This is a genomic window from Bradyrhizobium sp. NBAIM03 (assembly GCF_020194055.1).
GTDB classification, from domain to species: domain Bacteria; phylum Pseudomonadota; class Alphaproteobacteria; order Rhizobiales; family Xanthobacteraceae; genus Bradyrhizobium; species Bradyrhizobium yuanmingense.
Window position 1 is genome coordinate 1 of the sequence record NZ_JADYVS010000037.1, and the last position, 56,418, is coordinate 56,418.

The following is a 56,418-nucleotide window of genomic DNA, read 5'->3' on the forward strand; positions in this document are numbered from 1 at the left end:
CCCCTGCGCCGCCGGCTCCGCCAGCACCACCTGCACCGCCTGCTCCTCCCGCCCCGCCTAGTTGAGCCATTGCCTGCCTCCTTATGAAAACAAGTCGGTATGAGGTTAGTCAGCCTGTCGTCGGTAGTCCTGCCACTTCGAGGCAGCGAGCCCAGTGCCTGCCTGTTTCGAGATTCGCATTGGGGAGGCGCCCGATGTATCGATCTAGGGTCAAATGCGGCTCGAGCTCGCGCATCTTGCCCAAGGCTTCGCGGGCCTCCGCGACCCGTCCTTGCGAAACGAGTGCGATAGCGAGGACCCGCCACGTAGACGGATGCATGCGATTGAGAATGAGAGATGAGCGCGCGAGCTCTTCCGCCTCGTCGTATCGATGCGCCGATAGAAGCGCCGTGGCGCCCAGGGACTCGAAATAATACCGCTGCGGATCGAGCGGGGAGAGTTTCAGAGCGCGCCGCGTTGCGTCCACGGCTGCCTCGCCGTCGCCTTTGAAGGCGTCGACGGTGCCCCGGTAGAGCCAGCCCAACGCGTGGCTGGGGTTGGCATCGACGGCCTGCTCGCACCGCTTTCGGGCAGCGTCCAGGTCCTTCAACATGTGACAATAGACGAAGCCTTCGGTCGCAAGCGCAAGCGCGTCGGACGGGTCACGGTCGAGCGCCGCGCGAGTGGCGCTCAAGGCCTCGGCGGCCTCGCGTTTGCGGTCCTCGGACCAGCCGCGCGTCATGCGCAGGATGTACCAGTTGGCGAGCCAGGCGCGCGGGGCAGCTATTCGGCCGTGGCGATTGATCAGTTCCTCCAGCACCGTCCGGGTCTGGAGAAACTCCTCCCTGCTCGACCGGTGCATCAGGCGGATGCTGCCAAGCAGCAGCGAGTAGCTTTCTAGCGTCGGTAACGGCTGGGTCAGGATATGCTCGACCTCGGCATCGAAGACCGACAGATGCACTGCAGCGGCGATGCGGTGAGCCAGTTCGCTCTCCGGCTGCAGCAGATCGCCGATATTGCCGCTCAGGCGGTCGGTCCAGACGACTTGATTGGTTCGCGCCGCGGACAGCTCCGCCGTCACCAGAATCCGGTCCGCATCGACCACATAGCTGCCGCTGAGAATGTAGGTGGCACCGAGATGCGCCGATACTTCCGCCACATCGCTGACCCTGCCGCGAAATATGTTGGTCGACAGACGCGAGATCACCTTGAGGTTCGCCGATCTGGAGAGGCACCAGATCACGCTGTCCGCGATCAGGTTACCAACGTCGAGATGCTCCTCCGCGTCCTTGCGCGCGTCGAAGGGGATGACGGCGATCGTCGGCTCCATGGGAGTTCCATAGTCTCGCCGAGCTGCGAGGCTTGGGTGTGGACTGGCCGGACCAACGCGGTAGGCGCGAACCGGCTTGTCAAAGTGCTTGAGGATACAGTCGCCCAAATCTTCGCACAGCGCATCCACTCCGTGCGTCAGCTCGTCGCGCGCCGCAGCGCTGCCAATCGTCTCCCCCGGACTGGCCAGGCTGGCAAGAGCTGTCGCCAGTTGCTCATGCGCGGCCTCGCTGGCGATGGTTTCACCGGGACCGGCAAGAGTTGCGAGCCGGGCTGCGAGGTTGATGCCGGTGCCATAGATGTCAGTGCCGTCACTCCAGGCGGTGGAGGAGTTGATCCCCGCACGAAGCTGGAAGTGTTGATCTTCAGGCCGCCCGGTGTTCTGAACGGCGATACTCCGGTGCATTTCGGCGGCGGCATTGACGGCATCACGCACGGATTCGAAGCGGGCCATGAGCCCGTCTCCGAGGCTCTTCACGAGGCCGCCGCGATAACGCGGCAGAATTTGGCCGGTGGCAAGTTGGACGAAGTCGGTCCATCGACGCACCGCGGACGCCTCATGCTCCCGCATCAGACGCACGGACTCGACGAGGTCGACCAAGAGGACCACGGTGTCCTGCTGCACGAGGCCCATTGCTCGTCTCTCCGAAGCCCGGCCTCCGCTGACCGGGCTCTCAGGTGAATGGCCCTTAAGGCCGGTACTGCTTCACTACCTTGATGTTGACCGGACCTTGCCCGGCAGTTGCGAACTCAGCGCACGCACGTCCTCATCGAGCGCACGTCAATCCATACTGCGCAGCTGGCCGCTCGGTTATGAACCAGATCACGATTTGCGAAACGCCCGGGTGGGTCGCAATCGCGACAACTCAAAATGAAAACGCAAACTTCTTCTCGTCATGCGCGAAGTCACGTTCACTCACCGCTAATGCGGGCAGGTCTCGACCTCGACCGTGACGTGGCTGAGGCCCTTCAGCCCGGCGAGCCGCCGCTTGTAGACGGCCGGCTGCTTCGGCTTGTCCGACACCACCGAGAGCAGCACGGCACAATGGCCGGGGCCGACCTGCCAGAGATGCAGGTCGGTGACGCGATCCTCACCGACCTCCATGCGGGCGCGGATCACCCGCTCCAGCTTCTCGTCGGCGCGCACGTCGAGCAGCACCGCACCCGATGATTTGATCAGGCCGAATGCCCAGCTCGCGATCACGGCGCTGCCGATCAGACCCACCGCCGGGTCGGCCCAGACCCAGCCGGAATACATGGCAAGGCCGAGCGCTGCGATCGCCAGCACCGAGGTTGCGGCATCGGTCATGACATGGACATAGGCCGCGCGGAGGTTGTTGTCGTGCTGATGGTGGTGATGATCGCGCTCGTGGTCATGCTCGGCGTGGTCATCATGCGCATGGCCATGGCCGTGGTGATGATCGTGGCTGTCGCGCAGCAGCCACACGCTGGCGAGATTGACGCCCAAGCCGAGAGCAGCCACGGCCATGGCCTCGCCGTAGACGATCGGCACCGGATTGACCAAGCGCAGCACGCTCTCATAGGCGATCTCGACCGCGATCAGGCCGAGGATGATCGCGCTGGCGAAGGCGGCAAGATCGCCGAACTTGCCGGTGCCGAAGGTGAAATGCGCATTCCCCAGATGCCGCCGCGCGAAGCGATAGGCGAAGGCGGCAATGCCGAGCGCCGCCGCATGGGTGCCCATGTGCCAGCCGTCGGCGAGCAGCGCCATCGAACCGAACAGCGAGCCGGCGACGATCTCGCCGACCATCATGACCAGCGTCAGCACGACCACGAACCAGGTGCGGCGCTCGTTGTCGTCGTGCTTCTCGCCCAGGAAGGCGTGGTCATGGGTCCATTGTTCGATGGAATGGGAATGCATCGAATTCTCCAGAAGATTCAGCTCTGTTGGCCTCCAATATAGACGGCAGGCACCAATTTTCTAAGGACCAATCGTCCCGCGGATTGACAGTGCTTCTTAGTTTCGCTGTAATCTGCGCCATGGGGATTTGAGCGATCTCCCCACGAGGCGACAGGCCCAAGCATCGCGTCCCGTTTGGTTCTCGAGGACGCATCATGTCTACATTCACGACCATCTCATCCGACAAAATGGCACGGCTGATCGGCACGGCGAATGCGCCGGTTCTGATCGATGTGCGCACCGAGCAGGATTTCGCCGCCGACCGGCGGCTGATTCCCGGCTCCATCAAGCTCGGCCACGACAACGTGGCGGACTGGGGCGGCGCCTTCGCCGGCCGCCGCGCCGTAGTCTCCTGCCTCCGCGGCGAGAAGCTCGCGCAAGGCACCGCGGCCTGGTTACGCCAGCTCGGCGCGCAGGCCGAAACGCTGGAGGGCGGCTTCGAGGGCTGGAAGGCGGCCAAGCTGCCGCTGGTCGACGCCCGCAAGCTGCCGCCGCGCGATGCCAAGGGTCGCACCGTCTGGGTGACGCGGGCGCGGCCGAAGGTCGACCGCATCGCCTGCCCGTGGCTGATCCGCCGCTTCGTCGATCCGGGCGCAGTGTTCCTCTATGTCGCGCCGTCCGAGGTGGTCGCCGTCGGCGAGCGGTTCGGCGCAGCGCCCTTCGACATCGAGAACGTGTTCTGGAGCCACCGCGGCGAGCTCTGCACCTTCGACGTGATGATCGAGGAGTTCGGCATCGCGACTCCGCCCCTGCTGCGTCTCGCGACGCTGGTGCGGGGCGCCGACACCGCGCGACCCGACCTCGCGCCGGAGGCGCCCGGCCTGCTCGCGGCCTCGCTCGGGCTGTCGCGCATGTATGACGACGACCTCGAGCAGCTCGAGGCCGGCATGCTGCTCTATGATGCCTTCTACCGCTGGTGCCGCGACGCCACCACCGAGACTCACAACTGGCCGACCAACAAGGTGAAGGCGTAATGGACGTTCGCGCCGATCAAGCGGGAGCTGGTGCCGGTCACGGCATCAGCTTCAACGAAGCTTTTCGCGTCTGGCTCCGTGTCGCCTGCCTGAGCTTTGGCGGCCCCGCGGGCCAGATCGCGGTGATGCACCGCATCCTGGTCGAGGAGAAGAAGTGGATCTCCGAAGGCCGTTTCCTGCACGCACTGAACTATTGCATGCTGCTGCCGGGACCTGAGGCGCAGCAGCTCGCGACCTATGTCGGCTGGCTGATGCATCGCACCGCCGGCGGGCTGATGGCGGGCGGGCTGTTCATCCTGCCCGGCATCATCGCCATCATGGGCCTCAGCTACATCTATGCCGCCTTCGGCAATGTCAGCTTCGTCGAGGCGCTGTTCTTCGGGCTCAAGGCGGCCGTGCTCGCCATCGTCGTCGAGGCGGTAGTGCGCGTCGGCAAGCGCGCGCTGAAGAACCGCATCATGATCGCGCTCGCGGCCGCGGCCTTCGTCGCGATCTTCTTCTTCGCGGTCCCCTTCCCGATCATCATCATCGCCGCCGGCCTCATCGGTTATGCCGGCGCCCGAAGCGGCCGTCCGGAATTCGCGCCGGCCGGTCACGGCCATGGCGGCGGCGCCGCGATCGACAGCATGCTCGGCGAGGCCGTACCGGATCACGTCCGCCCCGACACGGCGCGCGCGATCCGCGTCGGTGCATTGTGGCTGGCGCTTTGGCTGGTGCCGGTGATAGCGCTGCTGATCGCCTTCGGCCAGGCCAACGTATTCAGCCAGATCGCGCTGTTCTTCTCGAAGATGGCGCTGGTCACGTTCGGCGGCGCCTATGCGGTGCTGGCCTATGTCGCCCAGCAGGCGGTCGAGCATTATCATTGGCTCAAGCCGCATGAGATGCTCGACGGTCTCGGCATGGCCGAGACCACGCCGGGCCCGCTGATCATGGTGCTGCAATTCGTGGGCTTCATGGCGGCCTATCGCGACCCTAGCGGCCTGTCGCCGATGCTCGCGGCCACGCTCGGCGGCCTGCTCGCGACCTGGGTCACCTTCACGCCCTGCTTCCTCTGGATCTTCGTCGGCGCGCCCTACATCGAGCGGCTGCGCGGCAACGCGGGCCTCGCCGGCGCGCTCAGCGCGATCACCGCCGCCGTGGTCGGCGTGATACTCAACCTGTCGATTTGGTTCGCGCTGCACATCCTGTTCCGCGAGACCGTGCCGGTGCATGCGTTTCCGCTGAACTTCGACATGCCGGTGCTGAGGAGCGTCGACGTGCCGGCGCTGGTGCTGGCGATCGCGGCGGCCACCGCGATCTTCCGGTTCAAGCTCGGCATGCTGACGGTGCTGGCGGGCAGCTGCGCGGCGGGCGTGGCGTTGCGGATGGCCGGGGTGATCTGATGCCAGGGACGTGACTAATCGTGAGTCCAGGATGAGTTGGAACGCCGCGGCCGAACGCCACCTAGGCAGGGGGCGTTTGGAGAAACAGCGATGCGTTTCCTTCTGGTTTTCAGTTTTCTGATCACCTTGGTCGGCGCTGCCGACGCCGCACAGGCGCGTCATCCACACCGGCGGCACGCGATTGTCCATTCCGGTCAGGGTATGGTCCCGTCCGGTCCAGCTTCGGGCTTCGCCTACGCGCCGCCGCCGGAAACCTCAGCTTATCCTGGCGCCACTGAACCTTATTTCGGCGCTTCTCAAGGTTATGCGCCCGGCGAAAAGGAGCGGTTTCTTCGCAGTTTGTTCAGTCCGTAGGGCCCGTGCCACCCCTAGGCCTTGCGCTGTCGCGGCGAGGGCGTGGGAAAGCTGCTGAGTTGAATCCCGCAGCCTTCCCTTATTCACGTCAATAAGCGCCGACCTTTGTTAGCGTCGGGTTGGATCGTTTGTGCCGCCCGGACGGATGGTCTGAGGACCGCCCTGGCCGGAACCCGCGCCACTGCCGCCGCCGGCGCCTACGCTGGATCCCGTCGAACTGCCGGTACCTGCATCGCCCGCTCCCGTTCCACCCGCCGCGCCGCTCGTTCCGCCGCTGGTTCCTCCGGCCCCGGCGCTAGCGCCCGCACCCGCGCCGCCCGCTCCACCTGCGCCGGCCCCGCCTCCGGCACCTCCGCCCGCCTGCGCATGGGCGAACCCGATCGAGGCGCCGGCAAGCAACGCACACATGGCTACTGAGAAGATTGTCTTTCGCATGGTTCAAACTCCGATTGACGATGACATGCCAATCGAAGCCGCGCGCAAACGTTCCCGATGATATTCGTCGGAGGCTTTCAACATCGCTAGGAACGATGTTGCGCAACGTTCAATTGATTCCAGTCCCGCGGCCACTCGACGTACCCTTCCGCGTAGCGCGCACGACTCATCACATGGCAGATCCTGGCCGCTGGCTATCGCATCATCATCCGCGCGATCGCTTCCCCGATCACCACCGTCGTGAAGTGCGTGTTGGCGCGGCAATCGGACGGCATGATCGAGGCGTCGGCGACGCGAAGGCCGCTGATCCCTTTCACGGTACCATCGGGGTTGACCACGCCATCGGGGTCGTTCCCGCCGCTCATGCGGCAGCTGCCGGCGGCATGCTGGATGTCGCCGGTCTCGCGGCGCAGCACCGAGTCGAGCTCGTGATCGGGCAGGCTGGCGGCCTGCGGCAGCGTCAAATCCGTGTCAGCGAGCCTGATCCAGTCGGCGATGCCTGACAGCGCCGGCTGCGACGTGATGACCGCGAGGCGTTTCACCGCATCGATCATGCGCAGCATGTCGCGCGGATCGGCCAGCATGTTCTCCTCGACGACCGGATCGATTGCAGGATCGGTCGAGGCCAGCTTGAGCGTCCCGCGCGAATAGGCGTTGAACAGCCCCGCGCCGATCGCTCCGGGGTTCCCGATGCCGCGATGATTGAAGGCGATCAGGATCATGTCGCGCTTGCCGCCATTGGCGAGGCCGGAGGAATAGGTCACGCAGCAATTGGTGTGGCGCGTATCCGGATCGGTGGGACGAAGCTCGTCCCGGAGCTGGATCGTGGCGCGAAACAGCGGATGGTCGAAGAAATGGCGGCCGACCGGCAGATCGCGCGTGACAGCAATCCCCATTGCCTTCAACTCCTCGGCCGGCCCGATGCCCGAGCGCAGCAGGATCGCCGGACTGTGGATGGCGCCGGCGCACAGCACGATCTGGCGGGCGCTGATCTCCTGGGTGCCCTGCCCCTCGACATGAACGCGGACACCGGTCGCCCGTCCGTCGCTGATCAGCACGCGATCGACCAGCGCATGCCCGCGGATCTCCAGGTTGGCGCGCCCGCGTGCGGGCTCGAGATAGCCCTCATTGGTGGTGATGCGGCGCAAGTCGCGGCTGTTGATGGGGTAGCACGCAACGCCCTCGCCGTCCGGACCATTGACGTCGGCGCACCAGGGATAGCCGCTCGCAAGTGCCGCATCGCGCAAGCCGCGGTCGATCGGACCCCACTTTTGCAAAGGCGCGCGGTAGACCGGCAGTGGCCCGCCGCGGCCGTGGCCCTCGACATCGCCGAATTCCAGATCGTCCTCGATCACCGAAAACAGCGGCATCACCTCTTTCGCCGACCAGCCGGTGCAGCCATTGGCCGCCCATTCGTCGAACGCATCGGCAACGCCGCGGATCGCGATCTGGCCGTTCATCATCGACGAGCCGCCGAGCCCCTTGCCGCGCCAGTAGAAGCGCGGCTCCTGCCCAGCGACGCGGCGCGTCAGAAGATCGGGCCATTGCCATTTCTCCTGGTACTCGCGCTTGTGGATGATCGGGATCGGATTCGGCGTCCGCACCTCCCAGGGCGCCTCGTCGGCGCGCCAGTCGAGCCCCGCCTCGAGCAGCAGGACGCGCCGTGCGGGATCTTCGGAGAGCCTTGCGGCCACGGCGGCGCCGGCGGAGCCGCCGCCGACAACAATGACATCGTACATCGCGCTACTTCTCAACGTTCCAGAACACCGGGATGGCGGACGGTATCAGACCGCGCAAAGTCGCGCGATAGGCGGCCGGCTGCGCGAACTGGCCCCACGGGATTCCGGGCGCCTGATCGTACATGACGGCCTGGATCTCGCCCGCGATCTTCTTCCGGTCCGCCTCGGCCGGCGCCTTGGCGAAGGCTTCCATCAGAGGGGTGATACGCGCATCGCATTGCCAGCCGGTGAAGTCGGCACAGTTGAAGGCAACCATGACATTGGTCAGCGGCGAGCCGAGGTCGAAGCCGCCGGCGTGGACGCCATAGACGCTCCAGCCCTCCTTCTTGGCGCGGCGCGCCAGCACGCTCGCCCAGTCCATCACCTGCAGATCGACGTTGAAACCTGCAGCCTTCAGCCGCTCGGCGAGCACCTGCGCCGAAACGCGCGGGGCTTCGAGGTCGTTGGCCTGCATCACGACGACGGGCTCGCCGGCATATTTGGTCGCCTTCAGCGCAGCCTTCGCCGCTTCGATCGAGGGCTTTGCGGCGGCTTCCGTGCCGGCCTTGCTCTCGTATGTGGTGCCGCAGGTGAAGTAGGTCGCGCAAGGGGTGGCGTATTTGGCGTCGAGCCCGAGCGCATCCAGCACTTCGCGCTGGTCGACCAGCTTCCACAGCACGCGGCGGATCTCCGGATCATCGAACGGCTTCGAGGCCGCGTTGAGACGGTAGGCGCCGGCGAACATGTTGCCGCCGGTGAAGTTGACGAGCTTGACGCGCGTGTTCTTCTCCAGCTGCGGCAGCAGATCGAACGGCGCGTACTGCATGAAATCGATTTCGCCGGCCTGCAGCGCAGAGGCGGCAGTCGCACCATCGGGAATGACGCGGACCTCGAGCGTGTCGACATTGACGCGCTTGCCGCCGGCCAGGAAGTCCGCGGGCTCGGGACGCGGCACATAGTCGCCGAACTTCTTCAGGATCATGCGGTCGCCGGTGCGGTGGTCGGCCTTGCTGTAGACGAACGGGCCGGAGCCGACGATCTCGGTGGTGCGCTGGTCGCCGGGCGTCCTCGCGATGCGTTCGGGCATCATGAAAGCGACCGGGCTGACGGGATTGCCGAGCGCGTCGATGACGAGGCCGGACGGCTCCTTCAGCGTCAGCACGAAGGTTTTCGCATCGACCGGCTCGAGCGAAGCCGTGATCGCGAAAATGCGGCGGCCGAGTGCGCTGCGGGTGCCCCAGCGACGCAGCGAGGCCACGCAATCGGCTGCCGTGACGGGCTGGCCGTCGTGCCATTTCAGGCCGTCGCGCAGCGTGAACGTATAGGTCAAGCCATCGGGCGAGACTTTCCAGTCCTGCACCATTTGCGGCTTGATGTCGCCCTTGGCATCCTTCGCAAACAGCGTGTCGAACACCATGTAGCCGAACGTGCGCGAAATATAGGCCGTGGAGAAATGCGGATCGAGCGTGACGATCTCCGCCTCGAGCACCGCGACGAGATTGCCCGCCGCATGCGCGGGCGCCGCCACCAGCGCAAGGCCGAACAGCGCGGGAATGAAAGTCTTCAGTTTGAGCATTGGGGTGTTTTTGCCTTTTGACCAGCCGTTTGCGTTCAGCAGGAAAAAAGCAATGTTCGTGCCCACACGTATGCGCTCATAGCTAGCTGCCACGCGTTTGCAGGATGCACATACTTAGAGTTGGAGAGCGAGGCTGGCGCAGCTCGTCATTGCGAGCGCAGCGAAGCAACCCAGAGTCTTTCCGCGGTGGGATTCTGGATTGCTTCGCTGCGCTCGCAATGACGGTGGAGCAGAGAGCACAACACGCGCTGTCGCCGCCCGGCTTGACCGGGCGACCCAGTATTCCAGAGACAGCTGATGGATACGGAGAAGCCGCGGCGTACTGGATGCCCCGCCCCCGTGCGCAATTGCGCACTAGGCGGGGCATGACAGCGTCGTTGCGGCGACAGTTGGGGCCAGTGCCCTACCCGATCACTCGACCGAACTTGTTCGACTTCGGGAAACCCTTCGGCGGCAGGCGGCCGGCGTCGGCGCGCGTGCCCTGCCACTCCGCCAGCTCCTTCATGGTCGCGGAGAATTCGCGTCCTGCGGAATCCTTCCAGGTCAGGCCCGCCTTGGCGTCGAATACCGCAACGTCGGACAGGCCGCCGTCCTTGTATTTCTGCAGGCGCACGCCGCGGCCGCGGGCCATCTCCGGCACCTGGTCGAGCGGGAAGACCAGCATCTTGCGGTTCTCGCCGATGACGGCGACGGTGTCGCCCGTCACCTCGGTGATCGCGCGGGCCTCGTTCGGCATGTCCACGTTGAGGACCTGCTTGCCCTTCTTGGTGGTGCCAACGCAATCGTCCTCGTTGACCACAAAACCCTGGCCCTCGTGGCTGGCGACCAGGAATTTGCGGCCGCCCTTGTTGACGAACAGCGCGACGGGCGCGGCCTCCTGCTCGAGGTCGATGAACAATCGGATCGGCTCGCCATGGCCGCGGCCGCCCGGCAGCTTGGCGACGTCGAGCGAGTAGAACTTGCCGTTGGTGGCGAACAGCAGGAGCTTCGAGGTCGTCTCGGCGAAGAAGGCGAAGCCGAGCTTGTCGTCCTGCTTGAAGGCAAGGCCCGAGAGATCCTCGACATGCCCCTTCATGGTGCGGATCCAGCCCTTGTCGGAGACGACCACCGTCACCGGCTCGCGCTCGACGAAGGCCTCCTCGATCGCGGCGAGATCGTGCTCGGGCGCATCCGCGAAGGTGGTGCGACGCTTGCCGAGCGGTGTCTTCGGTCCGAACATGTCGCGGACCTTGCCAACCTGCTCGCCGACCTTCTTCCACTGCTCGGCTTCCGAGGCGAGCACCGCGTTGATGCCCTTGAGCTCGGCGCGGAGGTTCTTGTCCTCGGTGCGGATCTCCATCTCCTCGAGCTTGCGCAAGGAGCGCAGGCGCATGTTGAGGATGGCTTCCGCCTGCACCTCGGTGAGCTTGAACGCCTTCATCAGCTCAGGCTTCGGCTCGTCCTCGGTGCGGATGATCCTGATCACCTTGTCGATGTTCAGGTATGCGATCAGGAAGCCGCCGAGCACTTCCAGCCGGTGCTCGATCTGCGCCTTGCGGTAGTTGCTGCGGCGGATCAGCACGTCGCGCAGATGGTCGAGCCATTCGCGCAAGCACTCCGCGAGCCCCACGACCTTGGGGATGCGCCCCTTGATCAGGACGTTGAGGTTCAGCGGAATCTTGTTTTCGAGCTCGGTGAGGCGGAACAGCGATTCCATCATCAGCGCCGGATCGACGTTCTTCGACTTCGGCTCGATCACGATGCGGACGTCTTCGGCCGATTCGTCCCTGATGTCGCCGACCAGCGGCAGCTTCTTCTGGTCCAGCAGCTCGGCGACCTTCTCGATCAGACGCGACTTCTGCACCAGGAACGGAATCTCTGTGACGACGACGGCCCAGGTGCCGCGTGCGCCCTCCTCCTGCGTCCACCGCGCTCGGACGCGGAACGAGCCGCGGCCGGTGGTGTAGGCTTCCGCAATCGCCTGCTTGGAATCGACGATGATGCCGCCGGTCGGGAAATCTGGGCCCTTGACCCACTTGAGCAGTGCCTTCGACTTTGCGTCGGGCTTCTCGATCAGGTGCAGCGCGGCATCGCACAGCTCGGCGGCGTTGTGCGGCGGGATCGAGGTCGCCATGCCGACCGCGATGCCCTGCGCGCCGTTGGCGAGCAGGTTCGGGAAGCCGCCCGGCAGCACGATGGGCTCTTTCGACTGGCCGTCGTAGTTGGCGCGGAATTCGACCCCGTCCTCGTCGATGCCCTCGAGCAGAAGCCGCGCGACGTCGGTCATGCGCGCTTCGGTGTAGCGGTAGGCGGCGGGGTTATCGCCGTCGATATTGCCGAAATTGCCCTGACCGTCGACCAGCGGATATCGCGAGGAGAAATCCTGCGCGAGGCGGACCATGGCGTCGTAGATCGCCTGGTCGCCGTGCGGATGGAACGAGCCCATCACGTCGCCGACGATCTTGGCCGACTTCTTGAAGGCCGTGCCGGGGTCGAGCCTGAGCAGGCGCATGCCGTAGAGGATGCGCCGGTGCACCGGCTTCAGGCCGTCGCGCGCGTCCGGCAGCGCACGGTGCATGATGGTGGAGAGGGCATAAGCGAGATAGCGCTCTTCCAGCGCCTCACGCAGCGGCACCTCGTGGATTTCAGCCGGTTCTTCCGGCGGAACGATTCGTTTTCCCATGCCGCCCGGTTAAACCGTGGAAGCGAATCGGGCAAGGATCGAATGGTTCCCTGTGGGCGACGTACTAACCTGCCCAGCCGGCTGTGACGGTCTGGGTTGGGGCTGGACCAGGTGTTTGCGCAGGCGCCGGCGCATTGGTCAGGCAACGGCGGGCGGCCTCGATCTCGGCGTCGGTCGCGCCCCGCGACCGCGCCCATGTCTCTGCAGCGGCAGCGGAATATTTCGCCACATAGTACCGCACCACCGTGCACGAGGCCCGGCGAAACGCCCCGGGCTGCGGCTCGCCAGCCATGGCGTCGGGAGCGAACGCAAGCAGCGTCGCGGACAAGGCGAATCCCCTGATCAACATTTGGGCTGTCCCCCGATGTGGAACCTCAAGCCGCAAGTCCGCGCGGGCCGATTTCGTTCCAGGGAACTGCATGCTGCTGGGCAAGGCTGGGCAGCTATTACGTCATGGCGCCGGGATCGCCGCCCTCGCCTGCTGCCGCATCAGGGCGTTGATGAAGCCGGCTCGCGCATCGGAATGGCCTTGGCCACGCGGCTCCAGCACGTGGCGGAGCAGGAACAGGCCGGTGAGCCGAAAACCGTCCTGGAGATCCTGCTCGGTGAGATCGCCCGCCGTTTCGCCCTGGCGCAGGAACGGCGGCAGCCGCAACAGCCGGTCGCGCCACGGCTCGCCCGCGCTACGCGATACCGCGCCGCCTGATTTCGGCGAGACATAGATCAGGTCCGTGGTCTCGCCGGTCACCGCGCAATTGTCCAGCGCCAGGCCGAAACCCAGCTCGGCGAGCATCGCCAGCTCGAAATGGATCAGGTGCACGGCCGCGCTGCCGATGTCGTCGAAATCGTCGAGCGAATGCTCGAGCAGCGCAAAGATGTCCTCATGCGGATCGCGCTCCGGCAGCAGCCGCGCGACGGAGGCGAGATGGGTGACGCCATAGACGCCGTGGGACGATGCCAGCAGCGTTGCCGCGCGCAGCTTCAATCCCTCGATTGCGTAGGTGCCCAGATGCTCGTCGAGCCGCGCCCGCCACACCGCACTGACGCTGTTCCCCGGCTGCAGCAGCGGCCGCATCCGCGAGCCGGCGCCACCGCGGACGAGGCCGAGATGCCGGCCATGCGCGCGCGTCAACAGCTCGACAATGGCGCTGGACTCGCCATGCCGCCGCACCCCCAGCACGATGCCTTCGTCGGACCATTCCATAGGGGAAGTGTAGCGGATTCCGGCGTTCAATCGTAGGGCGGATTAGCCGAAGGCGTAACCCGCCAATCGCCCGTGCACGTCAAAGGTGGATTACGCTTCGCTAATCCACCCTACGGCGCCTCACGCGTTGAACCAGTCCCGCGCGTCGCCGCTGAAGGAGAAATACAGGCCCATCGTCGTCAGCGCGCAGGAGACGATCTCGATGGCGCTGTCGAGCTCCAGGCCCTTCTCGCCGATGATCTGGCCGAGCGAGATCACCGACAACACGAGGGCCGCCGCCAGCACCCAGCGTGGCCAGTTCTTGCGATGATGCGCGGCCAGCCGGACGAAATAGAGCAGCAGGAGGATCATGCCGCCGGCGAGCAGCGTCCCGGTCATGATCATCTGCTCGGTCACCGCGGCATTGGGCGTGCGGTCCTGCACGGCGATCGAGACGGCGTCCAGCATCAACGATGCATAGAGCAGCGCTTCGAAGCGCTGGACGTTGGTGGGTAGGCTCATCGAATGCCGATCTTTTCTTGGTTATTCTTTTGGGAAGTCCAGGCCCATCTCGCGATAGCGATCGGGATCGTCGCCCCAGTTCTCGCGCACCTTGACGAACAGGAACAGGTGCACCGGCACGTCCAGAATCTGCATCAGCTCTTTCCGCGAGTCGGCGCCGATCGACTTGATGGTGGCGCCGCCCTTGCCGAGCACGATCTTGCGCTGGCTTTCGCGCTCGACGTAGATCGTCTGCTCGATCCGCACAGACTTGTCCTTGCGCTCCTCCCACTTGTCGGTCTCGACCGTGGACTGGTAGGGCAATTCCTGGTGCAGCTTCTGATAGATCTTCTCGCGGGTGATCTCGGCCGCCAGCTGCCGCATCGGCGCGTCCGACATCTGGTCCTCGGGGTAGAGGAACGGACCCGGCGGCACCATGTCCGCGAGCGTCTTGCGGATGTCGTCGACGCCATCGCCCGAGATCGCCGAAATCATGAACGTCCGCACGAAAGTCATGCGCTCGTTGGCCGCCTGCGCCAGCGCCAACAGCTTCTCGCGTTGGACCAGGTCGACCTTGTTGATGACGAGGATCTTGTCGTGATTGACGCTGGCGGCCTTGGCGAGGATCGCCTCCGCCTCCTCGTCGATGCCCGTTTTGGCATCGAGCAGCACGCAGACCAGATCGGCATCATGCGCCCCGCTCCAGGCGGTCGAGACCATGGCGCGGTCGAGCCGGCGCTTGGGCGAGAAGATGCCGGGCGTGTCGACAAGGATAATTTGCGCGTTGTTCTCGATGACGATACCGCGGATCAGCGCGCGCGTGGTTTGCACCTTGCGCGAGACGATCGTGACCTTGGCGCCTACCAGCGCGTTGACCAGCGTCGACTTGCCGACATTCGGCGCGCCGATCAGCGCGACGAAACCGCAGCGCGTCGCGCCGGGTGCCCCGCCGCTTGCTTCAACCGTCATTGCTGCCGCCGACGCCTTCGCGTTCGATCATCACTGAGGCTGCCACTTTCTCTGCCGCGCGCTTGCTGCCGCCGATACCCTCGGCCGGGGCCAGGCCCGGCAGATCGACGGCGACACGGAACTGCGGATCGTGATGCGGGCCAGTGCGCTCGACCTCGCGATAGACAGGCGTCGGCAGTCCCTTGCCTTGCGCCCATTCCTGCAGCACGGTCTTGGGATCGCGCAAGGGCCGGCGCGGCTTGTGCATCCGCTCGGTCCAGTTGCGCTTGACGAATTCGGCTGCCGCCGCATGGCCGCCGTCGAGGTAGATGGCGCCGATCACGGCCTCGCAGATGTCGCCGAGGATGGATTTGCGCAGGCGGGCATCGGCACTGGAGCCGACCGAGCCCAGCTTGATGTCGTCGACGAGACCGAGCGACTTGGCGACGTCCGCGCAGCTCTCCTTGCGCACGAGCTCGGCAAGCCGCTTGGACAGCTCGCCCTCATCGGCGTTCGGGAAGGCGTGATAGAGCATGTCGGAGACGACGAGCCCGAGCACGTGGTCGCCGAGGAATTCCAGCCGCTGATAGCTGTCGCCTCGCTTGCGCCCGGACTTCAGGGCCGAGACATGCGTGATCGCCTGCATCAGCATATTTGGATCGGCGAAGCTGTGGCCGATCCGCGCCTCGAGCGCCGCGTTGGCATTCGTGCCCTTGGCCTTGCTGCTCCGCGGCCGTTTCTTCTTGGCAGGCGCCTTCGCCGCAGCATCGCCCTCGGGAGCGGCTTGCACCTCGGTCGGTTGGATCGCGATGTCCTTGGCTTCGTCTTTCATCGGACGATTTTGAAGAACCGATTCCAGCGCACCGCCCACGGCCAGCGCCAGAGCATCCAGGCGTGCTCGCCTTCAGCGATGGAGAAGAAGATCATCTGGGCGCGGCCGATCAAGTGCTCCTGCGGGACGTAGCCGACCTGGCCGAGAAAGCGGCTATCGGTGGAGTTGTCGCGGTTGTCACCCATCATGAAGAAGTGGCCGGCCGGGACGGTGTAGACGTTGGTGTTGTCCATGTAGCCGTTGTCGGCGCAGTCCAGCGTCTCATAGGACACGCCGTTCGGCAGCGTCTCCTTCCAGCGCTTCACCCGGGAGATGCCGCCGCCTTCCGAGCCGCAAGGGTCCTCGCCGACATATTCGCTCATGCGCTGCCGCTCGACGGGCGTATCGTTGATGTAGAGCAGCCCGTCCCGCATCTGGACACGGTCGCCGGGAAGGCCGATCACGCGCTTGATGTAGTCGGTGGAATCGTCCTTCGGCAGACGAAACACGACGATGTCGCCACGAGCGGGGTCCGAGCCCCAGATCCGTCCCGAGAACAGCGGCGGCGAGAATGGAATCGAGTAATGGCTGTAGCCGTAGGAATATTTCGAGACGAACAGATAGTCGCCGACCAGCAGCGTCGCCTTCATCGAGCCGGACGGGATGTTGAAGGGCTGAAACAGGAAGGTGCGGATCACGAGCGCGATCAGGAGAGCATGAATGACGACTCGGATCGTTTCGCCGACGCCGCTCTCAGTTTTCGTTCCCGAAGTCACGCTCATTGCTCTCTCAATTCCGGCCGGCGATCATAGAGCGCCCTCCTCCCGCGAACGGCCCACCGGTTCGCGGCGCAAGGAGATTGTCCTGATTCTGATAGTGAGGGCCAATTCCGGCGTAAAGCCGAATTCGCCCAGGCTGATTTGCGTTCGCGGACTTTTAGACGGTTGTCGGAGGCCACGCAATCAAGGATCGCATCAAAACTGATTAAGATATTGATTTATAAAGAAAATCACAAAACGCCCGAGCCGCGATCAAGGTTTCGGCAGCGGGACGGCGGAAATGACGACAAAAGCCTGCGCCAGCGGCCAGTCGTCGGTGATCGAAAGGTCGATCCGCGCCTCGAACCCCTCCGGTGTCAGGGCCTGGAGCCGGGCCAGCGCGCCGCCGGTCAGCTGCATGGTCGGCCGCCCGCCCGGCAGGTTGACCACCCCCATGTCGCGCCACCAGACGCCGCGCCTGATGCCGGTGCCGAGTGCCTTGGAGCAGGCCTCCTTGGCGGCGAAGCGCTTGGCGTAGGTCGCCACCACCATCTTCTCGTTCTTGGCGCGCCGTTCCGCCTTGGCACGCTCGGCCGCGGTGAAGATGCGGTCGAGAAAACGCTCGCCGTGGCGCTCGATCACCTTGGCGACGCGGGTGATGTCGATCAGGTCGGAGCCGATGCCGATGATCATGCCCGGCTCCGGCCACGATCCATCGCCGCGCGCATGCTGCGCACGGTCTCGGCCATCCCCACGAACAGCGCCTCGCCGATCATGTAATAGCCGATGTTCAGCTCCATGATTTCGGGCAAGCTCGCGATCTTCTCCGCCGTCGCATAGTCCAGCCCGTGGCCGGCGTGAACCTCGAGTCCCGCGTCCTTCGCCAGCTTCACCCCGGCCACGATCCGCTGCCATTCAGCCTCGGCCTTGTCGGTGTGGCCATCGACGACGGCATCGCACCAGGCACCGGTGTGGATCTCGATCACAGGGGCGCGCAGCCGTGCCGCCATCTCGATCTGGGCGGGATCGGCCGCAATGAACAGCGAGACGCGGATGCCGGCCTCGCTCAGCCGCGCGATATAGGGCGCGAGCGCGCTGCGCTGGCCGACCACGTCCAACCCGCCTTCGGTCGTTACCTCCTGGCGCCGCTCCGGCACCAGGCACACCGCGTGCGGCTTGGTGGCGAGCGAGATCCGCATCATGTCGTCCGTCGCGGCCATCTCGAAATTGAGCGGCTTGGAGATCTCCGCCTTCAGGCGCGCCATGTCCTCGTCGCGGATGTGCCGGCGGTCCTCGCGCAAATGTGCGGTGATGCCGTCGGCGCCGGCCTCGATCGCGAGCAGCGCGGCGCGCACCGGATCGGGATGGCGGCCGCCGCGCGCGTTACGCACGGTTGCGACGTGATCGATATTGACGCCGAGGCGGAGCGGAGGTGCGGGCATTTCAGAACTCGCGAAATCAGAGGGAACGGCGCATGCGAGATGCGCCTATCCATTAACACGTTCGACTTTGGCGACGACCGCCTTCGCGCGCAGCTGGGCCAGGATCGCGCTGAGGTGCTTCAAGTCGTAGACTTCGAGATCGATCGTCGTCTCCGTGAAATCGGGCGAGCGGCGCTGCATGCTGATATTGTCAATGTTGCCGTCGTGCTCGGCGATCACGGTCGCGATCTGCGCCAGCGCGCCGGGCTCATTGACGTTCTCGACCTTGATGCGGGCCGGGAAGCGCTGCGGCGCGGAATCCTCGATGTCCCAGCGGACGTCGAGCCAGCGCTCCGGCTCCTCCTCGAAATCCTTCAGGGCCGGCGCCTGGATCGGATAGATCGTGATGCCCTCGCCCGGCGTGACGATGCCGACAATGCGATCGCCGGGGACGGCGCCGCCGTTCGGCGCGAACTTCACCGGAAGGTCGGAATTGATGCCGCGGATCGGGATCGCGACCGGGCTGCGCGACTGTTCGGAGACCCCCTTCTCCTTGAGCTTGGCGGCAAGGCCCTTCTTGACGCCGTAGCGCGCGATGCGCTCCTCCTTGTAATCCGGGTACATCGCACGCGCGACATGGGAGGCCTTGATCTCGCCGCGCCCGACCGCCGCCATGACGTCCTCGATCGATGTGCGCGCGAGCCGCGGCAGCGCGCCCTTGAGCTTGTCGTCGGCGTATTCAATCTTGGCGCGCTCGAACAGGCGCTCGACGATGCGCCGGCCGAGCCCGACATATTGGTCGCGCACCGCGGTGCGCGTGGCGCGGCGGATCGCGGCACGCGCCTTGCCGGTGACGGCGAGCGTTTCCCAGGCCGAGGGCGGCGCGGACTGCGCCTCCGAGGTCAGCACCTCGACCTCGTCGCCGTTCTGAAGCTCCGAGGACAGCGGCGCGAATTTGCCGTTGATCTTGCAGCCCACCGCGCTGTTGCCGACGTCGGTATGCACCGCATAGGCGAAGTCGATCACGTTGGCATGGCGCGGCAGCGCGATCAGCTTGCCCTTCGGGGTGAAGCAGAACACCTGGTCGTGGAACAGCTCGAGCTTGGTGTGCTCGAGGAATTCCTCCGGGTTCGCGCTTTCCGAGAGGATGCCGATGGTGTGGCGCAGCCAGGCGAACGCGTTGGACTCGCGCTTGAGGAATTCGGTCGGCGAACCCACGCCCTCCTTGTAGAAAACGTGCGCGGCGATGCCGCGCTCGGCGATCTGGTCCATCGCCTCGGTGCGGATCTGCAGCTCGACGCGCTGGTTGCCGGGGCCGATCACCGTGGTGTGGATCGAGCGGTAGTCGTTCTGCTTCGGCGTCGAGATATAGTCCTTGAAACGTCCGGGCACGACCGGCCAGGTGGTGTGGACGATCCCGAGCGCGCGATAGCAGGCCTCGACGTCGCTGACGACGAGGCGGAAGCCGAAGATGTCGGACAATTGCTCGAAGCCGACCGACTTGCGCTCCATCTTGGTCCAGATCGAGAACGGCTTCTTGCGCCGGCCATAGACCCGCGCCCCCAAGCCCCGGTGGCGCAGATTGTTGGAGAGCTGGTCCTCGATCTCGCCGATCAGGTTGCGGTTGCGCTCAGCCAGCGCGTCGAGCCGCTGCATCACCACCGAATAGGCTTCGGGATCGAGGGTGCGGAAGGACAGATCCTCCAGCTCCTCGCGCATTTCCTGCATGCCCATGCGCCCCGCCAGCGGCGCATAGATGTCGAGCGTCTCCTCGGCGATGCGCCGGCGCGATTCCGTCGGCACGAAGTCCAGCGTGCGCATGTTGTGCAGACGGTCGGCGAGCTTGACCAAAAGCACGCGGACATCGTCGGCAATGGCCAGCAACAATTTGCGCAGATTCTCGGCCTGCTTAGCCTCCCGCGACACCAGCTCCAGCCGCTTCAGCTTGGTCAGGCCATCGACTAGCGCGCCGATCTCCGAGCCGAAGATCTGATCGATCTCGGCCCGCGTTGCCTCGGTGTCCTCGATCGTGTCGTGCAGCAGCGCGGCCACGATGGTGGCGTCGTCGAGCTTGAGGTCGGTGAGAATCGCAGCCACCTCGAGCGGATGCGAGAAATACGGATCGCCCGAGGCGCGGGTCTGCGAGCCGTGGGCCTTCATGGCGTAGACGTAGGCACGGTTCAGCAGGTCTTCGTTGGTGTTGGGATTGTAGGACCTGACGCGCTCGACGAGGTCATATTGACGCATCATCCGGGCGCGAGGCCGGGCGGGGCGCGCGACCGGCGCAGTCGGGGCCACGGCAACCGATTCGGTTGCGGCCTGCATCTGCGTGGATCTGCGGCGCCGATATACCATGCCGTCCTGCCTTCAAACGGGCTTGAGCCGGCCCGCTGCATACATCCTAACTCCGATCGCGCTCGTGTCCGATCAATTCAGTGACAGGGCCAAGCACCGACCGCAGCGCTATGGTAACCACGAAAAGGTCAACAAAAGCAAAGGCCCGAACGATCGTTCGGGCCTTTGATATGATCACAAGAAGAAGATGATCGCGATGGGGAATTACTCGTCTTCCTCGGGCTGCTCCTCGGGAGGCGCGAGGCCTTCCAGGCCCTTCAGCAGCTCCTCCTCGGTCATGCGCTCCACGGCGACCTCGGTGTCGTCGGCATCGACGCTTGCCCCCGCGGAACCGATCAGCGGCACTGTATCCGGCTCGGGCTCGTCCACCTCGACGAACTTCTGCAACGAGTGGACCAGCTCCTCGCGGAGGTCCTCCGGCGAGATCGTCGTCTCGGCAATTTCACGCAAAGACACAACAGGGTTCTTGTCGTTATCGCGGTCAACCGTTAGTTGTGAACCGGATGAAATCATGCGGGCACGGTGGGCGGCCAGCAGGACCAAGTCAAACCGGTTGTCGACCTTGTCGATACAATCTTCTACGGTGACGCGAGCCATGGACTGTCGCTCCGTTGTGGGTGGGACGAAATATGTGGATGATTGGGGCTAGTTATAGGGGCCGGGACGGTTTCGCAAGACCATTTTGTGATTTGGCCTCGCCAAACCGCTCTGCTACCCCACATTGGGGCTGGGACGGGTGGTTTTCCGGGCTGCCGTTGGGGGCGGCCCCGGGGTGTATGCAAGTCCGCCATAACTATACCTTGATTGCCCCGACTTCTCCGGATTTGCGGTTTCGACGGGTTTCTGCGGCACTCTAGAACTGCGCGGCCTGTTGTCGCCGCGCCAACAAAAAACGATCAATCACGAACGCTACGCGAGCAAACTGAATGTCACCTTCTCCTACCAACAAGATCGCGCTCTTCATCGACGGGGCCAATCTCTACGCGACGGCGAAAACCCTCGGCTTCGACATCGACTACAAGCGCCTGCTGAAGGAGTTTCAGAGCCGCGGGACGTTATTGCGGGCGTTCTATTACACCGCCATCATCGAAGACCAGGAATACTCCTCGATCCGCCCGCTGATCGACTGGCTGGACTACAACGGCTACACGGTCGTCACCAAGGCGACCAAGGAATTCATCGACGCCTCCGGGCGCCGCAAGGTGAAGGGCAACATGGACATCGAGCTCGCCGTCGACGCCATGGAGCTCGCCGAGCACATCGACCAGATGGTGCTGTTCTCGGGTGACGGCGACTTCCGCTCCCTGGTCGAGGCCGTCCAGCGCCGCGGCGTGCGGGTCACGGTGGTCTCCACCATCGCCAGCCAGCCGCCGATGATCGCCGACGAGCTGCGCCGCCAGGCCGACGTCTTCACCGACCTCGTCGAGCTGCAATCCAAGCTCGGCCGCGATCCGTCCGAGCGCCCCGCCCCGCGTGACCGCGGCGAGCGTGGTGAACGCCACCACGCCCCGCAATTCCTCCAGCGCGCGACCACGACGGCGCCGAGGGGCGATGACGACTTCGAGGAGTGAGGCGGCCCGGTCAAGCCGCCAGCCTCTCACAATCGTTCCCGACCGTGACTGCCCGCTCTGCCCGCGCCTGGTCGCCTTCCGCGAGGCGAACCGCGCGCGCGAGCCCTCGTGGCACAATGCGCCGGTTGCGCCCTTCGGCGACATCAAGGCCCGCCTCCTGATCGTGGGCCTCGCCCCGGGAATGCAGGGCGCCAACCGCACGGGGCGGCCGTTCACGGGCGATTATGCCGGCGACCTGCTCTATGCCACGCTGATCGAATACGGCTTTGCGAGGGGCACCTATCAGGCGCGTCCCGACGACGGCCTGAAACTCGTCGACTGCCGGATCGCCAATGCCGTGCATTGCGTGCCGCCGCAGAACAAGCCGCTGCCGATCGAGATCAACACCTGCCGCCAGTTTCTCGTGGCCAATCTGGCGACGATGCCGAAGCTGCGCGCGATCGTCGCGCTCGGGCGAATTGCGCACGACAGCGTGCTCAAGCCGCTGAATTTGAAGGCCTCGCAAGCCCCCTTCGGCCACGGCGCGGTGCATCAGGCCGGCGCGTTCAGGCTCTACGACAGCTATCACTGCTCCCGCTACAACACGAACACCGGCGTGCTGACGCCAGACATGTTCAGATCCGTGTTCGCGAAGGTGAAGGCGGATCTCGATTAGCTAGAGCATGATCCGGAAAAGTGCGTAGCGGTTTTCCGAAAAGATCATGCTCAAACAATAAGCTAAAGCGCGATGACGATTCATCCTAATCGCATCGCGCCTTATTGACGGGATTTGCCTTGAGCCAGGCCAGCACGTCGCCGGCGTTCCGGTCGGGCGGAAACACCGGATAGAACACGTGCGTGATCCTGGCGTCGTCGATAACAAGCGCGAGGCGCTTGATCAGCGTCAGGCCCGCGACCTCCATGGTCGGCAAGTTCAAGGCGCGCGTCAGCGCCAGCTTCTCGTCCGAAAGCACCGGGAACGGCAGATGCAGGCGCGACGCCATCTCGATCTGATAGTCGTTGCTCTGGGTCGAGAGGCCGAACACGTGCGCGGCGCCGGCGGCCTTCAGCTCGGCGTAGAGATCGCGAAAGGCGCAGGTCTGGGGCGTGCAGCCGCGCGCTCCGGGGATCATGTCCCAATCGTCGACCAGCGCGATCTTGCCGGGCTCGCCGGTGCGGGGATAGGCGAACACCACGGTGCGGCCGCGCAAAGCCGACAGGGTGACCGATGTGTCGTCGGTCGCGAGCAGGCCAATCGGCGGCAACGTCATGCCTTCGAGATGCGCGGCGGCGCCATCGTCGGAAGGCGCGGGAATCTGGCTCCAGTCGACCTCGAGCAGGTTCCGTTGATTCATCTCGTCATCCCCTCGCCCGCAGCAGCCGGCCCTTCTCCCGGCTCCAGTCGCGCTTCTTCTCGGACTCGCGCTTGTCGTGCAGCTTCTTGCCCTTCGCAACCGCCAGCTGCAGCTTGGCCCGGCCGCGCTCGTTGAAGTAAAGCTTGAGCGGGATCAGCGTCATGCCCTCGCGGTCGACCGCGCCGATCAGCTTGTTGATCTGGCGGCGGTGGAGCAGCAGCTTTCGCGGCCGCTTGGGCTCGTGGTTGAAGCGGTTGCCTTGCAGGTATTCGGGAATGGTGGCGTTGATCAGCCAGATCTCGCCGTTCTTCGAATCGGCATATGATTCCGCGATCGTGCTCTTGCCGTTGCGGATCGACTTGACCTCGGTGCCGGTCAGCGCAATGCCCGCCTCGATCGTGTCCTCGATGGCGTAGTTGAAACGCGCCTTGCGATTTTCCGCCATCACCTTGATCGGACGTTCGTTCTTATCGGCCATGACGGGCAAACCTGATCGAGATGCGCTCGGATTCTAACAGTTCGGATGAAGTGGACGCGTCACTTCTTGAGGAGATCGCGGATCTCCGTCAGCAGCTCGACCTCGGCCGACGGCTTTGGCGGAGCAGCGGGTGCCGCCTCCTCCTTGCGCTTCAGCGTATTCATGGCGCGGATTACCAGGAACAGCACGAAGGCGACGATGATGAAGTTGATCGTCAGCGTCAGGAAGCTGCCGTAAGCAAGGACGGCGCCTTGCTTTTTGGCATCCGCCAAGTTGGTTGCGGTGACCGCCTTCGACAAGGGGATGAAGTAGTTCGAGAAGTCGAGGCCACCGGTGACCGCGCCGATGATCGGCATGATGACGTCACCGACCAGCGAGGTGACGATGCCGCCGAAGGCCGCGCCGATGATGACGCCGACCGCGAGATCGACGACGTTGCCCTTCATGGCGAACTCGCGGAACTCCTTGAGCATCCGCGCGCCCTTTTCCTCCACGCTCATGAAAGGCTCCCCCGAACGGCTAATGCGTCAGTTGACCAGACCTGCGTGAACCATCGCGCTGCGCACGGCAACCCGCGTCGGCTCGGACACCGGAACCATCGGCAGCCGCAGCGTCTCGTCCAGCTTGCCGAGCAGCGACATCGCGTACTTGATCGGCGCCGGATTGCTCTCGATGAAGAGGTTGTTGTGCAGCGGCATCAGCTTGTCGTGGATCGCGAGCGCCGCCTTGGTGTCGCCCTTCTGCCAGGCGGCGTGGAACTCCGAGCACAGGCGCGGCGCGACGTTCGAGGTCACCGAGATGCAGCCATGGCCGCCATGGGCCATGTAGCCGATGATGGTGGCGTCCTCGCCCGAGAGCTGGTTGAAGTCCTCGCCCATCGCCGCGCGCTGCTGCGACACGCGGACCATGCTGGCGGTGGCGTCCTTGACCCCGGCGATGTTCTTCAGCTCCCACAGCCGCTTCATGGTGTCGACCGACATGTCGATCACCGAGCGCGGTGGGATGTTGTAGATGATGATCGGAATGCCGATCGCATCGTTGATCGCCTTGAAGTGCTGGTACATGCCTTCTTGCGTCGGCTTGTTGTAATAGGGCGTGACGATCAACACGGCGTCCGCGCCCGCCTTTTCGGCGTGCTGGGAGAGCTCGATCGCCTCCTTGGTCGAGTTGGAGCCGGCGCCGGCGATGACGGGCACGCGGCCCTTGGCTTCAGCGATGCACCATTCCACGACCTTCTTGTGCTCGTCATGACTGAGCGTCGGGCTCTCGCCGGTGGTGCCGACCGGAACGAGGCCGTTGGTGCCCTCGGAAATCTGCCAATTGACCAGGGAGCGAAACGCCGCCTCGTCGAGCGAGCCGTTCTTGAACGGGGTGACCAAGGCGGTGAACGACCCTCGGAATTTCGTCTTGGCTGCCATGGACTTCCTCCGTACGCGGCGATCTCTTGAGCAAGCCCCCTTCATATCGGGTCTATCCGGCCGGTAAAAGACCCGGGGTCGGTGCCAGGCTGGGTTTAGGCCGCGATTTTGCCGCGGTGCTGGTGCAAATCGGCCCGAGGTAAGCGGCTGTTGGTATTTTCTCCGCATATTCAAGCAAATTCAGCTAGGTCTTGAGCCACTTCACTGATTCGGGGCGACGAAACGCCGTGACCTCCTTTGCATCTGCCGCGTGGCGATCCCTGAGTATGGCATTGTGCCTGATGGCCGGGCTGTCGATGGACTGCGCCGCGTTCGCCAAGTCCAACGAGACGGCCGCGGAGACCAAGGATCCCGCCAAGCCAGCAGCCAAGGACGCCTCGAATGGCCCGGCCAAAGGATCGACCAAGGAAACGGCGAAGGATACAGCCAAGGGAACCGGCAAGGACGCCGCGAAGGCCGCAAAGGGTACGCTCGGCACCCCCGCCAAGGACGCCGCGAAGAAGCCGGATGCCGGCAAGAACGCCAGCAAGGAACCGGCGAAGGACAAGCCCAAAGACAAATCCAAGCCTGCGGCCACCGCTCCTGCTGCCACGACCCCTGCAGCTGCACCTAAGGCAGCGCCGACTGCGAGCGGCTCGCCGCCCAAGGCAGCCCCCGCCCCGGCCGTGACTGCCACCGTCAAACCGACTGCGCCGGCCCCGGCCAGACCGGCCGCAGCTCCCATACTGGCGCCTGCAACGCGCCAGCATGCAGCGCCGCGCAAGCCGGTCATCCCGGCCGCCGTGGCTGCGACGTCGTCGACGTCGCAGGCTGACAAGGACACCCTGGAGAGCGTCATCGAGCTCGTGCGCAAGCGCAAGGCCGGCGACGCCACCAATGCCGCGGCCGGCATCTCCGATCCGGTCGCGCGAAAGCTCGCCGAATGGATCATCCTGCGCAGCGAGGACAACGGCGCTACCGTGGAACGCTATCGCGCCTTCCTCTCAGCCAATCCGAGCTGGCCATCGCAGACCTTCCTGCGCCGGCGCCTCGAGGCCGCGATGTGGGACGACAGGCGCGACGAGTCGGTCGCGTGGTCGTGGTTCGAGAACGAATCGCCGATCTCCGCCAAGGGACGCTTCACGCTGGCCAGGGCGATGCTGGCGCGCGGCGACCGCGCCAATGCCGAGCGGCTGGTGCGCGACGCCTGGCGCGCCGATCCGATGTCGGAGGACACCGAGAACAACGCGCTCGACCAGTTCGGCGCCCTGCTCACGCCAGGCGACCAGAAAGCGCGGATGGACAACCTGCTCTACGGCAGCGAGAACGAGGCGGCGCTACGCGCCGCCAAGCGTCTCGGCGCCGGCTATGTCGCACTCGCCAAGGCCCGCATCGCCGCGGTCAAGAAAGCGCCGAACGCGCGGGCGCTGCTCGATGCCGTGCCGCGCGAGTTGCACGGCGATCCCGGCTTCATCTTCAGCAAGATCCAGCTGCTGCGCCGCGAGGAGAAGTTCACTGAAGCCGCCCAGCTGATGCTGTCCGCGCCGAAGGATCCGGGTCGCCTCCACAATCTCGATGAATGGTGGATCGAGCGGCGCCTCCTGGCCCGCAAGATGATCGACACCGAGGAATTCCGCAGCGCCTATCTGATCGCGCGCGACGCCGCCCTGCCCTCGCGCGACATCTACAAGACCGAGCAGGAGTTTACCGCCGGCTGGATCGCGCTGCGATTCCTCAACGATCCCGCGACCGCCGCCCAGCATTTCGCCCGCATCGGGGTCGGCAGCGTCAATCCCACCGCGCTGGCGCGTGCCGGCTATTGGCAGGGCCGCGCTGCCGAGGCGATGGGTCGCCAGCAGGAGGCACGCAATGCCTATGCGCGGGCGGCCGAGCAATCGACCAGCTATTACGGCCAGCTCGCGCGCGCAAAGCTCGGCCTGCCGCAGATCGAGCTCAACAGCCAGCCGCGCGGTCGCGGCGCCGAGCGGCTCGAGATCGTGCGCGCCGCGCAACTGCTCTACGAGCTGGACGAGCGCGAGTTCGCGATACCGCTGCTCGCCGACATGGGCGAGAACGGCGATCCCGAGGCGCTCGCGGGCCTCGGCGAGCTCACCCAGCGCTACAGCGACGCGCGCGGCATGCTGCTGCTCGGCAAGGCCGCGCTCAACCGCGGCCTCCCGTTCGACTTCTACGCCTACCCCGTCAACGGCATCCCTCAGTTCACGCCGATCGGCCCCGAGGTCGAACGCAGCATCATCTATGCGATTGCGCGGCAGGAGAGCGCGTTCAACCCGTCGGTGGTCTCGCCGGCGCAGGCCTACGGGCTGATGCAGGTGACGCCGGATGCCGCCCGCTACGTCTGCAAGCGCCACGGCGCAACCTACGACCTGGGGCGGCTGAAGAACGACTCCGTCTACAACGCCACGCTCGGCTCGGCCGAGCTCGGCGGACTGCTCGAGGATTATCGCGGCTCCTACATCATGACGTTCGCCGCCTACAATGCCGGCCGCGGCAGCGTGAAGAAGTGGGTCGAGCGTTACGGCGATCCGCGCGACCCCAAGGTCGACGCGGTCGACTGGGTCGAGCTGATTCCGTTCTCCGAGACGCGCAACTATGTGCAGCGGATCATGGAAAACCTTCAAGTCTACCGCGCCCGTTTCGGCGGCGGCACCCGCTTGCAGATCGAAGCCGATCTGCGCCGCGGCGCCGTCAGCGTGCAGTAACGGGCGTCGATGGCCCGTTAGAATCAGAGCCTGGTTGCTGGGCAGGGCTCGGCAGGATTCGTCGACGGCACCAGCGACCTGACGATAGAATTGCGCCAAGCGTTCCCACGCACCGGTTAGCTTATGCCTCACAAGGCTGGGAACGTGTCACGCTGCGCGTGGTCGGTGCGTTCCTGTTCGCAGCCGTGATCTCGTCGGGCCTCGCGACCGGCGGCTCCCCCCTTCGGCAAGAACCGCCATCCTGCCCAGCCACAGGTAACCGGCATCCAGAATCGCTATTGCCTGCAAGAACGGCGTTGGGAGAATCCTGGCAACTGCCAGTTGTCCAATTACAGCCAGTGCATGGCGACCGCGTCGGGCACAATCGATGCCTGCGGTCTCAACCCGACCTATGCCTTCAAGGAGTGGAAGGGCCTGAGATGGTAGTTTGATAGCACTTTGCCGACATTCCAGCTTGCGAGCCAACAAGGTCCGCACGTTAGGCGAAGCGCTACGCTCCAAAGAAAAACCCCGGCAGTTTCCTGCCGGGGTTCATGGATCAACCTAGGGTCGATCTTAGAAGTTGCGCTGAGCGCGCAGGAGCATCTGCAGGTTGCCCTGATCCTTCAGCTCGTAGGTCGCTGCGGGCTTGGCAACAGCCAGGTTGGCCGTGTTGGCGCCCGTGACAACGCCAGAGTGCTTCTGGTCGAGCCAGACGTAGCTCACGTCAGCCGTGAAGGCGAGACCCTTGACCGGAGTCCAGACCAAGTTGCCGCCGATAACCGCAAGGTTGAAGTCGGGGTTACAGGTCGAGCCAGCGGCGGGGGCCAGAGCAGCAGCGAAGTTGGCGCAGATCAGAGCCTTGCTTTGATCGCCGTAGCGGAGCGAAGCATAAGCACCGTAGATGCCCGACGCCCAGTTCGGGGACCAGTTGTGGGTATAACCACCGCGGAAGCCCCAGGTCTTGACGGTCTCGATACCGAGACCGGAACCGAACACGCCATCAGCGATACCGGCGAAGCCGATGCTCTGATAAGCGATGCCGCTGCCGCCGTAGATGAAGATGGTCTGCGGGAACAGGCTCTGGAAGTTGTACCGCGAAGCACCGTCGGTGTAGACCGCCTGCAAGTTGATCGAGTCACCCGCACCAGTCGGGATGTTCTTGATCGACAAGGCACCTTGCACCGCCCAGCCCCACTTGTCCGACGGATGACCCGTGAGCTCCGTCGTACCGTAATAAGCCGAGTGGAGTTCGTGCGCCGCCGCCGAGATCTGGAACAGACCCCAAGCCTGATCGACACGGACCTGACCGACGATGTCGGGCATGCGCGTGCCACCCCAATCGTTGACACCGTAGATGCCCTGGATGAAGGCAGCGCCCGCAGCTGCAGTCGTGGCGAAGCCACCCACTGCACCCGCAACGCCGGTCACGCTCGCGTTCCAAAGGTTCGACTGGCCGCCAGCAGCGGTCGTCATATCCTGCAACGCGACCGAACCCGTGATGCCCTGGCCGAAATCAGCCGTGTAGGCGACCTGGTTCACACCGGTGACGTTGTTGCTGCCGCCCGGAAGGAAGTCGGGACCGCCAGCCGGATAGCTCTGCCACGGTGCGTCGAAGATCGAAACGGTGCGGCCGAAGGTGAAACCAGCGAACTGGATGAACGCATGGTAGAGGCCGAGCGAAGCCGAACCGACCGAGAAGGCAGACGGGGCGCTGCCGGTCACCGAGGTGGCATCCCAGCTGAAAACCGTATCGGCGTAGGTGCGAACCACGCCATACTCGGTTGCCGTACGGGTATCGATGGTGAAGTCCAAACGAGCGCGGGTCTGGTAGTAGTTGTCCAGACGGTTGTTGGCGCCGCCGGGAGCACCCTGGCCAATGCCGTAGTCGCTGTTCGTGTTAAACAGCATGTCGGCACGCAGATAGCCGCCGAACTTGATGCAGGTGTCGGTGCCCGGGATGTAGTAGAATCCAGCACCGTACAGGGAGCAGATCTTCACGTACTCGACCGCCTTGGCCTTCACGGGGAGATCGGCTGCCTGAGCTCCGCCCACGGCGATCAGACCCGCCGCTGAGCCGAGCAAAAGGCTCTTAACCAACTTCATGTTAAACCTCCAAGTTGCTCTTCAGGGAAGGTCACTGACCGGACGGCCAATTCCCCAACCCCCTCTAAATCACCGCTTTCGGCGCCTTCGCGTCTTCGGACACACCCGCATGAACGCGAGGGACTTAAGCGAATGACCTAAACGGGACGACCTCGGGATGCCCCCCTCCGTCGCTCAGTCACAATTACCGAACGTCCTTGCACACACAACAAGAGAACGCTCCGAAACGGGCCGGTGCAGCGTGTTTTCCAACGGGTGTTGCACAAATAACACGCAGATGTGATCAAACCGCTCTCGTAACACATTGTTTACATTGATGTTTTCGAAGCGGTTCCAAATGCCATCAAAGTTCCGCACATGAGGCGCCGCGCGCGAGAGCTCGGCTTGAGCCAGCTTTGGGGCGCTCGAATCGTGGAATCAGAAGGAGACTCAATGGGCAGGCATCGACCGCCTCCCCGCCGCGCAATCTGACGCAGGCAGCCTGCAAATACCTCCGCCGTCCGGGGTTCGCCATCACTCTCTATATGGAAGTCACGCCGGCGGGATAATCGGGCCGGACACCTCGGCGAGCGAGGACGCAGAGATGCTAGTCCTTCTTTGCACCTTTGAATTTCCTCGAAAATTCAGCGCCACGCCCTGATCCGAGCGCAAACCCGTCTCGTTTCGCAAATCGCTGGGAATATTCGAGCGAAAACACGCGCTTCCAAATTGACCAGCCCGAGCAAATAGATGCATAAGGCTCGCACCGGAGAGGTGGCCGAGTGGCTGAAGGCAACGCTTTGCTAAAGCGTCATACGGTCTCAAGCTGTATCGAGGGTTCGAATCCCTCCCTCTCCGCCACCCCAGAATCCCGGAAGCAGAATCAAGGTCGCTGCGCGCGTCCAGCGGAAGGCGATGGGCGACGCCGGTACGAAAGTTCCGCACAAGGATGAGGGCGGCGAGCCCGCGCGATTCGCGCGCTCCTTATATATGTGAGCCCCCACCTAAATGCCGGATCGCCAGACCCGCCAATGCGAGGGCGCTATCAGCACGGCCTCATCGGCCCAAACATTGAACCAGATGCCGCCCTTACGCCGGCATGGAAAGGACCATGGCACAATACCTGTTTTGTGCAGACGCCCGAGTTCCAGGTCGCACTCGTCGGGAGCGATCTGAATCGGCAGCCATCGTCCATTCGTAGCCTGGTTGCTCATGACGTCGGATTCTAGGCGACGCCATGAAGAGGAAACTTGCTCCAGCGCAAGCGCGTCCGCCCGTGCGAATGAGCGCAGGCGGCGCGGCCGTTGTTCTCGCCGGCAAAGGTGACTAGAGTTTTTGCACCATTTCGCCCGAGCACAGACCCCCCTACGTCGGGTCGAGAACCCATCGCATGTCGCAACAAGGCCGCAACAAGGGAGCCTCGGCCCCCTCCTCACTCCATCCGTCAGCTATTCTGGACCAGGCCATTGCGGCGCACCGTTCGGGCAATCTGTCGGAAGCGGAACGGGCCTACACGACCATTCTGAAGGGAAGCAGAACGCATGCCGTCGCGCTCCATATGCTGGGGCTGTTGCACGCCCAGCGCGGCCATTTTGCGGACGCCGAGCCTTTGCTGAAGAAGGCTGCACGCGTCGACCCCGGCAATCCCGACGTTCTTTTCAACTATGCCAACGTGCTGCGCGCGCTGGACAAGCCGGACGATGCGCTCGTCTGGCTTGCGAAAGTAATCGCCCTGGCTCCAAACTTCGCGGACGCGCGTCTCAATCGCGGAGCGATCCTCATTGCACGGCAGCAGCTTCGCGACGCCATAGCCGAGTTTGATCGCGCCATTGCGATCGCACCGTCGAGCGCCGCGTTCGCCAACCGAGGCAGCGCGTTGCAGCAGCTTGGTCGACTCGAGGAAGCGCGTGACAGCTACGCCCGCGCCATCGAGCTTGCACCGGCCGACCCACAGAACCATTTCGCGTTGTCTGAGGTTCTTGGCCAGCTGGGGCGAGACGACGAAGCGATCGTGGCTCTGGAACGAACGGTCGCACTTGATAAGACGTTCCCGTTTGCGCTGAGCAACCTCGTTGCTTGCAAGCGGAAGCGCGCCGACTGGAGCAGCTTCGAACGTGAACAGGCCACCATAGAAGACGCTGCCGAGGCAGGCGTGCCGGTCGACCCCTTCACCTTCTTTCATGTCTCCTCATCGCCTGCACGCCAATTGACCTGCGCGAAGGCCTATGTCGCCAAGGTGACCCCCGACGGGGGTGCCGCCAGGCCCGGAACGCCGAGACCGGCGTCCCGGCTCCGGGTCGCGTACATGTCGGCCGATTTTCGCAGTCATGCCACCGCGTATTTGATGGCCGGAATCTTCGAGGCGCACGACCGCGAGCGCTTCGACGTCACCGCCATCTCCTACGGGCCCGACGACGACAGCCAGATGCGCAACCGCCTGAGGGCCGCATTCGAACGTTTTGAAGATGTCAGCGATCTTGCCGACGAGGACGTCGTCAAGCTGATCGGCCAGCTCGAGATCGAGGTTCTCGTCGATCTCGGCGGCTTCACCGCCGGTGCACGGCCGAAAATCATTGCGCGCCGGCCGGCTCCTATCCAGGTCAGCTATCTCGGCTTTCCCGGCACGATGGGCGCCCCCTATTTCGACTATCTCATGGCCGACCGGATCGTCATCCCCGAAGCAGAGCAGCCTTATTACGCCGAGAAGGTGATCTATCTTCCCAATAGCTACCAGGCGACCGACGCGAAGCGACCGCTCCCGTCAAATCCACCGAGCCGGAGCCAGCTCGGACTGGCGGACGATGCGCTCGTCTACTGCGCGTTCAACAGAAGCCCCAAGATCACGCCCCCGTTGTTCGGCGTCTGGATGCGGCTGCTCGACAAGACCCCCGGAAGCGTCCTTTGGCTGCTAGATGGTGACCCGGTCGCCACCGAGAATCTGAAGCGCGAAGCCGTTGCGCGGGGGATTGTCGCTGAGAGAATCGTGTTCGCTCCGCGCGTCCCTGCTGACGAGCATTTGGCGCGCCACCAGGTCGCCGATCTGTTCCTGGACACATTGCCCTACAACGCCCACACCGGGGCCAGCGACGCCCTCTGGGCTGGCTTGCCGGTCCTGACGTGCCTTGGGACCACTTTTGCCGGACGCGTTGCAGCCAGTCTCCTGAACGCCGTAGGCCTTCCCGAGCTGGTGACGCGATCGCTGGAGGAATATGAGGCTTTGGCACTTCGAATCGCGCACGATTCCGAACTTCGCGTCGCGCTCCGGAGCAAGCTGGCGGCGCGCCGGACCACTTGGCCGCTTTTCGATACTGTCCGCATGACGCGGGATATCGAAAAGGCATTCGACGAAATCTGGCGCAGGCATTGCGCGGGCGAAGCGCCGGCCTCGTTTGCCGTGCAAACCTCGACCTGAAGCCGCCTCGGCGCGGTGGCGCCGCCCGGTCAAGGTCCGGTTCCCAAGCGAAGTGACGCTCAGTGCGCGCAGACCCAGGCTCTCGCCTCACGCTGCGCGACGGAGATCTCGGCCTCCGACATCTGCCCGGCGATTTCCTGGCGCAGCGCCACGGCGTCCTTGCGGCCCTTCAGCGCGGCGAGATTGAACCATTTGTGCGCGGCGACGAGATCGACGATGCCGGAGCGGCCGCTCGCCCAATAGATCCCGCGCTCGAACAGCACGTCCGACAGCGCGCTCGCATCGACCGGCGTCGCCGTCTCCAGATCGAAAGTACCCTGAAACATCACGCATCCCCTTTGTTCTTATGCCGCCTCGTCCCCCGAGCGCGGCTCCCGTCCAACCTCTGATGTGCATGACCCGTCACGGGATCGTGCACTGTTCAACTCTTCCCCGTCGCCGTTTGCCGGCTTGTTGGAGGCGATGATGGCGGGCAAATTTGAATGGCAGTTTAAGCATCGCGATGAAGCAGACGTAAACGCGGGCGCGCGCCTCCTGCGCCGAGAATTAAAAAAGTCCCTGATTCGCAGGCACTTCTGTCATTCGTCAGATTCGGTTTACCCTGGGATTTCAGGACATCGATAACCATCGCGCGCAGTGGCGCAGGTCATGTGACTGCTTTTCTTGTCGTCATCCGCGCCCCCGGCTACGCCAAGGCTTCGCCTGGGTATGCGGTCTCTCGGGCCGTCCAAGTTCGGCGAAGGTGGCAGGCGGGTGACCCACTATTCCAGCGGCAATCGTTCCACGACAAGCCGCGCGTGCTGGATCGGCCCGTCGGAGCCGGGCGGCGACACCGCAAGGCGAAACGGTGCGCGATCACGCCACAGGACGCCTTGCCTCTCCAAGCCAAGCGATCAAGCCGGCACGACAGAAGCGCGCTCGGACGCGACGTGGTCAAATCAACGATGTGAGAGAGAGGAATGCCGGCAATGCCCCGGCTTCAAGGGAACGAGGGCGTCGGCGAACACGTCAGGACCAGATTCCACTTTGGCCCGAAGGCCTGTCGTGAAATTGCGGAGCCCGTTTGAGGAGAACCGCACCGAACGAAGAAAACTCGTTTCTTCTGCCGGACCGCGAAAGAGAACGGTCCGACCGTTGACCTGATGTCTCGCCGACACCCTCTATCGTCGACCAGAACCTCTAGGAGGCGCTGATGACGTGCCGGCTATCTGGAGCCGGCAACTTCAGAAGCGAAGTTACTTCTTCTTCTTCGCGACCTTGCGGGTCTTCTTCGCAGTCTTCTTCACTGCGCTCTTCGCCTTCTTCGCCTTCTTCGCTTTCTTGGCCATGTTGCCCTCCGATGTGTGAGATGGCTTTAATCGCTGCGTGCACTCGGGGATCGAATGCACTTCATCCCGAATACACCAACACGAAGAAAAAAACAGCTTCTCGCTTAAAGAAGTGTTGACGCAGCAAGGCGCCTGCGCTTGGCGGGCGCGACGCAGGCGCTTCGTACGACGTGCACTTGCGATCATGCAGAGCGCTCGCATCGCCGACGTTCGCGAACGATGCGATTGCACGAAAACACTATGCAGCAAGTATTTTTTCGCACGCGCGTATCGCGCGCGACCAACGCAGCGATGCGCATCGACAATCGTTCGGTCGCCTCGCAAAGGCGTTTCGCGGACTCTGAGTCGCGATTTTTGGCAACGAAAATATTTTCATGCTTAACGGCGCGGGCGCTCGCCGGAGCGCGTTCAAGCCGCCGTTTCGGGCGAATCGCGCGGCGGCGATTCGGCCGCCGCATCGCCGTCGATCAGGATGAAGTTTGCCGTCGAGGATGCGCGCGAGCGTCGCAGCGAGAACCAAAAGCGAGGTGACGAAACGCGTCCGTCACCTCGTTCGAATGCGTGAGGCTTAGACGCCGAGCTTGGACTTGAGCAGGTCGTTGACGCTCTGCGGGTTGGCCTTGCCGCCGGATGCCTTCATGACCTGGCCGACGAACCAGCCGAGCGATTGCGGCTTGTCCTTCACCTGCGCCGCCTTGTCGGGATTGGCCGCGATGATGTCGTCGACCACCTTTTCGATCGCTGAGAGATCCGTGACCTGCTTCATGCCACGGCTTTCGACCAGCGCGCGGGGATCGCCACCCTCCTGCCAGACGATTTCGAACAGATCCTTGGCGATCTTGCCCGAGATCGTACCCTCGCCGATCAGGTCGATGATCGCAGCCAGTTGCCCGGCATTGACGGGCGAGGCCGTAATATCCCGGCCTTCTTTGTTGAGACGGCCGAACAGCTCGTTGATCACCCAGTTCGCCGCCATCTTGCCGTCGCGGGCGCGGTTGGCGAGCTTGTCGAGCACCGTCTCGTAGAACAGCGCGCTCTCGCGCTCGGCGACCAGCACGCTCGCATCATAGGCCGAGAGGCCGAAATCGGCGACGAAGCGCGCCTTCTTCTGGTCCGGCAGCTCCGGCAGCTTCGCCTTCAGCGCGTCGACGAAGCCCTGGCTGAACTCCAGCGGCAACAGGTCGGGGTCGGGGAAGTAGCGATAGTCGTGCGCCTCCTCCTTCGACCGCATCGAGCGCGTCTCACCCTTGTTGGGATCGAACCGGCGCGTCTCCTGCTCGATCTCGCCCCCGTCCTCCAGGATCTCAATCTGGCGCCGCGCTTCATACTCGATCGCCTGGCCGATGAAGGCGATCGAGTTCATGTTCTTGATCTCGCAGCGGGTGCCGAGCGGCGCGCCGGGCTTGCGCACGGAGACGTTGACGTCGGCGCGCAGGGATCCCTTCTCCATGTCACCGTCGCAGGTGCCGAGGTAGCGCATGATCGAGCGCAGCTTGGTCACATAGGCCTTGGCCTGCTCGGCGTCGCGGATATCAGGCTTCGAGACGATCTCCATCAGCGCCACGCCAGAGCGGTTGAAATCGATGTAGGACAGTGACGGCGACCGGTCGTGCAGCATCTTGCCGGGATCCTGCTCCAGATGCAGCCGCTCGATACCGATGGTGGCCGTCTTGCCGCCGTCGAGATCGATGATCACCTCACCCTCGCCCACGATGGGCGATTTGTACTGGCTGATCTGGTAGCCCTGCGGCAGGTCCGGATAGAAATAGTTCTTGCGGTCGAACACCGAGCGCAGGTTGATCTGCGCGTTGAGGCCGAGCCCGGTCCGGACAGCCTGTCTGACGCATTCCTCGTTGATGACCGGCAGCATGCCCGGCATCGCGACGTCGACCAGCGAGACGTGGCTGTTCGGCTCGCCGCCGAAAGCGGTAGACGCGCCCGAGAACAGTTTGGCGTTCGAGGTCACCTGGGCATGGATCTCCATGCCGATGACCATCTCCCAGTCACCAGTTGAGCCCTTGAGAAGCTTGTGAGTGGCCGTGCTCATGTCCTGCTCCCGAGCAGCGTGGCAGCGATCCGCTCCCACTCCGCTTCCAATGAATCCTTTGCCGCCGGCTGGCCGGCCTGGCGGTACCAATAGCCGGCATTGCCGAGATCGCCTTCGACGCGGTGCAAATAGGCATGCACCCAGGCGGCCTCGCGGCTGCTCTCGTCCTGGACGATCTTGTGCGCGCGGTCCCAGTCGCCCTTCGCCGCCCACCACAGGCCGGCGAGCGGCGCGTTCAGGTCCGGCGCGGGCGCCGCGCCACTGATGCTCGCGATGAAATCGGCGACATTCACCACCACCTCGCGGGCGTGAAGCGGCCGGCGGCCTGCTCGATCACCTCGCCGAGCGAGAACAGCGTCTCCTCATCGAACGGACGGCCGATCAATTGCAGCCCGAGCGGCAGGCCCTGCAAGTCCTTGCCGGCGGGCACCGCGATGCCGGGCAGGCCCGCCATGTTCACGGTCACCGTGAAGATGTCGTTGAGATACATCTCGACCGGGTCGGCGCCGCCCTTCTCGCCGATGCCGAAGGCCGCCGACGGCGTCGCCGGGGTGAGGATGGCGTCGACGCCTTTGGCGAAGCAGTCCTCAAAATCCTTCTTGATCAGCGTGCGCACCTTCTGCGCGCGCAGGTAATAGGCATCGTAATAGCCGGCCGAGAGCACGTAAGTGCCGATCATGACGCGGCGGCGCACCTCGGCGCCAAATCCCTCCGCACGGGTGTTCTCGTAGAGCTCAATGATGTTCTTACCCTGCTCGCGCAGGCCGTAGCGCACGCCGTCATAGCGCGCCAGGTTGGACGAGGCCTCTGCCGGCGCCACGATGTAATAGGCCGGCAGCGCGTATTTGGTGTGCGGCAGCGACACCTCGACCAGCTCGGCACCGGCCGCCTTCAGCCACGCCGCGCCCTCACTCCACAGTTTCTCGATCTCCGCCGGCATGCCGTCGAGGCGATACTCCCGGGGGATGCCGATCTTCATGCCCTTCACGGACTTGCCGATCGCCGCCTCGTAGTCCGGCACGGGGATATCGACCGACGTCGTGTCCTTGGGATCGTGGCCGGCCATCGAGCGCAGCAGCATCGCGGCATCGCGTACGCTGCGCGCGATAGGGCCCGCCTGGTCGAGCGAGGAGGCAAAGGCGACGATGCCCCAACGCGAGCAGCGGCCATAGGTCGGCTTGATGCCGACGGTCGCGGTGAACGCGGCCGGCTGGCGGATCGAGCCGCCGGTATCAGTCGCGGTCGCGCCCATGCAGAGCAGCGCCGCCACGGCCGAGGCCGAGCCGCCGGACGAGCCGCCCGGCACCAGCGTGGTGTTGCTGCCCTCGCGCCGCCAGGGATTGCCGACGGGGCCGAAGCACGAGGTCTCGTTCGCCGAGCCCATCGCGAACTCGTCATTGTTGAGCTTGCCGAGCATCACCGCGCCGTCGCGCCAGAGCTGCGAGGTGACGGTGGACTCGTAGGTCGGCACGAAATTGCCGAGGATCTTCGAGCACGCCGTGGTGCGCACGCCCTTGGTCGCGAACAGGTCCTTGATGCCGAGCGGGATGCCGGCGAGCGGGCCCGCATCGCCCTTGGCGATCTTGCTGTCCGCCTCGCGCGCCATGGCGCGCGCCTGATCCGGCGTCTCCATCACGAAGGCGTTGAGCACGCGCGCTTTCTCGATCGCGGAAAGATGCGCATCGGTCAGCTCGAGCGACGTGAAAGTTTTTGCCGCGAGACCCTTGCGGGCCTCGGCGAGCGTCAGCGATATCAAATCGGTCATTTATTGATCGGGCTGCAGAAGAACGGAGACAGGGTCTTGTCGTCGGCCGGGTCGTCCTTTTTGGCGGCGGCTTTCGCGGCCGCCTCGATCTCGTCGAGCACGGCATTGACGGCGACGTTGGGATCGGCAGCCTTGCCCTGCCGTTCCATCTTGTCGAGATAATTCATGTAGGCCTGATAGGCCTTCTCATCGTCGCAAAGCAGGCACATCGGATCTAACCTGTTTATTCAACGACCTTCGGCACCAGGAAGAAGTGACCTTCGGTCGCGGGCGCGTTGGCAACGATATCGTCGGCGATCCCGCCGTCGTCGACCACGTCCTGCCGCTTCTTCATCTGCATCGGGGTGACCGAGGTCATCGGCTCCACGCCCTCGACATTGACCTCCGAGAGCTGCTCGACGAAAGCGAGCATGGCGTTGAGCTCGCCCTGCAGATGCGGAACCTCGCCCTCGGAAACCGCAATGCGCGCCAGATGCGCGATGCGGCGGACGGTAGCGGCGTCGACGGACATTATATAAGGCCTCTTACGGCAAAACCTATGTGCCGTATAGCAGAGGCCGGTTTTGCGCCGCAACCGGCGCTTCCCCCTATCCGGCGAGGGCCTTCATGCGCCCCAGCGCCGATTTGGCGAGATCCCGGGTCAATTCGGCGGCGGGAAGCTCGCGGCCCAGCGCAACGGCCTGCCCTGCCCAGAGATTGGTGAAATCCACCCTGCCCTGCTTTTCGGCAGCCGCTTTCAGCGGCCCCAGCGCCGTCGCGCCGTGGGGAAACGGCGGCGCATCCGGCGAGATCGGACCGGCCTCGCGCATCAGCCGGTTCTGCACCCCGCGCGCAGGCCGGCCGGTCATGACATTGGTGATGACGGTGGAATCGTCCCGCGCCTCGGCAAGCGCCTTGCGGCCGCCCGCGCTGAGCTTGGATTCCGGGCAGCGCAGATAGGCGCTGCCGATCTGCACGCCGGCGGCACCGAGCGCGAAGGCTGCGGCAATGCCGCGTCCGTCGGCGATGCCGCCCGCCGCGATCACCGGCACCTTCACGGCATCGACGACCTGCGGCACCAGCGCGAAGGTGCCGGGCTGCTCGGCGATCTTGTCGGTCAGGAACATGCCGCGATGGCCGCCCGCCTCGGCACCTTGCGCGATCACGGCATCGACGCCGTGTTCTTCCAGCCAGACCGCCTCCTTCACCGTCGTCGCGGACGAGATGACGAGGCAACCCGCCGCCTTGACGCGCCGCAGCAGCGCTTGCTCCGGCAGGCCGAAATGGAAGCTGACGACCTCCGGCTTCAGCTCCTCGACCACTTCGCAGAACGCTGCATCGAACGGCGCGCGGTTCGCAGCCGCGATCGGCGCGGAGGGATCGAGACTGTGCTCGGAATAGTACCCCGCGAGCCGCTGCTTCCACCGCGCCTCGGCTTCGCGCGTCAACTCGACCGGCGTGTGGCAGAAGAAGTTCATGTTGACCGGCGCCTTGACGCGCTGGCGGATGAGACCAACCTGCTCGCGCGCCTTCTCCGGCGAGATCATCGCACACGGCAGCGACCCCAGCGCCCCGCCCTGCGCAGCCGCAATCACCAGCTCCGCATCCATCACGCCAGCCATCGGCGCCAGCACGATCGGGAATTCGGTCTTGAAAAGATCGATCAGTCGACGGTCAGGCCACATGGTTGTTCTCTCGTTCTTTCTCTTTCTTACCCTCCCCTGGAGGGTAGGAAGTCTACGCCGCTGCCACCGCCGAGTTTCTCCGCCCGGCGATCAACTGCTCCGCCTCCGCCGCAATCCGCTCGACGATCTCCGCCGCCGGTGGGATATCATGAATCAACCCAACCGCCTCGCCGGCGATCACGGCCGCGACATCGAAATTGCCCGCCGCCCTTGCTGCCGCATACTCGGAAGCGACTGCGGCAACATTCTGCATCAGCTCGACCTCGCGGCCGATCCAGCGCTTGGCATGATCGTTGACCAGGCACCGCCCGGTAAACGGCGCCGGCCAGACATTGTTGCGGGAGAGATCGAAGAGGATGCCGCGCACGGTCGAACCGGAGTTCGCCGCGCAGATGCGGCGCTTGGCCTCCTCCGCACCGTCGGCCTCCTGGCTGGCATAGAAGCGCGTGCCGAGCAGCACGCCGCTCGCGCCCATCATCATCATGGCCGCTAGGCCGCGCCCATCCGCGATGCCGCCAGCCGCCACCACTGGAACGTGCCCCGCGACGAGATCGACGATGGCGGGCACGAGATCGACAGTGGTGCGCGAAGCGCCATGACCGCCCGCCTCCGTGCCTTGCGCAATCAGGATGTCAGCACCGGCATCGAGCGCCTGCCGCGCCATCGCTTCGTCCTGCACCTGGCAAATCAGGCGCGCGCCGGCGGACTTGATCTTGGGCGCGAACGGCGCCGGATCGCCGAACGACAACATGATCGCAACTGGTTTTGCAGCGAGCGCGACATCGAGAAGCTCGGGCCGCTTCGCGAGGCTCCAGGTGATGAAGCCGATCCCGAACGGTGCACTGAGGTCGGCGAGCTTCGCCGTCTCCTGCTCCAGCCAGATCCGTTCGCCATAGCCGCCGCCAAGAATGCCGAACCCGCCGGCGCGGCTCACCGCCGCGACCAGGCGGCTGCCGGCAATGACATCCATCGGCGCCAGCAGGATCGGATGCTCGATCCCCAGCAGCGTGGTCAGCGACGTCGTCATCGGCATACGGCTCCTCCCCGATCTGGACAGCGAGACTAGGCGCGACTAGCATTCTCGAAAATTGAATTGTTGCGAACGCTGCCATCTCAAAAGCGAAACGACACCATGGAACTCAGCGATATCAAGACCTTCGCCGCCGTCGCCCGCACCGGCGGCATCACCCGCGCCGCCGAAGAGCTCAACACCGTGCAGTCGAACGTCACCCAGCGCGTGAAGGCGCTGGAGGCGGAGATCGGCACGCCGCTGTTCGAGCGGCACTCGCGCGGCATGACGCTGACCGGCGCCGGCAAGCGCCTCCTCCCCTATGCGCAAAAGATGGCAGCGCTGTCGCGCGAAGCCTTGCTCGCCGCGCGCGACGATGGCGAGCCGAAAGGACCGCTCGCGATCGGATCGATGGAGACCACGGCAGCCGTGCGATTGCCGCCGCTGCTCGCCGATTTCCACCGCCGCTTCCCGGCCGTGCGCCTTTCGTTGCGCACCGCGCCGACCGCCGACCTCGTCGCCCTCGTGCTCGACGGCACGCTCGACGGCGCCTTCGTCGCTGGACCCATCACGCATGACGACCTCACCGCGACGAGCGCGTTCCGCGAAGAGCTGGTGCTGGTCAGCGCGCGCCGCTGGGCCTCGCTCGCCGAGCTGCGCGCCGGCACGCCGGAGTCGGGTCCGACCGCGCTGGTGTTCCGCACCGGCTGCACCTATCGCCAGCGGCTCGAACAGATCTTCGTCGAATTCGGCTGGCCATCGGCGGCGCGCTTCGAGCTCGGCACGCTCGACGGCATGATCGGCTGCGTCGCCGCCGACATGGGCGTGACGCTGCTGCCGCGCGCCGTCGTGGAACGCAGCGCGATGAACGGCGCCGTCGCCGTCCACACGCTGAGCCCGTCACATGCACGTGTCGAGACACTCTTCATCCAGCGCCGCGCCGGACATCAATACAGCGCGCTGAGCGGTTTTGCCGATTGCCTGAAGAAGGACGAGGACGTCATCGCGGCATGACGGAGCGCCAACGTTCCACGCCACGAAATTCGTCACAAATCCATCGCGTTTGAATCGATCCGCGCTGCGTGCTGCCATCGCAGCGCAGCACTTCGAAAAGCTTTGAAGCCCGCGCTTCTTCTACGTTAGGATGAGTGACTGGCCAGCGCGAAACCATAAACGAAGCCAAACACCGGCAGAAAACATCGGGAGGACTATTGATGCGCAATACGCTCGTGTTGTGCTGCGTCGCTGCGTTGTCGGCGATTTCAGGAACTGCAAGCGCACAGGACTGGACCAAATCGAAATGGGGGCCGAACGACGAGATCGGCGCCGCCAACTACATGACGCCCGAGCTCGTTGTGAAGGCGGCATCGCTGGTGAAGACCGGCAAGACCTACGCCCTCGGCATCCCCGTCACGCCGCAGACGCCCGCCTACCCGCCGCGCACCTTCAAGCTCACCATCGTGCAGCCCGGACAGGCCGGCACCCCGGGTCTCGGTCCGAACAAGGCCACTTACAACGATGACATCCTCGACAGCTGGGTCGGCATCGGCAGTCAGCTCGACGGGCTCGGCCATCTCGGCGTCGAGCACGTCTACTACAACGGCAACAAGCTGGCCGATTTCGCCGATCCCAATGGCTTGAAGAAGCTCGGCATCGAGAAGGTGCCGCCGATGGTCGCCCGCGGCGTGCTGCTCGACATGGCCGCCTATTTCAAGACCGACGTGGTGAAGGAAGGCACCGCCTTCAACGTCAAGGAGATCGAGGAAGCCGCCAAGCAGCAGAACGTCGAGATCCGCCAGGGCGATGTCGTCATCTTCCATACCGGCTGGCTCAGCCTGATCGGCAAGGACGACAAACGCTACTCGGCCGGCGAGCCCGGCCTCGGCGTCGAAGGCGCGAAGTACCTCGCCGGCAAGGGCGTCGTCGCGGTCGGCGCCGACACCTGGGGGCTCGAGGTGTTGCCGTTCGAAGGCAAGACCGTGTTCGAGGTGCATCAGATCCTGCTCGCGATGAACGGGACCTACATCCTCGAGAACATGGATACCGCCGCGCTCGCGCGCGACAAGGGCTATGAATTCCTGTTCGTGCTGGGCCAGCCGCGCTGGACCGGCGCCGTTCAGGCCATGATCAACCCGATCGCGATCCGCTGAGCTGAAAACCGGGCGAGGAGCCGCTTGCCGCGCGGCAGGCCCCTCGCCCACCCCTCCGTCACCGCGGCCTCACCTGCCACCGCCGCAATGCGACGATGGCCCAGATCGCCTCGACCAGGCCGAACGGCCAGGCGCCTTGCAGGAAGCCATAGGCCGACCCCAGCGCGCAGGACGCCGCGAACAGCAGCACGAACCAGTGGCTGCGATCCTCCAGGGCATAGCAGACCAGCATCGCCGTCACGGCAAACAGGCCGAATAGTGTCAGTGCATCCATGGTTATCAGTTCACCCCGCAGCGCGACGCATGATATGCGCTAAAGCCATGCCGGCTCCTATCCTGCCTCTCATCGATGCTGCAACCCACTGGCCCGCGCGCGGCGCGCTGGTCGGCCTCGATTTGGGCACGAAGACCATCGGCGTTGCGGTGTCCGACCCGGACCGGCGGCTGGCGACCGGAGTCGAGACGATCCAGCGCAAGCAGTTCAAGCAGGATGCCGCCAGGCTGCTGGCCATCGCCACCGAGCGCAAGGTGGTCGGCTTCGTGCTGGGCCTGCCCATCAACATGGACGGCAGCGAAGGGCCGCGCGCGCAATCGACCCGCGCCTTCGCGCGCAATCTGGCCGGATTGACCGCGCTGCCCATCGGTCTCTGGGACGAACGTCTTTCGACCGCGGCGGTCGAGCGCGAGCTGATCGGCATGGACGTCAGCCGCGCCAAGCGGGCCGAGGTGATCGACGAGCACGCCGCGATCTTCATCCTGCAAGGCGCACTCGATCGCCTTGCCAATCTACGCACGAGCCCGGGACCGGACTGATCCATGGCCGTCGTCATCGCGGCGCTACTGCCGGTCTTCATCCTGATCGTGCTCGGCATCGTGCTGAAGCGCAGCCTGATGCGGCTCGACACGCAATGGCACGGGTTGGAGCAGCTGACCTATTTCGTGTTGTTTCCGATGCTGCTGATCCAGACCCTGGTAAAAGCCGACCTCTCCAAGGTGCCGGTCGCCGGCGTCGGCGGCGCGCTGCTGCTGTCGGCACTGGCGATGTCGCTGTTGTGCCTCGCGCTGCGCCCCGCCCTGTCGCGGCTCGGCATCGACGGCCCCGCCTTCACCTCGATCTTCCAGGGGGCGACGCGCTGGCAGACCTTCGTTGCGCTGTCGATCGCCGCCAATCTGTTTGGCGATGTCGGGCTGGCGCTCGCCTCCGTTGCGATGGTGGCCATCATCCCGCTCGTCAACGTGTTCAGCGTGTCGGTGCTCGCTCGTTACGCATCGCCGGAAAAGCAATCCGGCCGCGCCATCTTCATGACATTGGTGCGCAATCCCTTGATCTGGGCCTGCGTCATCGGCCTTACTGTCAATGTCACCCATCTGCCGCTGCCAAGGCTCTGGCACGAGGTTGCAGACGCGCTCGGCAGTTCCTCCCTCGCCATCGGCCTGCTCGTCACAGGCGCGGGACTGCATCTCGAAGGGCTCTTCCGTCCAAGCCTCGGCGCAGCCGTCGGTGTTGTTTTCAAGCTCTTGCTGATGCCCGCGCTCGCGATGGGTCTCGGTCTCTGGTTCGGGCTTTCCGGCAACAGCCTGGCGATCGTGGCGATCTGCTCGGCTGTGCCGACATCGTCCAGCGCCTATGTCCTCGCCCGCCAGATGGGCGGCGACGCCCCCCTGCTCGCGCAGATCATCACGCTGCAGACGATCTTTGCAGCCATTACGATGCCGATCGCGATCGGGTTGGCGGCCTAGCACTCGTCAATTCGAGCGCACCTCTCTCACCTCGTCATGCGAGGAGCTCTTGCGACGAAGCAATCCAGACTGCCGCGGCGGAGAGATTATGGATTGCTTCGCTGCGCTCGCAATGACGAAGTTGCGGCCTAGCTCCCCAGCCACATCGTCAGCACCACCGCGGTGAGATTGTTCAGCGCATGCAGCACGATCGTGAGCCACAGCGAGCCGGAGCGGTAGCGCATGTAGCCGAACCACAGGCCGATGGCAAAAACTTCGGCGAGGAAGTACATGTCGTACTGCAGATGGACGATTGTCCACACCAGCGACGACATCAGGATCGCGCCGGGTGCGCGCAGGAAGCTCGCCGACCAGCCACGATAGAGGAAGCCTCGCGCCAGAACCTCTTCCGACATCGGCGCCGCCACCGCGAATGCGGCCAGCAGCAGCAGCGCGGCGCCCTTGTCGCGGCCCGTTTTCAACAGATCGGTCATGAAGCCCGGCGTCGCCTCGCGGCCGAGGGCGCGCGACATCGTCTCCCAGAGCAGCACGATCAGGATGAGGCCGACGGCGCCGAACAGCAGCTGCTTCCAGGACGGCCAATGCAGCGCGAGATAATCGATGAACGAAGCTTTCTTGATGCGAATGGCGAGCCAGACGGCGGCCAGTGTCGCCGGCAAGCCCATGATGACCGAGAGCGCAAGCGTCTGGGGCTCGCGGCCGACGACCTGCAGCGAAGCGAGGTCCATGGGTAGACCACGCTGCGCCGCCAGCAGAAGGACGGCGCCGATCTGCCCGACGAACATCGCAACGAAGATGAAGAGGCCCCACAGCGCCGTGCCCCAAAACTTCCAGACACGCGGTGTCGCTGGCGTCGCGGTCAACGGCGGATGATCGGGATTGAGGGAGTGCATCGGGAGGCTTTCGTTTTGGAGGCTCACGGCAGCGCCCGCTCCAGCAGCGCGCGCACGGCGGCGCTGTCGAGCTCGACCGCGCCGTACATGCTGGCATGGTTCGTCGCGAGGCGGGTCGCGGCAAACAATTCGGCCTGGCGCGGCGACACGCCATTGAGCGCGGCCGTCGCGGCCAGCAATGCCAGCTTCTCGACCGCAAGCCGCGCGACGCGCTCGCCGTCGGCGCGCCGAAACGTCTTGCCGATGAAGCTGGCCGCCTCGCCCGCCCCCGGCAGCCCCTTGGTCTCGGCCGCCAGCGTTTGCAGCACCGCCGTCGCCGCCTCGCCCTCGCGCGAGAGCGCGCGGAGCACGTCGAGGCACATCACGTTGCCCGAGCCCTCCCAGATCGCGTTGACCGGCGACTCCCGATAGTGGCGCGCCAGAATGCCGTCCTCGACATAACCGTTGCCGCCGAGGCACTCCATCGCCTCAAACAGGAACGGCGGCGCGCTCTTGCAGGTCCAGTATTTGATCGCGGGCGTGAGCAGTCGCATATAAGTCGCCTCCGCCGCATCGTGCGGCGTGCGGTCGAAGGCACGGCAGAGCCGCATCACCAGCGCCGTGCTCGCCTCCACATGCAGCGCCATATCCGACAGCACGGCCTGCATCAGGGGCTGATCGGCCAGATGCTTCTGGAACACGCTGCGATGCCGGGCGTGGTGCAGTGCATGCGCAAGCCCCGAGCGCATCAGGCCGACGGAGGCGATCGCGCAATCCTGCCGCGTCAGCTGCACCATCTGGATGATGGTGCGGATGCCCTTGCCTTCCTCGCCGACCCTTTCGGCATAGGCGCCTGTGAATTCGACCTCGGACGAGGCATTGGAGCGGTTGCCGAGCTTGTCCTTCAGCCGCTGGAACTGGACGGCGTTGACCGATCCATCCGGCGCGAAGCGCGGCATGAAGAAACAGGTCAGCCCGCCGTCGGCCTGTGCCAGCACCAGGAACGCATCGCACATCGGCGCCGACATGAACCATTTGTGGCCGGTGATGCGATAGCCGTCCCCGTCGCGCACCGCACGCGTCATGTTGGCGCGCACGTCGGTGCCGCCCTGCTTCTCGGTCATGCCCATGCCGAGCGTCATGCCGCGTTTCTGCCACCACGGCGCAAAGCTCGGATCGTAGCTCTTGGTCGACAGCACCGGCATCACCCGCGCGAGCAAGTCGGGCTGCAGCGCCAGGGCACCGACGGAGGCGCGCGTCATCGTGATCGGGCAGAGATGGCCGGTCTCGACTTGCGCAGCCATGTAGAACTTTGCAGCGCGAATGACCTCAGCGCCATCGCCGGCCGGCTTGCCATCCGCGGTCCAGGTAGAATTGTGCACGCCGGCATGCGCACTGTGCGCCATCAGCTCGTGATAGGCGGGATGAAACTCGACCTGGTCGCGGCGATTGCCCTTGGCATCGAAGCTGCGCAGCTTCGGCGTGTTCTCGTTCGCAAGGCGCCCGCGATCGGCCATTGCCGCCGAGCCCCAATGCCGGCCGAACTCCGACAGTTCCCGCTCGGCCGCTGCGCCGCCATTGGCCCTGACCGCCTCGACCAGCGGCCGGTCCACGGCGAAAAGATCGACGTCCTCGAACGGCGGCGACTGGTTGAAGACCTCGTGGGTCGCAAATGTGGGCTGGGTCATTTTGCGTCCTCGGCGCGGAATCAGTTCCGTCGCGGCTGGATCGGGAAATCATAGGCCGCCCCGCCTGCCCCCGGCAGCGAAAAATGCCACCACTCCTTCGAATAGTTCACAAAGCCTTGCCTGGCCATCACAGCCACCAGCCGCTTGCGCCAGGCGCGCTGCTCCGGAGTGATCGATGGTGCCGCAGTGTGCCCCTTCGGGTCGGTACAGTCGTAGCCTGTGCCCATGTCGACGCTGCCCTCGGGCGCCCGCGCCTCGACCGGCGCCGTGCAATCCGCATAGGTCTTGGCTGGATCATATTTGGCAGAATTGTCCGCCCTGAGATCGACCAGCGTGAGATCGAGTGCCGCACCGGTCGAATGCTGCGAGCGGCTCGCAATGTAGCCGAGGCGGAACAGCTCGGTCTTGGGGATCTTCGGATTGTAGCGCCGCTCCGACGCCGTCTCGCGGCCGTTCTGCGACCACCTGACCATGTCGAGCGAGGCCCGCGCCGGCCGGTAGCAGTCGAACATCTTGAGCGAGAGATTTTGCGCTGCCAGCTCCTGCTGCACCGCTTTCAGCCGTAGCCCCACCTCGCGCTTCACCACGCACTCGCCGGCATCGTAGCCGGCGAGCGGACGGCCGACGAAATTGTTCGACGTGGCGTAACGGATGTCCTGGATGATGCTGGGATCGATGTCGCGCAGATAGACGAAGTCGCCGGGCAAGGTCTGCGCCCGCACGGGGGCGAGGAACGACAGCGCAAGCAGCACGACAAGCGCGGCGCGCGCCGCGGTTCCGGTCCTCGCGGTCATTGCATCGGATCCGAGTTGACCAGAAGCTTCGTGATCGCGGTGTCCGTATATTTGTTGCCGGCCCAGACATCGTCGATGACGAACTGCATCCAATGGGCCGACACCGGCGGCCGCAATGTCAGCAATTGCGCCGACAGCTTGTCGTCGAGAATGAAGGTCTGCGACTGGCCGCCCGAGAACAGCACGCGGATCTGGCGGACCCTGTTGTTCTTGGCGAAGATGTCGGGACTTTTCTGGTAGCCGTTCTGCACGTGGATCGACTTGACCCGCCGCACGGTTTCGAACTCGATGGTGATCCACTCGCCGATGCCGTTGCCGGATGCGCCCTCGACCCAGGCCGTCCCCGTCGAGGCGTCGAACAAATTCGCTGCGCCGTACGAATTGCCGAATTGCGGCTTCAGCATTGAGCTGACGCAATAGGTCTCGAAGCCGCTGCGGGCGCAGCTTTCGCCTGCCGCGGAGGGACGCGGCGGACGCATGGTGGCGCGCTCCGCGACAGCAGGCCTTGCCGGCGGCTTCACCAGCATGCCCGCCACTTTCGGCGCCCCGTTCGACGATTCCGCATTCCAGAGAAAGATACGCCCGCCGAGCGTCTGGTCGTAATAGGCGGGCGTCTGCTCGTGCGGTGCTGCTTGTCCTCCGGCATCCGTCGCCGTCAGCGCCAGCGCCGCCACGCGCTCGCGCACCTCGACCGCTAGGTCGCCGAGATGCAGCTCGGGCCGCTTAAGCTGCTCGACGAATATCCGCGTGAACACCGAATTGTGCGCCGTATCGTTGCTGCCGAGCTGGTCGAGCGCGGTCTGGCCGATGCCTGCGGAATAGAGCGAGAAGATCCCGCGCGCGGGCCGCGCGTCAGCAAGCCCCCGCGTGTTCCCGATCGAACGTCCCGCGGCGCGCGGAAACGGATTGTCACGGCAGGCATCGATGACAACGAAGGCGACCCGCACTGCCTTGGCCTGAAGCTCCGCAATCACGTCGGGCTCGGCGATCGAGGCCCCGCGCACCCGCGCCTCGGCGCCCTCGTTCACGGTGGGAACGTCGCTCGGCACGAGGTAGTTCACGCCTGAGATCGCAACGCCGTGTCCGGCATAGAACACGGCGGCGGTATCGCCCGGCTCGAGCCGCGAGGTGAAATCAGCGAGCCGGTCGATCATGCCCTGGCGACCGAGATTGGTCCCGAGCACGATGTCGAACCCGAGCGACCTCAGCGCGTCGGCCACGGTCGTTGCGTCATTGGCGGCCTTCTTCAATTGCCGGTCGGCCGGCAGGTTCGGATAGAGATCGTTGCCGATCACGAGTGCGACGCGTTTTTCGGCCCAAGCCGGTGTTGCAAGGCCAGCCATGCACGCGGTCGCGAGCGCAGCAACATTGCGCGCCAGTCGATTAAAATACCGCGTGCCCGTCATGATCCAGCCCGTGACGCAACGAATGTTGCGAGTCTAGCGCAAAGCGGCTGCCTCGAACACAGGCCGGCGGCGCCCGCCTCCGCCGCAAAGCGCCGTGGATAAGTCCGGCGACGGGATTTGAAGCTTGCTCCCCCCGCCGTCCGCCCCTATAGCTCTGCTTTTAATGACATCGAAATCGACCTTCGTCCTCGGCCACCGGCATTTGCTGGGCATCGAGGGCCTTTCCGCGGCCGACATCAGCGGCCTCCTCGACCTGTCCGAAGAATATGTCGAGCTCAACCGCCAGGTTGACAAGAAGCGCACCGTCCTGCGCGGACGGACGCAGGTGAACCTGTTCTTCGAGGCCTCCACCCGGACCCAATCCTCGTTCGAGCTCGCGGGCAAGCGGCTGGGCGCCGACGTCATGAACATGTCGGTGGCGTCCTCGTCGATCAAGAAGGGCGAGACACTGATCGACACCGCGATGACGCTCAATGCGATGCACCCGGACATCCTGGTGATGCGCCATCACGCCTCCGGCGCGGTGGAACTGCTGGCCCGCAAGGTCGACGGTTCCGTGATCAATGCCGGCGACGGCGCGCACGAGCATCCGACCCAGGCACTGCTCGACGCACTCACCATCCGCCGGAACAAGGGTCGGATCGAGGGGCTCGTGGTCGCGATCTGCGGCGACGTGCTGCATTCGCGAGTCGCCCGCTCCAACATCATCCTGCTCAACACCATGGGCGCCCGCGTCCGCGTCGTCGGGCCCTCCACGCTGCTGCCGCCGGGCATCGAGCGGATGGGCGTCGAGGTCGCGCGCGACATGCGCGAGGGTCTCAACGGCGCCGACATCGTCATGATGCTGCGGCTGCAGCGCGAGCGCATGAACGGCTCCTTCGTGCCGTCGTCGAGCGAATACTTCCATTATTTCGGGCTCGACCAGAAGAAGCTGGCTTACGCCAAGCCGGACGCGCTCGTGATGCATCCCGGCCCCATGAACCGCGGCGTCGAAATCGACACCGCGGTCGCCGACGGTGCGCAATCCCTGATCCGCGAGCAGGTGGAGATGGGCGTCGCCGTGCGCATGGCGGTGCTGGAAGCGCTCGCCCGTAACCTGCCGAACGCGTGATGCCGATGCTGACCGATCGCCGCCCCATCCTGCTGGCCAACGCCCGCGTCGTCGATCCCTCCAGGGATTTCGACGGGATCGGCGACGTCCTGATCGCCGACGGCAGCATCCGCGAGACCCGCCGCGGCATCGGCGCGGCCGGCGTCCCCGAGGGCACCGACATCGTCAATTGCGCCGGCAAGATCGTCGCACCCGGCCTGATCGACATGCGCGCCTTCGTCGGCGAGCCCGGCTTCAGCCATCGCGAGACCTTTGCCACCGCGAGCCAGGCGGCCGCGACCGGCGGCATCACCACCATCATCTGCCAGCCCGACACCTCGCCGGTGATCGACAATTCGGCGACGGTCGATTTCGTGATGCGCCGCGCCCGCGACACCGCGATCGTCAACATCCAGCCGATGGCCGCCCTCACCAAGGGCATGCACGGCCAGGAGATGACCGAGTTCGGCCTGCTCAAGGCCGCTGGCGCCGTCGCCTTCAGCGATGGCGCCAAAAGCGTGACCAATGCGCAGGTGATGCGCCGCGCGCTGACCTATGCGCGCGATTTCGACGCGCTGATCGTGCATTACACCGAAGATCCCGATCTCGTCGGCGAAGGCGTGATGAACGAGGGCGAGTTCGCCTCGCGGCTCGGCCTGGTGGGCATCCCGAATGCCGCCGAAGCCGTGATGCTGGAGCGCGATCTGCGCCTCGTCGCCCTCACCGGCGGCCGCTACCACGCGGCGTCGCTGACCTGCATCGATTCCCTCGACATCCTCCAGCGCGCCCGCGATGCCGGGCTCGCCGTCAGCGCCTCGGTCTCGATCAATCATCTGGCGCTGAACGAGAACGACATCGGTCCTTACCGTTCGTTCCTGAAGCTGTCGCCGCCGCTGCGCACCGAGGACGACCGCCGCGCCCTGGTGGCGGCGATCGGCTCCGGCCTGCTCGATGTCATCATGTCCGACCACAATCCGCAGGACGTCGAGGGCAAGCGCCTGCCGTTCGCGGAAGCCGCGCCCGGCGCCGTCGGGCTCGAGACCATGCTGCCGGCCGGCCTGCGGCTGGTGCACAATGGCGAGATCGAGCTGAAGACGCTGATCCGCGCGATGTCGACCCGCCCGGCCGAGCTGCTCGGCCTATCGGGCGGAACCCTGCGCGCCGGCAGCCCCGCGGATGTCATCGTGATCGACCCCGACGTGCCCTGGGTGGTCGATCCCGCCGACCTCAAGTCGCCCTGCAAGAACACCCCGTTCGACGAGGCCCGCTTTACAGGCCGGGTGGTGCGCACCATTGTCGGCGGACGAACGGTATATGAGCATGTCTGACGTGCGGCTTCGTTCGACGTGCAGAATGGGCCTTTGGAGATGCCGCCATGGCGCTTGAACCGTTTCTGCCGGTGGCCTTCGTCATCGGCTATCTCCTCGGCTCGATTCCGTTCGGGCTGATCCTGACCAGGCTCGCGGGCACCCAGGATATCCGTTCCATCGGCTCCGGCAGCATCGGCGCCACCAACGTGCTGCGCACCGGACGCAAGAGCCTTGCCGCGGGCACCCTGCTGTTCGACGCACTCAAGGGCACCGCGGCGGTGATGATCGCCGGCTCCATCGCAGGCCCCTATGCTGCAATGGTAGCCGGGCTCGGCGCTTTCCTCGGCCACCTCTTCCCGGTCTGGCTGAAGTTCAAAGGCGGCAAGGGCGTCGCGGTCTATATCGGCATCCTGCTGGGGTTGTTCTGGCCGGGCGCCGTCGTGTTCTGCCTGCTCTGGCTGGCGACCGCCTTCACCACCCGCTATTCCTCGCTCTCGGCGCTGGTGGCGGCATTCATCACGCCGATGTTCCTGTGGTGGTTCGGTCATCTCGCATTGTCGGCACTCGCCGCCGTGCTGACCCTGCTGTTGTTCTACGCGCATCGCGAGAACATCAAGCGCCTGCAAGCCGGCAAGGAAAGCCGGATCGGCGAGAAGGCCTAGAGCATGATCCGGAAAAGTGCGTAGCGGTTTTCCGAAAAGATCATGCTCAAACAATAACCTAAAGCGTGATGACGATTCCTAATCGCATCGCGCTTTAGAGCGTTTTCGAGCGAATTGGATTCCGGTTCGCGTCGCGACAACGCCTCAAACAAGAATTTGAGGTCGGAAAAAGTACGGATACCGCCGCACCCCTTCCGCATTATATGCCAAATCCTGTTCGCAATTCTCCTGCGAGTCACGGCAGGCTGTAGCGAACTGGTTCCATGCCTGTCATCCTGATACGGGAAACGGCGTTAGGCGGTTGCTCAGAATGAGCGAGAAGATTGTCGGCGTGAATGACGGGATCGGCTCGCTCGGTGCTTCCGGCACTGCAGCAAGCCGGCTGCTCTCGGCGACCAATATCTGGTCCGACGCGCCGTTGCCCGCGCCCGCTGCACGGCCAGCGCCGCAGCCGGAGCCTGCAGTCAAGCCTGACGCTCCGCTCGATGTCGCCGTCGCCAAGGCTGCACCGGTCGCGCCCGCGCGGGCGCGTTCCGAGCAATGGCCGCCGCGAAAGCTTTCGCTGGCGCTGCAGGGCGGCGGCACCTTTGCGGCCTTCACCTGGGGCGTGCTGGAGCGCCTGCTCGAAGAGACCTCCATCGAGATCGACACCGTCAGCGGCGCCAGCGCCGGCGCCATCAATGCGCTGCTCCTCGCTTGCGGCCTGGCCGAAGGCGGCCGTGAAGGCGCACGCTCCCGGCTGAACCGGTTCTGGGTCCGGCTGATGCACGAGGCCTCGTTCCGCTCACTGATGCTGATCGGCGGCTTTTCGCCGGCGGGAAGCTCGGTCGCGTTCGGCCCGACCCTGCGCTCCGGCCAGTTCGATCCGTTCGACCTCGATCCGCTGCGGCAGGCGGTCTCCCGCGACATCAATTTTTCCGTCCTGCGCCATGCGCGCTGCCCGAAGCTGCTGATCGCGGCGACGCGGATCCGCGACGGGCAGCAGCAGATTTTCGGCAACGAGGCCATCACCGCCGACGTCGCGCTGGCCTCGACCTGCCCACCCCTCGTTCATTGCGCCGTCGAGATCGATGGCGAGGCCTATTGGGACGGCGGCTTCGGCGGCAATCCGCCGCTGCTGCGCCTGGTGCAGGACACGGCGGCAACGGATCTGCTGCTGGTCCAGGTCACGCCGACGCGCGACAGCTACGTGCCGATCACGCTCGCCGCGATCGATCGCCGGCTCGATCAGATCGCGGCCAACGCCGCGCTCAATGCCGAGATCGCCGCGATCGAATGGGCGCAGTCGCACATGGCCTCTCCGCTGCGGCTCACCAGGATTTCGGCCGAAGATACCGTCGACAGCCTGGCGCAGCGCTCATCCACCGATCTCGGCCGCGGCTTCATTCGCCTGCTACACCGGAGCGGTCGCGAAGCCGCCGAGCGCTGGCTCGGGCAAGGTGCGGGTGTGGGAGCCGGGGCAGCGCCCTCAGCGTCCGCTCGGGCCCTCGCTCCTTCCGAACCTGCGCTAGCCTGATTTCGCCAGCGCGTCCTCCAGGAACCAGGCCGTCGCGAGCGCGAGCGGATCGTTGCCGAAGCGTGCGATCACCTGCACGCCAACAGGCAGGCCGCCGACCTTGAGCACCGGCACGTTGACGCACGGATTGCCCATCAGCGTCCACAGCCGGTTGTAGCGGGGGTCGCCGGTGGTCGCGAGCTCCTTGGCCGGCGCGGTGCCGGGCGCGGAATAGGTCAGCAGCACGTCGAAGCCTTCGAACAATTCACTGAGCTCGCGGCGGCCGCGACGGCTGATGCGGCGCGCCTCGTCATAGTCTTTCGGCGTCAGCCCGACCGTCGCATCGAGACTGGCGCGCAGCATCGGCGCGATCTCGTCGTGACGTTCCAAAAACTCCCAGGCGAGCGCGCGATGCGCCTCATAATCCTGGATGATCGGATGGATGCGCCAGGCCTCCTGCACCGCCTCGGGCAGATCGATGGTTTGCACGCTGGCACCGGCGCGCTCCGCCGCCTTGATCGCAGCCTGCAGCCCCTCTTCGGCCGCCGGCTCCACGGCGCCCGCGAACTCCTGCCTGACCACGCCGATGCGCGGCGACTTCGCCGGGCTGATGCCGGAGAATTCCGTGCGCCCCGTCATCGCCAAGAGACCGCGCGCAAGATCCTCCGCCCGGGCGCCGAACAGGCCGACCGTGTCGAGCGCCCACGAATAGCACTTCACGCCGACCGTCGGCAGCATCCGGAACGACGGCTTGATCGCGGCCGTCCCGCAATAGGCCGCGGGCCGGATCACCGAGCCGCCGGTCTGGGTGCCCAGCGCCAGCGGGATCATGCCGGCGCCGACGGCTGCCGCCGAGCCCGAGGACGAGCCGCCGGGCGAATGAGCCGTATTGTGCGGATTGCGCGTCGGCGTCGGATCGCGCGAGGCAAACGCGGTCGTGGTGGTCTTGCCGATGATGGTGGCCCCGGCCCGCTTCAGCATCATCACCACAGGCGCATCGCTGCGCGGCTGCCAACCGCTATAGATCTCCGAGCCCATCTCGGTCGGCATGTTGGCGGTGTCGATGATGTCCTTGATGCCGACGGCAACGCCGCGCAGCGGGCCCGAGGCTTGCCCCCTCGCGGATTTGTCGTGCCGGACGAAAGCCTGGACGTCCTTCTCCTTGGCCTCGATCGCCGCATGCGACTGGGAGATGGCGTCATCGGGCGAAAGCTTACCCGCTTCAATGCGGCGCTGGAGGTCGGCGAGTGAGATCATGGCAACATCCTTCTTATTGGCATCGCTTTTAGCATCGCAGCGAGGTCGTGCAAGCGCACGTCCCTGTTGCGCGACGCCCTCTGGTTGTTCCATGTTGTCCCTGCAAGGAGACGCCGTGGACGCCATCAACAGAAGCGTGGAGCTGACCGAGGCTGAGCGGATCGACCGCTTGCGGCTGATCCGTTCCGACAATGTCGGGCCGCGCACCTTTCGTTCGCTGGTCGATCATTTCGGCAGCCCGCGCGCCGCGCTGGAGCGGCTGCCTGATCTCGCCCGCCGCGGCGGCGCGGCGCGATCGGGGCGTATCTGCAGTGCGGACGAAGCGAAGGCCGAGCTCGCCGCGGGCCGCAAGTTCGGCATCGCCTGGCGCGCGCCCGGCGAGGACGGCTATCCGGCGCGGCTGGCGATGATCGACGATGCGCCGCCGCTGCTCGCCGTGCGCGGCGACACCAAGACCCTGATGCGGCCGATGATCGCGATCGTCGGCTCGCGCAACGCCTCCGGCGCCGGCCTGAAATTCGCCGGCCAGCTCGCGCGCGAGCTCGGCGAAGCCGGCTTCGTGGTCATCTCGGGCCTCGCCCGCGGCGTCGACCAGGCCGCGCATCGCACCAGCATCGAGAGCGGCACGATCGCCGTGCTCGCCGGCGGCCACGACTGCATCTATCCGCCCGAGCATGGCGACCTGCTCGCCGCGATCCTGGATCACGCTGGCGCTGCGATTTCCGAGATGCCGCTGGGCCACGAGCCCCGCGCCCGCGACTTTCCCCGTCGCAACCGCCTGATCTCGGGCGCTTCGCTCGGCGTCGTCGTGGTCGAGGCGGCGCACCGCTCGGGCTCGCTGATCACCGCGCGCAT

51 protein-coding genes and 1 tRNA gene (1 of these 52 only partly in view) are annotated in these 56,418 nt (G+C 65.1%); 18 read left to right on the top strand and 34 right to left on the bottom strand.

Annotation, left to right across the window (positions count from 1 at the left end; translation table 11 throughout):
• Nucleotides 1-109 precede the first annotated feature (109 nt).
• Together I6F21_RS34135 and dmeF are read right to left on the bottom strand one after the other, a co-directional pair.
• On the bottom strand, nt 110-1,942 hold the full coding sequence (locus tag I6F21_RS34135) for a tetratricopeptide repeat protein (protein ID WP_225125120.1): 1,833 nt from the start codon (nt 1,940-1,942) through the stop codon (nt 110-112).
• A 288-nt stretch (nt 1,943-2,230) separates the two neighbouring features.
• Nucleotides 2,231-3,190, bottom strand: coding sequence for a CDF family Co(II)/Ni(II) efflux transporter DmeF (gene dmeF, locus I6F21_RS34140; RefSeq protein WP_225113875.1), 960 nt, complete (start codon nt 3,188-3,190; stop codon nt 2,231-2,233).
• Nucleotides 3,191-3,384: 194 nt separating this feature from the next.
• Here dmeF and I6F21_RS34145 point away from each other — a divergent pair, with 194 nt between their 5' ends.
• The 3 genes from I6F21_RS34145 (at nt 3,385) to I6F21_RS34155 (ending at nt 5,939) form a co-directional block, all read left to right on the top strand.
• Nucleotides 3,385-4,203 (top strand): chromate resistance protein ChrB domain-containing protein, encoded by an 819-nt coding sequence (locus I6F21_RS34145; protein WP_057029754.1) that lies wholly within the window; start codon nt 3,385-3,387, stop codon nt 4,201-4,203.
• Entirely contained in the window at nt 4,203-5,585 is a 1,383-nt protein-coding gene (gene chrA, locus I6F21_RS34150) for a chromate efflux transporter (RefSeq protein ID WP_036014994.1), read from the top strand. Before I6F21_RS34145 ends, chrA begins: the two co-directional genes overlap by 1 nt.
• A gap of 90 nt (nt 5,586-5,675) precedes the next feature.
• Entirely contained in the window at nt 5,676-5,939 is a 264-nt protein-coding gene (locus tag I6F21_RS34155; protein ID WP_146207726.1) for a hypothetical protein, read from the top strand.
• A gap of 629 nt (nt 5,940-6,568) precedes the next feature.
• Here I6F21_RS34155 and I6F21_RS34160 read toward each other — a convergent pair.
• The 13 genes from I6F21_RS34160 to rpoZ all read right to left on the bottom strand — a co-directional run bounded on the left by I6F21_RS34160 (nt 6,569) and on the right by rpoZ (nt 20,904).
• Entirely contained in the window at nt 6,569-8,113 is a 1,545-nt protein-coding gene (locus I6F21_RS34160) for a GMC family oxidoreductase N-terminal domain-containing protein (protein ID WP_225140102.1), read from the bottom strand.
• A 4-nt stretch (nt 8,114-8,117) separates the two neighbouring features.
• Nucleotides 8,118-9,668, bottom strand: coding sequence for an ABC transporter substrate-binding protein (locus I6F21_RS34165; RefSeq protein ID WP_036025509.1), 1,551 nt, complete (start codon nt 9,666-9,668; stop codon nt 8,118-8,120).
• A 403-nt stretch (nt 9,669-10,071) separates the two neighbouring features.
• A complete protein-coding gene (gene parC / locus I6F21_RS34170) occupies nt 10,072-12,330 on the bottom strand; it encodes a DNA topoisomerase IV subunit A (RefSeq protein ID WP_036015009.1) in 2,259 nt (752 codons plus the stop codon).
• A 64-nt stretch (nt 12,331-12,394) separates the two neighbouring features.
• Entirely contained in the window at nt 12,395-12,679 is a 285-nt protein-coding gene (locus I6F21_RS34175) for a hypothetical protein (RefSeq protein WP_036015015.1), read from the bottom strand.
• 102 nt (nt 12,680-12,781) lie between these two features.
• A complete protein-coding gene (recO, locus tag I6F21_RS34180; RefSeq protein WP_225140103.1) occupies nt 12,782-13,534 on the bottom strand; it encodes a DNA repair protein RecO in 753 nt (250 codons plus the stop codon).
• A gap of 120 nt (nt 13,535-13,654) precedes the next feature.
• Nucleotides 13,655-14,035 carry a hypothetical protein gene (locus I6F21_RS34185; RefSeq protein ID WP_036015023.1) on the bottom strand — a complete coding sequence of 127 codons (381 nt, stop codon included), beginning with the start codon at nt 14,033-14,035 and terminating at the stop codon, nt 13,655-13,657.
• A gap of 21 nt (nt 14,036-14,056) precedes the next feature.
• Entirely contained in the window at nt 14,057-14,983 is a 927-nt protein-coding gene (gene era, locus I6F21_RS34190) for a GTPase Era (protein WP_036039210.1), read from the bottom strand.
• On the bottom strand, nt 14,973-15,794 hold the full coding sequence (gene rnc / locus I6F21_RS34195; protein ID WP_109143526.1) for a ribonuclease III: 822 nt from the start codon (nt 15,792-15,794) through the stop codon (nt 14,973-14,975). Before rnc ends, era begins: the two co-directional genes overlap by 11 nt.
• A complete protein-coding gene (lepB, locus tag I6F21_RS34200; RefSeq protein WP_036015031.1) occupies nt 15,791-16,555 on the bottom strand; it encodes a signal peptidase I in 765 nt (254 codons plus the stop codon). The genes rnc and lepB overlap by 4 nt, the downstream gene beginning before the upstream one ends.
• Nucleotides 16,556-16,804: 249 nt before the next feature.
• Nucleotides 16,805-17,224, bottom strand: coding sequence for a holo-ACP synthase (gene acpS, locus I6F21_RS34205; RefSeq protein WP_025036721.1), 420 nt, complete (start codon nt 17,222-17,224; stop codon nt 16,805-16,807).
• A complete protein-coding gene (locus I6F21_RS34210; protein WP_225140104.1) occupies nt 17,221-17,973 on the bottom strand; it encodes a pyridoxine 5'-phosphate synthase in 753 nt (250 codons plus the stop codon). Before I6F21_RS34210 ends, acpS begins: the two co-directional genes overlap by 4 nt.
• A gap of 45 nt (nt 17,974-18,018) precedes the next feature.
• Complete coding sequence (locus I6F21_RS34215; protein WP_036015037.1) at nt 18,019-20,307, bottom strand: bifunctional (p)ppGpp synthetase/guanosine-3',5'-bis(diphosphate) 3'-pyrophosphohydrolase; 2,289 nt, start codon at nt 20,305-20,307, stop codon at nt 18,019-18,021.
• A gap of 204 nt (nt 20,308-20,511) precedes the next feature.
• Nucleotides 20,512-20,904 carry a DNA-directed RNA polymerase subunit omega gene (gene rpoZ, locus I6F21_RS34220; protein ID WP_007603391.1) on the bottom strand — a complete coding sequence of 131 codons (393 nt, stop codon included), beginning with the start codon at nt 20,902-20,904 and terminating at the stop codon, nt 20,512-20,514.
• Between the two features lie 329 nt (nt 20,905-21,233).
• On the opposite strand from rpoZ, the gene I6F21_RS34225 reads away from it, so the two are divergent.
• Both I6F21_RS34225 and I6F21_RS34230 read left to right on the top strand, forming a co-directional pair.
• Nucleotides 21,234-21,878 (top strand): NYN domain-containing protein, encoded by a 645-nt coding sequence (locus I6F21_RS34225; protein ID WP_036015038.1) that lies wholly within the window; start codon nt 21,234-21,236, stop codon nt 21,876-21,878.
• A complete protein-coding gene (locus tag I6F21_RS34230) occupies nt 21,859-22,533 on the top strand; it encodes a uracil-DNA glycosylase (protein WP_036025518.1) in 675 nt (224 codons plus the stop codon). The genes I6F21_RS34225 and I6F21_RS34230 overlap by 20 nt, the downstream gene beginning before the upstream one ends.
• Nucleotides 22,534-22,618: 85 nt before the next feature.
• Here I6F21_RS34230 and I6F21_RS34235 read toward each other — a convergent pair whose 3' ends face one another.
• Genes I6F21_RS34235 through dapA form a run of 4 tightly spaced genes read right to left on the bottom strand, consistent with a single transcriptional unit; the run spans nt 22,619 to nt 25,108 of the window.
• Nucleotides 22,619-23,212, bottom strand: a complete 594-nt coding sequence (locus I6F21_RS34235) for a peroxiredoxin (RefSeq protein WP_036025520.1) — start codon at nt 23,210-23,212, stop codon at nt 22,619-22,621.
• Between the two features lie 4 nt (nt 23,213-23,216).
• Nucleotides 23,217-23,690, bottom strand: coding sequence for an SsrA-binding protein SmpB (gene smpB, locus I6F21_RS34240; RefSeq protein WP_025036727.1), 474 nt, complete (start codon nt 23,688-23,690; stop codon nt 23,217-23,219).
• Between the two features lie 59 nt (nt 23,691-23,749).
• Nucleotides 23,750-24,163, bottom strand: coding sequence for a large conductance mechanosensitive channel protein MscL (gene mscL, locus I6F21_RS34245; protein ID WP_036039223.1), 414 nt, complete (start codon nt 24,161-24,163; stop codon nt 23,750-23,752).
• A 54-nt stretch (nt 24,164-24,217) separates the two neighbouring features.
• The gene (gene dapA / locus I6F21_RS34250; protein WP_036015047.1) at nt 24,218-25,108 is read right to left on the bottom strand and encodes a 4-hydroxy-tetrahydrodipicolinate synthase; all 891 of its coding nucleotides are present in this window, start codon (nt 25,106-25,108) and stop codon (nt 24,218-24,220) included.
• Nucleotides 25,109-25,389: 281 nt separating this feature from the next.
• On the opposite strand from dapA, the gene I6F21_RS34255 reads away from it, so the two are divergent.
• On the top strand, nt 25,390-27,810 hold the full coding sequence (locus tag I6F21_RS34255; protein ID WP_225113879.1) for a lytic transglycosylase domain-containing protein: 2,421 nt from the start codon (nt 25,390-25,392) through the stop codon (nt 27,808-27,810).
• A 264-nt stretch (nt 27,811-28,074) separates the two neighbouring features.
• Complete coding sequence (locus I6F21_RS34260; RefSeq protein WP_345960951.1) at nt 28,075-28,236, top strand: DUF3551 domain-containing protein; 162 nt, start codon at nt 28,075-28,077, stop codon at nt 28,234-28,236.
• Nucleotides 28,237-28,365: 129 nt separating this feature from the next.
• Here the strand turns inward: I6F21_RS34260 and I6F21_RS34265 are convergent, their stop codons facing one another.
• Complete coding sequence (locus I6F21_RS34265) at nt 28,366-29,895, bottom strand: porin (RefSeq protein WP_225113869.1); 1,530 nt, start codon at nt 29,893-29,895, stop codon at nt 28,366-28,368.
• A gap of 747 nt (nt 29,896-30,642) precedes the next feature.
• On the opposite strand from I6F21_RS34265, the gene I6F21_RS34270 reads away from it, so the two are divergent.
• Together I6F21_RS34270 and I6F21_RS34275 are read left to right on the top strand one after the other, a co-directional pair.
• A tRNA-Ser gene (locus tag I6F21_RS34270) sits at nt 30,643-30,735 on the top strand.
• Nucleotides 30,736-31,264: 529 nt separating this feature from the next.
• Entirely contained in the window at nt 31,265-33,286 is a 2,022-nt protein-coding gene (locus I6F21_RS34275; RefSeq protein WP_225140105.1) for a tetratricopeptide repeat protein, read from the top strand.
• Between the two features lie 59 nt (nt 33,287-33,345).
• Here I6F21_RS34275 and I6F21_RS34280 read toward each other — a convergent pair whose 3' ends face one another.
• From I6F21_RS34280 to I6F21_RS34315, 8 genes are all read right to left on the bottom strand, one after another.
• Entirely contained in the window at nt 33,346-33,612 is a 267-nt protein-coding gene (locus I6F21_RS34280) for a hypothetical protein (protein WP_036025525.1), read from the bottom strand.
• A gap of 1,570 nt (nt 33,613-35,182) precedes the next feature.
• Nucleotides 35,183-36,661, bottom strand: a complete 1,479-nt coding sequence (gene gatB / locus I6F21_RS34285; protein WP_225140106.1) for an Asp-tRNA(Asn)/Glu-tRNA(Gln) amidotransferase subunit GatB — start codon at nt 36,659-36,661, stop codon at nt 35,183-35,185.
• Nucleotides 36,658-36,960, bottom strand: coding sequence for a hypothetical protein (locus tag I6F21_RS34290; RefSeq protein WP_085974545.1), 303 nt, complete (start codon nt 36,958-36,960; stop codon nt 36,658-36,660). The genes gatB and I6F21_RS34290 overlap by 4 nt, the downstream gene beginning before the upstream one ends.
• Nucleotides 36,951-38,426, bottom strand: coding sequence for an Asp-tRNA(Asn)/Glu-tRNA(Gln) amidotransferase subunit GatA (gene gatA, locus I6F21_RS34295; protein WP_225140107.1), 1,476 nt, complete (start codon nt 38,424-38,426; stop codon nt 36,951-36,953). The genes I6F21_RS34290 and gatA overlap by 10 nt, the downstream gene beginning before the upstream one ends.
• A complete protein-coding gene (locus I6F21_RS34300; protein ID WP_225140108.1) occupies nt 38,423-38,635 on the bottom strand; it encodes a hypothetical protein in 213 nt (70 codons plus the stop codon). The genes gatA and I6F21_RS34300 overlap by 4 nt, the downstream gene beginning before the upstream one ends.
• A 14-nt stretch (nt 38,636-38,649) precedes the next feature.
• Nucleotides 38,650-38,937: an Asp-tRNA(Asn)/Glu-tRNA(Gln) amidotransferase subunit GatC gene (gatC, locus tag I6F21_RS34305; RefSeq protein WP_036025530.1), complete on the bottom strand. Its 288-nt coding sequence runs from the start codon at nt 38,935-38,937 to the stop codon at nt 38,650-38,652.
• 76 nt (nt 38,938-39,013) lie between these two features.
• Nucleotides 39,014-40,090 (bottom strand): nitronate monooxygenase family protein, encoded by a 1,077-nt coding sequence (locus I6F21_RS34310; RefSeq protein ID WP_225140109.1) that lies wholly within the window; start codon nt 40,088-40,090, stop codon nt 39,014-39,016.
• A gap of 52 nt (nt 40,091-40,142) precedes the next feature.
• Complete coding sequence (locus I6F21_RS34315; RefSeq protein WP_225140110.1) at nt 40,143-41,123, bottom strand: nitronate monooxygenase; 981 nt, start codon at nt 41,121-41,123, stop codon at nt 40,143-40,145.
• Between the two features lie 99 nt (nt 41,124-41,222).
• On the opposite strand from I6F21_RS34315, the gene I6F21_RS34320 reads away from it, so the two are divergent.
• Together I6F21_RS34320 and I6F21_RS34325 are read left to right on the top strand one after the other, a co-directional pair.
• The gene (locus I6F21_RS34320) at nt 41,223-42,113 is read left to right on the top strand and encodes a LysR family transcriptional regulator (protein ID WP_036025534.1); all 891 of its coding nucleotides are present in this window, start codon (nt 41,223-41,225) and stop codon (nt 42,111-42,113) included.
• 200 nt (nt 42,114-42,313) lie between these two features.
• Nucleotides 42,314-43,249 (top strand): cyclase family protein, encoded by a 936-nt coding sequence (locus I6F21_RS34325; RefSeq protein WP_036025535.1) that lies wholly within the window; start codon nt 42,314-42,316, stop codon nt 43,247-43,249.
• A 58-nt stretch (nt 43,250-43,307) separates the two neighbouring features.
• Here the strand turns inward: I6F21_RS34325 and I6F21_RS34330 are convergent, their stop codons facing one another.
• Nucleotides 43,308-43,523, bottom strand: a complete 216-nt coding sequence (locus I6F21_RS34330) for a hypothetical protein (RefSeq protein ID WP_036039246.1) — start codon at nt 43,521-43,523, stop codon at nt 43,308-43,310.
• Nucleotides 43,524-43,570: 47 nt separating this feature from the next.
• On the opposite strand from I6F21_RS34330, the gene ruvX reads away from it, so the two are divergent.
• Entirely contained in the window at nt 43,571-44,062 is a 492-nt protein-coding gene (gene ruvX / locus I6F21_RS34335; protein WP_036025537.1) for a Holliday junction resolvase RuvX, read from the top strand.
• A 3-nt stretch (nt 44,063-44,065) separates the two neighbouring features.
• Nucleotides 44,066-44,989, top strand: coding sequence for an AEC family transporter (locus I6F21_RS34340; RefSeq protein WP_225140111.1), 924 nt, complete (start codon nt 44,066-44,068; stop codon nt 44,987-44,989).
• 128 nt (nt 44,990-45,117) lie between these two features.
• Here I6F21_RS34340 and I6F21_RS34345 read toward each other — a convergent pair whose 3' ends face one another.
• Genes I6F21_RS34345 through I6F21_RS34360 form a run of 4 tightly spaced genes read right to left on the bottom strand, consistent with a single transcriptional unit; the run spans nt 45,118 to nt 49,686 of the window.
• Complete coding sequence (locus tag I6F21_RS34345) at nt 45,118-45,882, bottom strand: type II CAAX endopeptidase family protein (protein WP_225140112.1); 765 nt, start codon at nt 45,880-45,882, stop codon at nt 45,118-45,120.
• Between the two features lie 23 nt (nt 45,883-45,905).
• Nucleotides 45,906-47,549 (bottom strand): acyl-CoA dehydrogenase family protein, encoded by a 1,644-nt coding sequence (locus I6F21_RS34350; protein ID WP_225140113.1) that lies wholly within the window; start codon nt 47,547-47,549, stop codon nt 45,906-45,908.
• Between the two features lie 20 nt (nt 47,550-47,569).
• Complete coding sequence (locus tag I6F21_RS34355) at nt 47,570-48,343, bottom strand: M15 family metallopeptidase (RefSeq protein WP_225140114.1); 774 nt, start codon at nt 48,341-48,343, stop codon at nt 47,570-47,572.
• On the bottom strand, nt 48,340-49,686 hold the full coding sequence (locus I6F21_RS34360) for a caspase family protein (protein WP_225140115.1): 1,347 nt from the start codon (nt 49,684-49,686) through the stop codon (nt 48,340-48,342). The genes I6F21_RS34355 and I6F21_RS34360 overlap by 4 nt, the downstream gene beginning before the upstream one ends.
• 226 nt (nt 49,687-49,912) lie before the next feature.
• Between I6F21_RS34360 and I6F21_RS34365 the strand changes: the two genes are divergently transcribed.
• The 4 genes from I6F21_RS34365 to I6F21_RS34380 all read left to right on the top strand — a co-directional run bounded on the left by I6F21_RS34365 (nt 49,913) and on the right by I6F21_RS34380 (nt 54,327).
• Nucleotides 49,913-50,860 carry an aspartate carbamoyltransferase catalytic subunit gene (locus I6F21_RS34365; RefSeq protein ID WP_197952821.1) on the top strand — a complete coding sequence of 316 codons (948 nt, stop codon included), beginning with the start codon at nt 49,913-49,915 and terminating at the stop codon, nt 50,858-50,860.
• 5 nt (nt 50,861-50,865) lie between these two features.
• Complete coding sequence (locus I6F21_RS34370; RefSeq protein WP_225140157.1) at nt 50,866-52,167, top strand: dihydroorotase; 1,302 nt, start codon at nt 50,866-50,868, stop codon at nt 52,165-52,167.
• Between the two features lie 47 nt (nt 52,168-52,214).
• Nucleotides 52,215-52,811, top strand: a complete 597-nt coding sequence (plsY, locus tag I6F21_RS34375) for a glycerol-3-phosphate 1-O-acyltransferase PlsY (protein WP_225140116.1) — start codon at nt 52,215-52,217, stop codon at nt 52,809-52,811.
• Between the two features lie 310 nt (nt 52,812-53,121).
• Nucleotides 53,122-54,327, top strand: coding sequence for a patatin-like phospholipase family protein (locus tag I6F21_RS34380; RefSeq protein WP_225140117.1), 1,206 nt, complete (start codon nt 53,122-53,124; stop codon nt 54,325-54,327).
• On the opposite strand, the gene I6F21_RS34385 is transcribed toward I6F21_RS34380, so the two are convergent.
• Nucleotides 54,319-55,563 (bottom strand): amidase, encoded by a 1,245-nt coding sequence (locus I6F21_RS34385; protein WP_225140118.1) that lies wholly within the window; start codon nt 55,561-55,563, stop codon nt 54,319-54,321. The genes I6F21_RS34380 and I6F21_RS34385 overlap by 9 nt on opposite strands.
• A gap of 91 nt (nt 55,564-55,654) precedes the next feature.
• Here I6F21_RS34385 and dprA point away from each other — a divergent pair, with 91 nt between their 5' ends.
• Nucleotides 55,655-56,418, top strand: partial view of a DNA-processing protein DprA gene (gene dprA / locus I6F21_RS34390; RefSeq protein WP_225140119.1) — the 5' portion only. It continues 379 nt past the right edge of the window; 764 of the gene's 1,143 nt are visible here — the first part of the coding sequence; its start codon is at nt 55,655-55,657; its stop codon lies beyond the right edge, outside the window.

Excerpts from the sequence above, each read along its gene's own strand:
- I6F21_RS34135 (WP_225125120.1), bottom strand. The coding sequence starts at position 1,942 with ATGGGCCTCGTGCAGCAGGACACCGTGGTCCTCTTGGTCGACCTCGTC.
- dmeF (WP_225113875.1), bottom strand. The coding sequence starts at position 3,190 with ATGCATTCCCATTCCATCGAACAATGGACCCATGACCACGCCTTCCTG.
- I6F21_RS34145 (WP_057029754.1), top strand. The coding sequence starts at position 3,385 with ATGTCTACATTCACGACCATCTCATCCGACAAAATGGCACGGCTGATC.
- chrA (WP_036014994.1), top strand. The coding sequence starts at position 4,203 with ATGGACGTTCGCGCCGATCAAGCGGGAGCTGGTGCCGGTCACGGCATC.
- I6F21_RS34155 (WP_146207726.1), top strand. The coding sequence starts at position 5,676 with ATGCGTTTCCTTCTGGTTTTCAGTTTTCTGATCACCTTGGTCGGCGCT.
- I6F21_RS34160 (WP_225140102.1), bottom strand. The coding sequence starts at position 8,113 with ATGTACGATGTCATTGTTGTCGGCGGCGGCTCCGCCGGCGCCGCCGTG.
- I6F21_RS34165 (WP_036025509.1), bottom strand. The coding sequence starts at position 9,668 with ATGCTCAAACTGAAGACTTTCATTCCCGCGCTGTTCGGCCTTGCGCTG.
- parC (WP_036015009.1), bottom strand. The coding sequence starts at position 12,330 with ATGGGAAAACGAATCGTTCCGCCGGAAGAACCGGCTGAAATCCACGAG.
- I6F21_RS34175 (WP_036015015.1), bottom strand. The coding sequence starts at position 12,679 with ATGTTGATCAGGGGATTCGCCTTGTCCGCGACGCTGCTTGCGTTCGCT.
- recO (WP_225140103.1), bottom strand. The coding sequence starts at position 13,534 with ATGGAATGGTCCGACGAAGGCATCGTGCTGGGGGTGCGGCGGCATGGC.
- I6F21_RS34185 (WP_036015023.1), bottom strand. The coding sequence starts at position 14,035 with ATGAGCCTACCCACCAACGTCCAGCGCTTCGAAGCGCTGCTCTATGCA.
- era (WP_036039210.1), bottom strand. The coding sequence starts at position 14,983 with ATGACGGTTGAAGCAAGCGGCGGGGCACCCGGCGCGACGCGCTGCGGT.
- rnc (WP_109143526.1), bottom strand. The coding sequence starts at position 15,794 with ATGAAAGACGAAGCCAAGGACATCGCGATCCAACCGACCGAGGTGCAA.
- lepB (WP_036015031.1), bottom strand. The coding sequence starts at position 16,555 with ATGAGCGTGACTTCGGGAACGAAAACTGAGAGCGGCGTCGGCGAAACG.
- acpS (WP_025036721.1), bottom strand. The coding sequence starts at position 17,224 with ATGATCATCGGCATCGGCTCCGACCTGATCGACATCACCCGCGTCGCC.
- I6F21_RS34210 (WP_225140104.1), bottom strand. The coding sequence starts at position 17,973 with ATGCCCGCACCTCCGCTCCGCCTCGGCGTCAATATCGATCACGTCGCA.
- I6F21_RS34215 (WP_036015037.1), bottom strand. The coding sequence starts at position 20,307 with ATGGTATATCGGCGCCGCAGATCCACGCAGATGCAGGCCGCAACCGAA.
- rpoZ (WP_007603391.1), bottom strand. The coding sequence starts at position 20,904 with ATGGCTCGCGTCACCGTAGAAGATTGTATCGACAAGGTCGACAACCGG.
- I6F21_RS34225 (WP_036015038.1), top strand. The coding sequence starts at position 21,234 with ATGTCACCTTCTCCTACCAACAAGATCGCGCTCTTCATCGACGGGGCC.
- I6F21_RS34230 (WP_036025518.1), top strand. The coding sequence starts at position 21,859 with ATGACGACTTCGAGGAGTGAGGCGGCCCGGTCAAGCCGCCAGCCTCTC.
- I6F21_RS34235 (WP_036025520.1), bottom strand. The coding sequence starts at position 23,212 with ATGAATCAACGGAACCTGCTCGAGGTCGACTGGAGCCAGATTCCCGCG.
- smpB (WP_025036727.1), bottom strand. The coding sequence starts at position 23,690 with ATGGCCGATAAGAACGAACGTCCGATCAAGGTGATGGCGGAAAATCGC.
- mscL (WP_036039223.1), bottom strand. The coding sequence starts at position 24,163 with ATGCTCAAGGAGTTCCGCGAGTTCGCCATGAAGGGCAACGTCGTCGAT.
- dapA (WP_036015047.1), bottom strand. The coding sequence starts at position 25,108 with ATGGCAGCCAAGACGAAATTCCGAGGGTCGTTCACCGCCTTGGTCACC.
- I6F21_RS34255 (WP_225113879.1), top strand. The coding sequence starts at position 25,390 with ATGGCCGGGCTGTCGATGGACTGCGCCGCGTTCGCCAAGTCCAACGAG.
- I6F21_RS34265 (WP_225113869.1), bottom strand. The coding sequence starts at position 29,895 with ATGAAGTTGGTTAAGAGCCTTTTGCTCGGCTCAGCGGCGGGTCTGATC.
- I6F21_RS34275 (WP_225140105.1), top strand. The coding sequence starts at position 31,265 with ATGTCGCAACAAGGCCGCAACAAGGGAGCCTCGGCCCCCTCCTCACTC.
- I6F21_RS34280 (WP_036025525.1), bottom strand. The coding sequence starts at position 33,612 with ATGTTTCAGGGTACTTTCGATCTGGAGACGGCGACGCCGGTCGATGCG.
- gatB (WP_225140106.1), bottom strand. The coding sequence starts at position 36,661 with ATGAGCACGGCCACTCACAAGCTTCTCAAGGGCTCAACTGGTGACTGG.
- gatA (WP_225140107.1), bottom strand. The coding sequence starts at position 38,426 with ATGACCGATTTGATATCGCTGACGCTCGCCGAGGCCCGCAAGGGTCTC.
- I6F21_RS34300 (WP_225140108.1), bottom strand. The coding sequence starts at position 38,635 with ATGTGCCTGCTTTGCGACGATGAGAAGGCCTATCAGGCCTACATGAAT.
- gatC (WP_036025530.1), bottom strand. The coding sequence starts at position 38,937 with ATGTCCGTCGACGCCGCTACCGTCCGCCGCATCGCGCATCTGGCGCGC.
- I6F21_RS34310 (WP_225140109.1), bottom strand. The coding sequence starts at position 40,090 with ATGTGGCCTGACCGTCGACTGATCGATCTTTTCAAGACCGAATTCCCG.
- I6F21_RS34315 (WP_225140110.1), bottom strand. The coding sequence starts at position 41,123 with ATGCCGATGACGACGTCGCTGACCACGCTGCTGGGGATCGAGCATCCG.
- I6F21_RS34320 (WP_036025534.1), top strand. The coding sequence starts at position 41,223 with ATGGAACTCAGCGATATCAAGACCTTCGCCGCCGTCGCCCGCACCGGC.
- I6F21_RS34325 (WP_036025535.1), top strand. The coding sequence starts at position 42,314 with ATGCGCAATACGCTCGTGTTGTGCTGCGTCGCTGCGTTGTCGGCGATT.
- I6F21_RS34330 (WP_036039246.1), bottom strand. The coding sequence starts at position 43,523 with ATGGATGCACTGACACTATTCGGCCTGTTTGCCGTGACGGCGATGCTG.
- ruvX (WP_036025537.1), top strand. The coding sequence starts at position 43,571 with ATGCCGGCTCCTATCCTGCCTCTCATCGATGCTGCAACCCACTGGCCC.
- I6F21_RS34340 (WP_225140111.1), top strand. The coding sequence starts at position 44,066 with ATGGCCGTCGTCATCGCGGCGCTACTGCCGGTCTTCATCCTGATCGTG.
- I6F21_RS34345 (WP_225140112.1), bottom strand. The coding sequence starts at position 45,882 with ATGCACTCCCTCAATCCCGATCATCCGCCGTTGACCGCGACGCCAGCG.
- I6F21_RS34350 (WP_225140113.1), bottom strand. The coding sequence starts at position 47,549 with ATGACCCAGCCCACATTTGCGACCCACGAGGTCTTCAACCAGTCGCCG.
- I6F21_RS34355 (WP_225140114.1), bottom strand. The coding sequence starts at position 48,343 with ATGACCGCGAGGACCGGAACCGCGGCGCGCGCCGCGCTTGTCGTGCTG.
- I6F21_RS34360 (WP_225140115.1), bottom strand. The coding sequence starts at position 49,686 with ATGGCTGGCCTTGCAACACCGGCTTGGGCCGAAAAACGCGTCGCACTC.
- I6F21_RS34365 (WP_197952821.1), top strand. The coding sequence starts at position 49,913 with ATGACATCGAAATCGACCTTCGTCCTCGGCCACCGGCATTTGCTGGGC.
- I6F21_RS34370 (WP_225140157.1), top strand. The coding sequence starts at position 50,866 with ATGCTGACCGATCGCCGCCCCATCCTGCTGGCCAACGCCCGCGTCGTC.
- plsY (WP_225140116.1), top strand. The coding sequence starts at position 52,215 with ATGGCGCTTGAACCGTTTCTGCCGGTGGCCTTCGTCATCGGCTATCTC.
- I6F21_RS34380 (WP_225140117.1), top strand. The coding sequence starts at position 53,122 with ATGAGCGAGAAGATTGTCGGCGTGAATGACGGGATCGGCTCGCTCGGT.
- I6F21_RS34385 (WP_225140118.1), bottom strand. The coding sequence starts at position 55,563 with ATGATCTCACTCGCCGACCTCCAGCGCCGCATTGAAGCGGGTAAGCTT.